Here is a 57,671-nt window from a genome sequence, read left to right as displayed (position 1 = left end):
CTGCCCAACGGGTGAGTATTCCGTTCACGGCAATCGCCGATCGACCGCCGGCACGGTGGGCAACGGTCAGGCTCGGCTGAAGCGCGCCTCGAGGCCCGCGCTGACGTGTAGCAGAACGTCGGTGACACGCTTCTCCGACTCCGAGACTCGTCCACGCTCCGCAGGCATATCCCGGAGCCAGGCGCTCACGGCGACCGCCACCGACTGTGACCGGCGGGAGACGGCGGTCGCGAAACCGACGACGCCGGGTTCCGATTCCTCGATGTTGCGCGCGTACCCGGTTCGAGCGACCAGTTGAAGCTCCTCGAACAGCCTGAGACGGTCTCCGATGGCGGCGGGTGTGGGCCGGTCCAACGACGATTGCGGGAAGATGTTCACTACCTTCTCGCGAGGCGACGCGGCGAGGAGAGCCTTGCCCGCGGAGGTGACGTGCGCCTGCATTCGGGCGCCCACCCGGCTACCCAGCGCGCGCTTGGTCTGCGGGACCCAGTGGTGGAGATATCGCACGTCCCGGCCGTCGAGGATGCCGAGATGAACCGTCATCCCGGTTGATCTCCCGAGCCACTCGACAAGACCTCGCGACTGAGCGATGAGATCGATTTCGTCGGACATTCCGGACATCCGCGGCCCTGGCATGTAGCGTTTGGAGTCGGCGTCCTGCACGACGAACCGCCGATGCTCGAGGGTTTCGAGAATGCGATGCACGGTCGAGGGCGCCACGCAGAGAACGGTGGCGAGTTCCGATACACCCACGTCGCCGCGATCGGTCAAGATCTCGAGGACCTCCAGAGTGCGGTCTACGGACAACAGCGTCATGTCGACTCCTCACAGACAGAGCTTTCGTCGAAGGCAGGAGGGTCCCGCCCGCTCCCAGCGCTCGAGCCCCCTTCCCATCGCACTGTGACGCAAAGTTAGCCCACTGGTCCGCATATCGGAATGCATTTTTCTCAAATCCCTATATGTGGAACAGTGCTGGTGTGAGTGAATTGAAGACCCTGAAGAACGCTCTGGCCATCCTGCGTCTACTCGAAACCCGTCAGGTCGTCGGCATCAGGGACATGGCCCAGGAGTTGGAGGTCAGCACCTCCGCCGTGCACAGAATCTGCAGCACGCTCCTCGCCGAGGGCATTATCGTGCAGGAGCCCGGCACGCGGAAGTACTCGCTCAGCGAGGGCGTAGTCCTGTGGCAAGCAGGTTCAACTTTGGAACGCCTCCTTGCCGTCGCGCCACGCTATTTGCGGACGCTTCGTGACTCCACGCACGAGACGGTCCACCTGGCGGTGCGGACCGGACTGAAGGTCACGTTCCCACTCGCGCTCGAGTCCGCTCGCGAGTTGAGAGTCTCCAGCAGGGTAGGGAAAACCGCACTCATGCATACTTCCGCGACCGGCAAAATACTCCTCAGCGACATGAACGACGCCGAAATCCGACAGCTCATCGGCGAGCATCAGCTCGAAGCGCCGACGGAATACAGCACGTCGTCACTCGATTCCCTTATCGAAGAGATGCGTGATGTCCGCGGCAAGGGGTACGCGACCAACGTCTCCGAGACCGAAACAGGAATCTACACGATTGCCGTGGCGGTGCGAGATGCCGAAAAGCACGTAATGTGCGCACTCTCGGTGTCGGCGCCGCTCTCACGAGTTCGGCGCACCCCGGAGCAACACCATGGAGCGCCCGAAGGCCACTTCCTCGGCGCACTCAGACTCTGCGCCCACCAACTGTCAGAAGAAGTGTCGCAATGAGGTGTTCGCCGGACCGCGACGAGAACCCCCGAGCACCGAAGTCAGGTCCCACAGCTCCTTTTCCCCTCATAACCACGACGCCATCCGATTGCGGAAATAGGGCATCCCCAAATTACTGGGCAGGATCAACCCCGCACGCCGCTGCCGCGCCAACCCCCGCATCGTCAAACGCAGAGTCCTCGAATGGGCGCCAAACGCACACCATCCACAACCACCCAACCACCGATATGCACTCTCGCCGGCCTCCAACTGAACAGCATTGGGCTTTTAAGCGCCATGGCTACCCTCCCGCCAAACCGTCCAACTACAAAGGACTTTCAGAAACTCACCCAAAAATTGATTCATGTCCCATACATAATTGGTCGCGCATACGTACCTAGATTGTCATAATGAAGCAATGGACTTACACCACGTGGAAGCGTTCCTTGCCGTCGCCGAAGAGCTGCATTTCGGACACGCGGCACGCCGGTTGCGAATGGCTCAGCCTCCACTCAGCAGAACGATCAAGCTGCTCGAAGCCGAACTCGGATGCCGATTGTTCGAGCGCAGCACTCGTGCGGTACGCCTAACTCAGGAGGGCCAGGCACTGTTGCAGCCGGCCTACGACATCATCGACGCATTTGCCGCGGCAAAGATGTCAGTCACGTCAGCTGGGAAGGGCGTGATCGGGCGCGTACGCATCGGGTTTGCCGGCGCGTCGTCTTACACCATGGTCGGGCAGCTCGCCCGCGTCGTGAAGCAGGCACACCCAGGCATCGCGCTCACTCTCAACAGTGCCGCCTATGCGACCCGAGCCCTCGAACAGGTCATCAACCACGAACTGGACCTGGCGATTGTGCGTTGGCGGGTCGCTCCAGCCGGGATTGCTTCACGAATCGTCGCAGTCGAAGAGCTGTTGATGGCACTTCCTCAGGACCATCCCCGCGCGGCGCTCGCACGCGTGGACCTGCGCGACTTCAAGGACGAACCCTTCATCGCCCTCCCCGAGGAGTCAGGGTCCAGTGTCCGTCAGGCCCTTCTCGATGCTTGCACAGATTCCGGATTCGTACCGAGAATTGTTCAGAACGCGCCGGATTCGTGGTCCATACTCGCGCTGGTCGCCGCAGACGTCGGCTGCAATCTCACGGTGTCAAGCATTCCCGACAACGTCGTCAATCCTGGCGTGGTATACCGCCCCCTCGTGCAACAGCTCGAACCGTTGACAGTGCGCCTTGCCTGGAGACAGGCAAACCCGAGCCCGGCATTGGGGGAGGTCCTGCGACTTTCCGAGACCGCGCTGCCCAGCCCCGGTTAGGGATCAGGATGGGGACCGGCATGGGGTCGCCGCATCATGTCAATGAGACAGCGGCTGCCGGGCGATGCCGAGCCCCTGCACCTCGCTCGCGCCCTCGTAAATCCGAGACAATCGGGCGGCTCGGTAGAAGTGTTCAACCGCAACGGATCTCATATAGCCAGTGCCGCCATGGACCTGCACTCCTCGATCGGCCACTCGCCCCAGTAACTCCGAGCAATACAGTTTCGCCGATGAGGGACCGATTTTTGCAATCAGCCCCACTGCCGAAAAGCCGGGCCACGCCCGACACCATCTCACGACCGGCGAGCAACTCCGTGTAAGAATCGGGCAGCATGGCCTGTACGAACCGGAATGAACCGATCCGGTAACTGCCCTGCATCGCGTCAGCGACCTAGGCGACACACTCGTCGAGGATCCGCTGCGCTTAGCCGACACAGATCGCGGCGGTATGAACACGGCCCTGTGCGAGCGAGGCCATTGCCGCGTGGGAAGCCGACCTCCTCTTCGCCGCCGACACGAGCGGCCGGCCCGAATGGGTTCATCGCCGCTGGTAACGCGCCTATTCACAGCGCAGATCCCCAAACCTTTACACGGAGCAGGACTCTGCCCTACTTGCAGCCGTGGATTGACGAGAGGCTCCGGAGTGTTGACAGTCCCGTGCTACATTCCTACACTTCAACTGTTCAACAGTTACGATATAGGAGACAATTGTGGTAGCGCGACCGGGCAACGACTCTCAGGCTGAGATCCTCCGCCGCCTCACCGATCTCGAAGCCAAAGCCGAGCTTGCGACGCTGATGAATCTGTACTGTCGCACGGCGGACACGAAGGATTGGGACGGCTGGGGACGTTGCTTCAGCGAGGACGCCATCTACGCCGGCCCATTCGGGGAGATCGAAGGCCGTGCGGAAATTCAGCAAGTCGGTAGATCCCGACATGAGAACAACCTGTTGCTGCAGCACTCCATTACGAACATGGAGTTCGACGTTCACGGAGATGACGCGACCGGGACTGCCTCCCTCCTCTTCTTCGGCACCAGGTCTTCAGACGACCTCGCGCAGCACGCCGACCGGGGAGGCCATTACACGTTGAAGTTCAGACGTGCTGAAGGACGGTGGCGGATCGTCCGCAACGAACTCGTAATCGTCTGGGAGAATGGAGAACAAGGATGACAAAGCCGATACGGCAGTCAATCGATGGACGTGACGCGAGCAATACCCTCCGCACTGTCTCTGCCGTGGATGCTCTGTATGCCGAGTTGAGGCACCAGCTGCTGCATGAGGACGGGTTCCCGGCAGGCAAGCCGGTCAAGGAGTCAGTCGTCGCCAACCAGTACGCGATCTCACGCAATACGGTACGTGCTGCCTTGCTACGACTCAGCACCGATGGCCTCCTCGTCCACCGAACCAACTTTGGTTGGGCGGTTCCCGAGTTCAGTCAAAGCAACTGGTTGACTGTGAGTGACTTTCGAACAGCGATCGAGTCGGAGGCTGCGCGTATCGCAGTCGAACGCAAGTACGGTCCCGCTCCGACCGTCTCCTTGTGCCTCGATGCATTGACCAGTGCAGGTGACGATTTGACCTGGGAACAGCGATTGACGCTCGACTTGGACTTCCATTCCGCCCTTGTCGAATCGTCCCACAGCCCGTATCTGATCGAGAACTATCGAAAGGTACGCGACCTCAATCAGCTGTTGCTTCGACAACAGCGGACGTGGGGGATGCAGTACGACCGCGACGTCTGGCTGATGTCCCACGTTGTACTCAAAGATGCACTTCAGCAGACCGATCCCGATGCCGCAGCCCGAGCAGTGCGCGACCACATCCACGGCGCCTTTCACTTGAGAGCGCGAACGCATTCGAGCGGCGCTGCCCCAACAACGACAGAGCAGGTATGACGCAATGACAAGTCGACACGAGCAACTCCGAACATTGTTCGCCAACGGGTTTACCACTGTGGGTGCGTACGATCCGTTCACAGCCAAGATCGCAGAGAATCACGGCTACCCGGCCACATATATCGGCAGTTTCTCCTTCGAACTCGCAGGGATCGCAGCTCCAGACATGGGCCTGATGACGCTCACAGAGTTGGCGACACTGGTCTCTCGAGTGTCCGCGGTCACGACAACGCCCATTCTTTGTGATGTAGATACGGGCTTCGGTGGCCTCAACAACATCTGGCGCACCGTTCAGGTTCTCGAGGCTGCCGGCGCGTCCGCGCTCCAGATCGAGGACCAAGCTTTCCCCAAGGTCTGTCCGATCCTTCCCGGCAAGTCACTCGTCTCCATCGAAGAGGCAGCGGAACGAATCAGTGTCGCGAGCAATGCGCGACGAGATCCGAATTTCATGGTGATCGCGCGGTCCGACGCCGACGTCGTTTCTGTCGACGAGCTCATTCGACGGTCCAATCGATACCTCGAGTCCGGAGCGGATGCCGTCCTGCCGATGATGCTTTCCTACGAGGGTCGGCCTCACACGGAAGCGGACCCCGCCGCACTTCGATCCGCTTACATCCGCCTCGTAAAGGAAATCGATGGGCCTGTTGTAGCCCTGGACACCGTGCCAGGGATGACCTCCGACGAGATGCTCGAATTGGGAATCTCTTTCGTGCTCTTTCCGACAGCCGCAATCGAGGCTGCTTTCACGGCGGTCGAGCAGCTCTTCGCATCGACCCAACAGACGGGTCGACAGGAAACCTACTTCGAACAGCTTGGGATCATCCAAGACAGGATGGCACTCATGGACGCAGTCGGTGTCAATGACTTCCTCTCACGAGCAGCCGGAAAATAGGTTCCGCCCTGCCCGCCCTACTTCTCTGTCAGGAACTCTCCATGTCGACCCACAACGGGCGTCAGCATCGCTCCGGGGTTCCTCTTGGCCGGCGCCGCGGTTCTTTCCATTCTGACCGCACTTTCGGTGAAGGAAACCGCCCCGACACCGCTCGAACGTCGTTCCAGTCGAATCCGGGTCGCGAGTCGGCAACCCGAACTTGATCCTCTAGCAAACACGTGAGGACATGAGCGGAAATCATTGGGAGAACTTCGATCAGAGGAATGCGACTCGAAAATGCGAATCTCTTGACGATAAGCGAAGAAATTCCGAATAAAACAAGGGAGTTATCACGGATGTTGGATCTTCAGGGACGAGTCGCCGTAGTCACCGGAGCCGGAGCCGGCATGGGACGCTCACACGCGCTCACCCTCGCCGCCCGAGGCGCCNGAGTCGTCGTCAACGACGTCTCCCGAGACCACGCCGAACACACCGTCACCGACATCACCGACGCCGGAGGCACCGCTGTCGCCGACCTCCACGACGTCGCCACAANCGCCCCCGCCGTCGCACAAACCGCACTCGACACCTACGGCCAACTCGACATCGTGGTCTGCAACGCCGGAATCATCCGAGTCGGACTCTTCGANGAACAACCCTCCGACGAATTCTGGAAAGTCTTCGACGTCTCCTTCCGCGGAACCGCCGAACTCGCCCGCGCCNCCTGGCCNCACCTGGTCAAGTCCGGCACCGGCCGCCTCGTCCTGGTCTCCTCCAGCGGAATCCTCGCAAACCCCGGCGCATCCGCNTACGGCGCAGCCAAGGGCGCGATCTGGGCACTCGGCAACACCCTCGCCATGGAAGGCGACCGCGTCGGCGTCCAGGTCACCACGATCATGCCGACAGCATGGACCCCCATGACCGAAGGCGCATACTCCGACCCCACGATCCTCTCCACCCTCCGCGACGGCATGGGCCCCGAACACGTCGCCGCATTCATCACCTACCTCGCACACCAAGANACCGACGTCCACGGCGACTTCTTCCAGGTCAGCGGCGGACGCGCAGGCCGACTCGTCCTCGCCGGACTCCCCCGGGTCGAAGCAGCGGAGAGCACCCCCGAAGGATGGGCCGCCCGCGCCGACCAACTCCGAGCCGACTCCGACACACTGACGCAGTACCGAGTCACCGGCGAACAATTCGCAGACGCGATGTCCGCGGCGAATCCTGCTGTGGCCGAGTATTTTCAGAAGGTCAACCCATCCGATCTTGGAGCATGAGTAGGCCGGTACTCGCCGAGGGACCAGATGTGGCACGCCCCCGAACCGAACGCGAAGACTATGCGCCGAAATAGGAAACTACTGCCTCGAAACAGACGCGCAGGCACACGCATACGACGGAATCACCTTGGTCGGCAGGACCAGACCCACTCCGATCTCGGTACTGAAGCCAGGGAAATCCTCATCTTCGCGGCAACCTGGGCTCCGTACGGAGGGCCGTCGTCCGACGAACTATTCGTCCAATTTGGGATGCCGACGTCGCGTTTTGTACAGTACCTTTGGTCTGTTCTCGACTTCAACAACATCGATCCGGAACTCACCCAGATCCTCGAGCGTGCGTATCCGCGCCCGAATCTGGCGGAGTCGACGAACCCCGGTTGGGACAGCCGGCAACGGGATCACCAAACACTCCGCCCCTGCCGATTCGGCCGAGAGTGGCCTGGCTGACAGTCGCCTGGTCACCCGACTCGGGACCGCCGCGCCGTCAGCTTGTTGCTTCCGTACGGGAAGAAGACTTCACATATCTCCCCGGACACAGCCGCTCGACCGTAAGACGTCCAGCGCTTTGCGTCCTCGTCGATCAGGCTGCCTCTGGACCCGCGTATTTGGCAGCAGGTCTTGGACGCCGGCGGCGCGAACCTGACCGGCGTGTCGTAGCCCAAGAAAGCGGCCATCGCGTGACTCTTCGAGGGACCGACGAAAGTCACTCGGGTGTTGGACCACGCGATGACCACTGCCCACGATATCGATCTGCACCAGTTCCGGACCGACCTGCTCTCCGACGCCGGCCTCGATCTGCTGCGTTGACGGGTGCCGAGGCCGACAACAGCCTGTGTGGTGCCGGTGTGGGCGAACGCTCGGATGCTCGCATCAACTCCCGAAACGGCTGCCGGCACCGCGACTTCGCTCCCCCAAGCGCTTCGGGCTGGGCGGTGCCCCACCCGCGCCGGCACTCTCGATGTCGCGCAGTGCTTAGGGGAGCGATATCACAGGTCAGCGTCATGGCGAAGGACCTCGACACCCAAGTTGAGGCGTTCCGCAGCCGCCCCTTGGGCGGTGGTCAACGCCGAGGGCAACCGCGAAATCTTGGGAATCGACGTGACCTCCGACGCCCACGCCGGGCTGGTCGCGGCGATCGGGGCGACGGTGCCCGGCTGCCTGGCAACGCTGCCGGACGCACTACTCGACCAACCTGGGGTGTACCACCCGCTCGCGGGGAGGATGAAGACGCTGCTGCACTCCGTCTACGACCCACCGGACTCCGGTTCCGGTCACGCCCAATATGATCGGGTGATCGACGCTCTGTCTGAGAAGCGACCGAAGGTCGCCGACCACCTCGACGCCGCACGGTCGGACCTGTTGGCGTTCACCGCGTTCCCGAAGCAGATCTGGAGCAACAATCCGCGGGAGCGCCTCGAGAGAGAAATCCGCAGGAGAACCGATGTGGTCGGGAGTTTCCCCGATCGCACCGCCGTGATCCGTCTAGTCGGTGCGGTCCTCGCCGAGCTACACGACGACTTCCTACACCACGCCCCAGGGCTTGACCTCGCACCAGCCCCACTTCTGCTTCGCCACTGACAATCAGGAACTCAGCAAACTCGTGCGGTAGCGCGGGGTTGGCGACTGCACACGGCGAGTACGCCACCACAGTGACGTACTCGCCGTTTTGCACTCTCGACCTTCTCGTCGACATGGTCGACGAAGCAGGGGTGTCAGCCCGTCCAAGTCAAAAGCATGCCTAGAAGGACGAGTCTGCCGACACCCACAGCCGCTGTCCGACGAACGGCGACCCCCAAGGATAGATTGCGGATGCAGCTATCTGTCCGGTCCATGTCTCCCCCATCGTCGTCTGGCTCTCGTTACGCTCCTCGTGTTGAGTCAGCCGCGTCTCCAACGAATCGAATTCGTAGAGCACCGCATGCCTGGGCCAGCCCGTGGCGCCGACGAGCTTCCGGGTGCGGAGCGATCCGGCGGTCTCCTCCATTACTCTCAAGCGCTGTTGGACGTACCAGTGATAGAGCTCGACATCTGCCTCCAGCGTCTGCATCGTATAGGCTCCGAATTGGATAGCCTCGCCGGGAATCTCGTCGGGCACTGGTCCGCTCGGGCCGTCGACTCGAAAGTCTTCGACGTAGATCTCGTGGCGGGCATCGGAGCCCGGCGCCGAAAAGGCAGCAGACTGCACGCTCTTCCATTCGAGAAAAGATGGCTGGAATAGCTTCTCACTGGACGAAAACCCGGTGAGCACCAAATAGTCCGACCCTCGGGGCAAGTCGGTCTCGGGGCGTGCCGCCGCCAAGCCCAACGCTCGCATCGCCGGCCCATCTCCAGCGCGCTGATACAGCGCACTCCATTCCGCCTCGTGGTCGTTGACCATCCGGTCGAGGTAATCAGGTCCCAAAGACTCGGGGCCAGCTTCCAGATTGAACCACGTCGCTAAGATCGATGACATAAGGAAATGCTCCTACTTAGAATTTCTATTTCTTTCCTGAGTATCGCGAGAAGGATTCTGGGTAGCGTTCCCCGAAAGCACCTTGCGAGATGCCGGAGTCCATGCTCTCGATTTCAGCTTCTGATAGATCGAGGTCCAATGCGCCGAGATTTTCCTCGAGGAAACTGACCTTTTCCATGCCTGGAATCGGCACGAGACTCGGTCCGCGGGCCAGCAGCCATGCGAGGGCGAGTTGTGCCGGGGTCGCACCACGAGCCTGGGCGGCGGCCCTGATTCTGTCGACAAGCTCGAGGTTTCGGTAGAAGTTCTCACCCTGAAAGCGTGGCAGTGAGCTGCGGAAGTCACCCTCGGCAAAATCTTCCGGTGACGTGATCGCGCCAGTCAGGAATCCGCGGCCGATGGGTGCGTAACACATCATTCCGATGCCCAACTCCTCGAGGGCTGGGAGAATGAATCCCTCGGGGGTTCGGGTAAACAGTGAATACTCGTTCTCTACTACCGTTACGGGGTGGATTGCGTGCGCTTTGCGCAACGAATCCAGATCGGGCTCGGACAATCCCAGGTGCCGCACCTTGCCTTCCTGCACGAGGTCTGCAAGCACCGCCCACACCTCTTCCACCGGCACATTCGGATCGAGCCGGTGTTGGAAGTAGATGTCGATGTACTCGGTTTCCAGGCGTCTGAGCGAGCCTTCCAGTGCCTTGCGGATCCCCTTCGGGTTCCCGTCGACAACCAACGATGTGTCACTCGGGTCAAATTTCAGACCAAATTTTGTCGCGATCACCGCCTGCTCGCGACGGCCCTTCAGGCCCCTTCCGAGTAGGCGCTCATTGGCATGATCCTGACCGTACGTTTCCGCTGTGTCGAGCAGCGTGATGCCTCGATCGAGAGCCGAGTGCAGCGTACGGATCGACTCAGCCTCGTCGACCGAACCATAGTTCTGCGTCGTCAGAGCCATGCAGCCGAGGCCGATCGCCGACACTTCCAGGCCCTGTCCGAGAGTACGAATCTTCACGGTTAGCTTTCCTTTCCCGTTAATGCGTTTTTCAGTCGTTCTTGTCGTAATCGTGAGGCAGCACGGTGCGACCCTCCCCAGTCGTCTCGACGCTCCAGATCGGCACCGACCAACAGGCCTAGATCTGTTGCGGATGACAACTACCGCCGTACCCGCTAGATCCTCATCGAGAACCGGTGGTGCCGGCGGGCTGATCACCTTGACCGGCGGAAACTGCAACAGCCGTCGGTAGCTGCTGTTCCCGGGAGATGAATACCGGGGCGGTCTCCGGCAGTTTGAAGACCGTTACGAGCGACAACCCTGCCGCGACAACGAGGACGAAAGCCGGCGCCGTCCCGGTATCGAGAGCCTCGATCAGATAGGTCGAGAGGAAGGGGGCGGTACCAGCGAACAACGCGATACTGATGTTGTATCCGATGTTGAAACCACTGAGTCGCCGTGACGTAGAGAAGAGTTCCGTCATTGCGGTCAGGGAAGTTGCCTGGTACGTGACGAATATCAGGCTGAGAACGACAGCGACTGCGAGAGTCGCAGCGGTTCCGACATCGGACGATTGGAGAACGACAAATGCCGGGATCGCGCCCACGAAGAGTGCGATCGCACTTACGAGCATCACGCGCCGTCGCCCGAAGCGATCGGACAGGCGGCCGAGATACGGCTGGCCGACAAACGCCGCCAAAAGTACACCACTTGTGATCCACTGTGCCTCTATCTGGGTATATCCACTCGTCGCGACGAGGTACACCGATAAATAGGTCATTATCGTGTACGTTCCGAAACCCATCAAAACCATGAGCCCGACGGTACGAAAGATTGCACTGCGGTCGTGCACGACAGATTCGCGAAGCGGCCTCTTCGACACTTGGCCACTGTCCTGCAACTCGGTGAACGCCGAGGTCTCGTCGAGGTTCCTCCGCATCACGAGACCCAGCACACCGGCTGGAAGACTCAACAGGAACAGAATTCGCCAACCCCAGTTGTCGAACGCGTCCGCCCCCAATCCGGATCGAAATCCGATAACAAGCAACGAGGCAATCAGGAGACCAATATACGACGAAGCCGGCACGTAACTGACATACCGCCCACGGCGGCGCGGATCCGTTGATTCACTGACATACGTTGTTGCCCCGCCCATTTCCCCGCCAGCAGATAGTCCTTGGAAGATCCGCAACAGCATTAACAGGATCGGCGCGACAACGCCTACCGACGCATGCGACGGCAATACGCCGATCGCAGCGCTGGACAAGCACATCAGCAGTATGACTGTGATCAACACCCTTTTTCGCCCAATTCGGTCACCCAACGAACCAAATAAAAGACCTCCGACTGGACGGAAGAAGAATGCAACCGCGAAGACCGCAAACGTTGCAAGCAGGGAGTTCGTTGCGTTACCCGAGGGAAAGAAGACAGCCGAGATCTGCGGTGCAACATAGGCATAGACCGCCCAGTCGTACCATTCAGTGGCGTTCCCGATGAGGATCGCGGCGAGCGATTTCCTCGACAGCCTCTTGGAATGTGGTATTTCCATCTCATGTATCCTTCAACTTGGTAATGGCCTCGGATCATGCGTTCAGTCCAGCGGAGGTTCTGATCGTCGGGAGATACGCCTAGATCCCAACTGCATGTACTTTCTCGAGGTGGCATCGACTGACGAGAAACTCCTCGAATGCGACGTACCACGCCATCCTCGCGATCGCGATCGAGATAGGTCGGCCCCACCGCCGGGCGTCGCCTCTGGACCCAGCAGAAAAGACCGCGAATGCACCGGCAGGTTCGAGCACGCCGTCAGCTGCCGACGTCCTGACAGATCCGAGCGGGTCGGATATCGAATCTGCGCTGCAGGTGATGCCTTTCATGTGTGGACGCTTGGGGTGCGATCTGTCGGACGGCCAAAAGCAACTCCGCGAGACTTGACTCACACTGCCAAACCGATTGACATAAATCCAATACAAAATCAGTACTGGATTCATACCCTGGAGATAACGAAAGTCTGGGCTACCCCCACGGCGGTCCACCGGCACCGCCATATGAAGTGGCGCTTCCTCCAGACGACGCTGTCGAGTACGCGCACACCCGAACTCCCCGGCCTGGTCACCGAACAATCGACCTGCCGCGACACAGCACCGTGTGTCGCCGGGGTTTCCAACGCAGTCCGTTTCGTCGCGGTCGGCGGTCCTGCCCGAGGTACAGCAATGCCGCCGAACACTGTTCGGCGGCATCGTTCTGCTCGTGTTGCGCACGTCCGTTCAATGACGTCGTTGCGCCGCTACTGGTCGACGATCTCCATCATGTGTGCGTGGAACGCGATTTCCCGGGTATGCGCATGAATTTGCGCGGCTCTGGTCAAGCCGGCCTGCACCTGACCGTCTGGCAAGTGGAAGGACTGCAGCAGAAGCTGGGTGCACGCGGTGACGGCGTGCAGGAATAGCGTGACCATGTTCCCTCGTCTCGGGGTTATGTACTTTTCGCAGCACCTCCGCGATCGGTGCTCAGGAGAGTCGCTCCACCACCATTGCCATCCCTTGTCCTCCCCCGACGCACATGGTCTCGAGGCCGAAAGTCTTGTCGCGGGCGGTCAGGTTGTTCAGCAGTGTCGCAGTGATCCGCACGCCGGTCATTCCGAACGGATGACCCAACGCGATGGCACCGCCCGCCACATTGAGCCTGTCCTCGTCGATCTTCAGGTCGCGTGCCGATGCGATCACCTGGACGGCGAATGCCTCGTTGATCTCGACGAGGTCGATGTCGTCGATGGTCAGGCCGGCTGTTGCCAGGGCGCGCCGCGAGGCTTCGACCGGTCCGAGGCCCATGATCTCCGGGGACAGGCCGGACACACCGGTGGAAACGATCCGGGCCAACGGCGTCAGTCCGAGTTCCCTGGCTTTCGTGTCGGACATGATGACAGCCGCGGCCGCACCGTCGTTCAATGGGCACGCGTTGCCGGCGGTGACGGTTCCATCGGGCCGGAAGACCGGCTTCAGCCCGCTGATCTTGTCGTAGGTCGTCCCGGGCCGAGGGCTGTCGTCGGCGTCGACGGTCGTCCCGTCAGGCAACGTCACCGGGGTGATCTCGCGCGCGAAATGACCTGTGGCGATGTGCTGCTCGGCGAGGTTCTGGCTCCGGACCGCCCAGCGGTCCTGTTCCTCGCGCGAGATTCCCGCGAGCTGGGCGACGTTCTCTGCAGTCTGCCCCATCGACATGTAGACGTCGGGCTGCAGGCCTTGGGCTCGCGGATCACTCCACGTTCGTCCACCTGCTGCGGGTTCGGTGGTGCGGCGTTCGGCATCCGCAAAGAAGGGGTTGTGCGTGTCCGGGAACGTATCCGGGCTCCCCTGCGCTGTGCGAGTTACCTGTTCGACTCCGGCAGAAATGAATACGTCGCCCTCGCCCGCTTTGATCGCGTGCAGGGCCATGCGGGTCGACTGTACCGACGAGGCGCAGTAACGGTTGACCGTCGTTCCGGGGATGCTGTCGTATCCCAACTGGACGGCAACGCTGCGAGCAATGTTGAAGCCCTGCTCACCGCCGGGCAGTCCACACCCCAGCACGAGGTCGTCGACATCGCGCGGGTCGAGTTCGGGGATCTGCGCCAACGCCGCGCCCACCATTTGAGCGGCGAGGTCGTCGCCGCGGATGCCGACGAGTGACCCCTTTCCGGCGCGTCCGATCGGCGAGCGGGCGATGGCGACGATGACTGCCTCGGGCACTACTTCTTCACCATTTCCGTCGTATCGAAGGCGGCGTTGAAGTCGGCGTTGAATCGCTTGATCGCGCCCTTCAGGCCGTCTTCCTTGATCCAGGACTGGAACTCGTGCACTTCGGGAGTCACGTGCAGCAGGGCGTCGGTCTCGGCTCCCATCCGCATGTAACTGAGCAGACCGGACGTCTCGGCGGCACGGTTCACCGCTTCCTTCTTGAGCTTGAGGAGTTCGAGCGGCGTGCGTGCAATGGAATGCGCTGTGCGACGCACGTGCTCGTCGAAATCCTCGGCCGGAACGGACTCCGCGGCCCATCCCCACTCGGCGGCTGTCTTGCCGCTGATGATGTGGCCGGCGTCGAAGCTCATCAGCTTGGCGCGCTTGGGTCCGACCAGATGCTCCCAAAGCGGCGAGATGTAGCCGCCGCCGAGCGGCAGGGCGGGCGACGCCATGATCTTCGTGTCGTCGGCGACGATCGTGATGTCGCAGAGGGACGCAAGCTGGGTTCCCCCCGCCGCGCAGACGCCGTGGACGGCCGCGATGACGGGCTGGGGCTGGCGCCAGATCTGGGTGAATCGTTCGACGTTCGACAGGAGACGGTCGCGGTCCTGGATGGCGGTGCGCTCGGCGGCGTAGCCGACCTCGGAGGAATCGGGCGCGATGTCGTAGCCCGAGCAGAAGGCGCGTCCGGCGCCGCGAAGCACGATTACCCGGGCATCGCTCTGCGCGAGTTCCTTCAACGTGGATTCGAGCATCTCGAGCAGCAGGTCGTCCATGGCGTTGAGGCGCTTGGGACGGTTGAGCGTCAGCCAGACGACGTGGCCGTCGTGTTCGACGAGAAGAGGAGCGTCGTTCATGTGAGTGATCCTTCGGAAGACGACTAAGCGACGAAAGCGAGTGGACGTATGGGCGAACCCGTGCCGCCCTTGATGCGGAGCGCCGACGCGACGAAGAAGAAATCGTCGATGCGGTCGGCGGCCAGCGCCTCGAGCGACAGGGACTCCATGATCGGAATGCCGGAATCGACGAGCATGTGCACGTGGACGTCCAGCGCGGGGGTGGTGAAGCTCGGCTTGTGCTCGAAGTTGACGGTGTCGCTGCCCACGGCCCGCACTCCGCGCTCGGACAGCCAACGTGCGCCCGAGATCGAGACGCCCGGCAGCCCGGTGCCGATCCCCAGGTACTTGTCGCTGTCCGCCCAGTACTTCATCCATCCGGTGCGGAAGACGACGATCGAACCCTGTTCCGGCTGTCGGCGGTCGGCGAACCAGGCATCGAGTTCTTCTGCGCCGAATCCGTCCGCCGGTGTCAGCTCGCGGCCGAAGAGACGTTCCCCGTCCACCAGGTGGCCCTGGCCGATCAATGGCGGAAGCTCTTCGACCGATCCGATGGAAACACCGTCATAGGATCGCTGTTCGCCGTCGACTTCCCGGCCGCCGAAGATGCATCCGTCCAACGAGATATGGCCGGGCGCGTCGACATGGGTGCCGACGTGCGCACCCATCGTGAGCATCTCCATCGCGGACGAGATGCCACCCGGGTAGGGATGCTCGCCGTGCTTCTTCACCAGCGCGTACGAAAACGGCGGATGCGCGGCGTGGTGGGTCATGCCGGTCTCGAGCAGAACGGCGAGGTCGTACGCACGGGTGCTGCCCTGGGGCCAATCGACCGTACCGTCCCACGTGCTGCCTCCCCAGTTCTGGGTGAGGGGTGTCGCCAGTGCGACATTGTCCTTCTGCGTCATCGGACGGCCTCCAGGATTTTCTCGATTGCTTCAGGTATTTCGCCGGCGGTTGCCGACTCGGCGATTGCGAACGACACCGGGCAGGAGCGGTACACCGATTCCAGGGCGGAAACCACCTCGGCCCGGTCTCTTTGTGCAAGAGCACGTATCGGTCCGCCGAGCCTGGCGGGGAAGGCAAAGCCTTCGGTGAGCGCCACGTCGATGTCGGAGGCGCGCTCGGCGATACCGGTCCCGACGAGGCCGGCTGCCGCGCACACCATCGACGCCAACACGCGGTCGCGGATCTCGTCGCCGGAAATGGTGCGCGTGGTGACACCCGCCTCGGCGCGCGCCTTCGCGATGATCGTGTCCACCCGGGGATCGACGACACCGCGCTTGGCGCCGTCGGGGTAGTCGTACCAACCGGCCCCGGTCTTCTTGCCCAACCTGCCTGCTTCGCAGAGTCGGTCTGCGATGTCGACGTATCGCTGTCGCGGGTCGCGAGTGCCGGCCAGGCGTTTGCGTCGCGCCCACGCGATATCGAGGCCCGACATGTCGGCCACCGCGAAGGGACCGATCGCGAAGCCCAATTCGACCAGTGCGGCGTCCACCTCGGCGGGTGATGCGCCGTCCTCGACGAGGAATTCGGCCTGCGTGCGATAGTCGGCATACACGCGATTGGCGACGAAGCCGTCGCCGATTCCAGCGGGTATCGGGGTCTTACCCAACCGCGTGACGAGCGCCGACAACACTGCGAGCGTCCGCTCGTCGGTTGTCGCCGTCCGAATGATTTCTACCAAGGGGTTACGGTCCGGCGGGTTGAAGAAGTGCAGGCCGGCGAAACGCTGCGGCACGGTGAGAACCGATGCCATCTCGTTCAGGTCGAGGTAGGACGTGTTACTGACGATCACAGCGGTGTCAGGCAGGTGTGGTTCGATCTCGCGCAACAGCGACTTCTTGACGTCCATGTCCTCGAACACCGCATCGACCACCACGTCGGCACTGCCGAGGTCCGAGATGGAATCGGTGGCCGAGATCCCGGTGCGATCCGCCACACGATCGAGCGCGGCGCGATTGCTGTCGAATACGATCACCTCGTACCCGCGAGCGGCGAATGCGCCGGCGAGTGCGGCGCCCATGGTTCCGGCACCCGCGACGCCGATCGTCGTGATCTGCGGTGCCGGAGTGCGGGACCGCACCGCTTTGGCGGCCCGGCCCTTCGCGAAGAACAGGTACCGCAGGTTCGCGGCCTCATCCGTGACTCGGAATTCGTCGAACAGTGCACGTTCTCGTCGCAGGGCCTCCCTACCGTCGAGAGACGCTCCGGCGCAGACCATGTCGACGGCGGCGAGCACGTTCGGTCGCGCACGACGGCTCACCGACGCACGCGCGTCCGCCACCGCGGTCTCGCTGGATTCCGGTGCCGGCCGGTCGACGAGGCGGTTCTTCACTCCGAGGGTGGCCGCACGCTCCACAGCCCGCGCGAGCAGTAGGTCGGCAGGAACGACCTCGTCGAGCAGTCCCAATGAGAGGGCCTCCTCGGCTTTGACGCGTCGCGCCGACGCGACCAGGTCGATGGCGGAGGGTACGCCCAGAAGCCGTGCCGTGCGGACCGTGCCACCCGCACCGGGCAGGATGCCGAGCGTGACCTCGGGAAAACCCACGACCGCCGTCGAATCGCCGATCCGGGCGTCGCAGCCCAGCGCGAGTTCCAGACCGCCGCCGAGCGCCAGACCGGTCAGCGCCGCGACCACGGGAATGTCGAGTTTCTCGATCCGGGCGATGACGTCCGGCAGTTGCGGAACCTGCATCGGACGATCGAACTCCGAGATGTCGGAGCCCGCGTAGAAGTGTGTGCCCGCCGAGGCGAGGACGACACCGGTCAGTCCGCGCTGTGTTGCCACGCTGTCGAGCGCATCGGCGAGCGCACTGCGCAACGCGGCGTTACCCATGTTGACGGGCGGGTTGTCGATGGTGAGCACGGCGACGCCGTTGGTCACCTCGGTTTCGACGATCACGATGCGCGCCCGTCGATCAGTTCGAGACCGGTGCGTTCGCGCAGCGACTCGAGGTCGCTTCCGTCGAATATCTCCAGCACACGCGCTCCGTCCGGGCCTGTCTCGAACAGTGCGATATCGGTGTAGACGCGCTCGACGCAGCCCGGCCCCGTGAGGGGGTAGGTGCAGTCACGCACAAGTTTGCACTCACCTGCGCGGGAGAACAGGTCCATGATGACGAACACCCGTCGCGCGCCGGCGGCGAGGTCCATCGCGCCGCCGACCCCGGGGATGACGGACGGATTGTCGGTGCGCCAGTTCGCGAGGTCACCCCGTGTCGACACCTGGTACGCACCCATCACGCAGACATCGAGATGTCCGCCGCGCATCATTCCGAAGGAGTCGGCGTGGTGGAAATACGAGGCACCAGCAGTTTCGGTGACATAGATCTTGCCGGCATTGATGAGATCCTGGTCCTCACTGCCCTCTTCGGCCGCGGGACCCATTCCCAGCATCCCGTTTTCGGTATGCAGGATGACCTCGCGGCCGTCGGGTATGAAGTCGGCTACGAGAGTGGGGATTCCGATGCCGAGGTTGACGTACGAACCGTCGGGGATGTCCTGCGCGACGCGGCACGCGATGTCCTTGCGAGACAGAACCATGTCAGTGTCCCTTCAGGGAGGAGTCGCAGATGATGCGGTCGACGAAAATTCCCGGGGTCACGATCGCTTCCGGGTCGAGGTCACCCACCGGAACCATTTCATCGACCTCGGCGACGGTCAGTGTCGCCGCAGTGGCCATGACCGGGCCGAAGTTGCGGCCCGTCTTGCGGTACACGAGATTGCCGAACCGGTCGGCGGCTCGCGCCTTCACCAGGGCGACGTCGGCGAACAGGGGTGTCTCGAAGACGTAGCCTTTGCCGTCGATTTCGCGAACCTCTTTGCCCTCGGCCAGTTCGGTGCCGTATCCGGTGCGGGTGAAGAATCCGCCGATGCCCGCACCTGCTGCCCGGATACGTTCTGCGATCGTGCCCTGGGGCACGAGTTCGAGCTCGATCTCACCCGCGTTGTACAGCTCGTCGAAAATGGTCGAGCCGATCGCTTTGGGGAACGAACAGACCACCTTGCGCACCCGCTTGGCGGCAAAGAGCTGGCCGATGGCCTCGCCCCCGGCGCCTGCGTTGTTGTTGATCACCGTCAGATCCGTGACGCCGGCGTCGAGTAGCGCCTCGATCAACGTCACCGGCTGCCCGGGCGGCCCGAAGCCGCTGATCATGACCGTGGATCCGTCCTCGATGCCGGCTATCGCCTCTTCGGGAGTTCCGACCTGCTTGTTCATCTCACAACTTTCACTTGGTGGCCGCGAATGCTGCGGCGTCGTCGTTCCTCTGACAGTCGATCCGTTCCCGTCAGGCCGCGTTGACGCCGCCGTCGACGAAGAACGCGGATCCCACACAGAAGGACGCCGCATCGGAGAGCAGCCAGAGAGCCATCTCCGCGATCTCTTCCGGGCGGCCGAGACGGCCGATAGGCTGCGCGGCTTCGGCTTTCGCTTTCACTTCCGGATCGGCGAACGCTGCCTCCGCGAGCGGGGTCAGAGTCGATCCCGGCAGCACCGCGTTGACCCGGATGTTGTCGCCTGCGTAGTCGAGCGCGACCTGGCGGGTGAGACCGAGGACGCCGTGCTTGCTCGCAACGTAAGCGGGAAGATTGGGATACGCGATGGCCGCGGCAGTGGAGGCGGTGTTGACGATAGCGCCTCCGCCGGCCGCGAGCATCGCTGGGATCTCGTACTTCATGCAGTGGAACACGCCGCTCAGGTTGATGTCGACCACTGACGCCCACTTGTCGTAGTCGAAGTCGGCGAGCTTCCCGATCGGACCGATGATCCCTGCGTTGTTGAACGCGCCGTCGAGCTTTCCGTAGGCGTCGACAGCGCTCTGGACCATTGCCTGCACCTCGTTCTCCGAGGTGATGTCGGCTCGCACGAACTGCGCCTGTCCACCAGCGTCGAGGATCGCCGCGACTGTCGCCGCACCCCCGTCGCCATCGATGTCCACCGCCGTGACGGAGGCTCCTCGACCGGCGGCCAGCAACGCGGCCTCACGCCCCATTCCGCTGCCCGCGCCCGTTACGAGCAGGCTCCTGCCCGAGAGGTCCATGCGGGCGTATGCGGGTGGAACAGCGTTCATGGCGATTGCCTTTCATCTGATGTCGGAATTACTTGTGCGGTAGGTCTTCAGACCGATTTGCACTGCAGAAACTCGTGCGGTGTCTCCGGGAGGATGTGACCCATGCGCTCGCGCTTGGTTTGTAGATAGTGAACGTTGTGGGACCCCCAGTGCACTGGTGAGTCGTCCGGGCGCCGGACGGCGATTCCGAAGCGCTCGAGGGCTTCCACTTTCTGCGGGTTGTTGGTGATCAGGTCTGCGGACTCGATGCGGAAGTAGCGCAGGATCCGGGCTGCGAAGTCGTAGTCGCGAGCATCCACCGGAAGCCCGAGTTCGATGTTCGCGTCGACGGTGTCGACGCCTTTCTCCTGCAGCGCGTACGCGGCGAGCTTGTTGGCAATACCTATTCCGCGTCCTTCGTGGCCACGCAGGTACACGAGCACTCCTTCGCCGGACGCCGCGATCGCCCGGAGTCCGTCCTGGAGCTGTGGGCCGCAGTCGCATCGGCGCGAGCCGAACGCGTCGCCCGTGAGACATTCGCTGTGCACGCGAACCGTCACCGCGGCGGTGGGCGGCGTCTCGAGTCCGATGGCGAGCGCGACGTGCTCGACACCCGCCGCGCGATCGCGAAACACGTGCGCCGTGAAGGTGCCGTAATCGGTGTCGATGCGCGCACTGGACACGGGCGCGACCGCCGCTTCGGGCGAGGGCTCGATCGGCGAGTCGCGGCGGCTGCGATATGCGACCAGGTCCGCCACGGTGATGAACGGCAGATTCCATCGTGCCGCGAATTCGGTCAGTGCCGTTCCGGACATCGGGACGCCGTCGTCGCCGACGAGTTCCGTGATCACGGCGGTCGGCTCGGACTCGCCGGCGAGCGTCATGAGGTCGACACTCGCTTCGGTGTGCCCGCCGCGAACCAGAACGCCGCCGTCCTGCGCGATGAGCGGGAACATGTGGCCGGGCCGGGTCAGGCCGGACGGCGCGGTGCCGGGGTCTGCGATCGCGCGGACCGTGGTGGCCCGGTCGGCCGCGGAGATGCCCGTTCCCGCGTCGACGGCGTCGACGGTGACCGTGAAGGCGGTCCCCATCCGGTCCTTGTTCGCCGCGACCATGAGCGGGAGTTCGAGTTGGCGGGCACGGCGTGCGGTCATCGGTGTGCACACGATGCCGCTGCCGTGGCGAAGGAAGAACGCCATCGCGTCGTCGGTCATCGCGGCGGCGCCCATCACCAGATCGCCTTCGTTCTCGCGGTCATGGTCATCCGCGACCACCACCATCCCGCCTCTCGCGAGTGTCGCAACAGCCGATTCGACCGAGTGTTCCGAATCCATGTCCTCCGCCTTTCTGCGAGGGTCGGCAGTCGCGCGTCGAGAACTAAACCACCAACCGGTCGTTTGAATTGTAGCGTGCATCACACCGCGAGACAACAGCTCGATCGGATCAGGCAGGCACTCGTTGCGATCGACGCACGGAAAGCACCGCGAGCGCACCCACGGCGCACACGCCCATGACGAACAGCGCAGGCGAGAGGGCGTTGCCGGTCCGTTCGACCAGCCACACGCACACCACGGGTGCGGTGCCCCCGGCGACCACCACGCCGATGTTCCAGCCCAGCGCGGTGCCCGTGTACCGGACCTCCGGGCCGAACAACTCCGGAATCATCGAATAGCCGGCCACCTGCAGAAACGACGAGTTGACCATGATCGCCATGAATGCGATGCCGGCGACGAGAAGGCTGCCCATGCCCATCAGTGCCATGGCACCGGCGGTGACCGCGAAGAACCCGGCCAGACCGATGAGCGCGAGACCCGACAATCCGATGCGGTCGCCGAGTCGTCCCGTCAGCAACATCAGGAACGCCGAGATCGCCACCACCACCGTGGTGATCCAGTAGACGCCGGTCTTGGGATAACCCAGCTCGGTGATCAGGTGGATGCTCAGGTACGTCAGACCGAAGTAGGCGGAACCGTTCACCGCGAGGCTGACCCCGGAGGATTGCAGCAGCGGCTTCCGCCAGCGCTTCAGCACGGCCGCCACCGGCGACGATGCCGGACGGACGTTCTCGCCTGCGGGCTGATGGACGAGCGATCGGCGCAACGCGAGGCAGATTCCTGCCAGCGGCAGCGCCACGAGGAACGGGATCCGCCAACCGCAGGACGCCATCTGTTCGTCGGTGGTCAGGAACGACACCAGGCCCGCCACCGCGGATGCCAGTGCGAAGCCGAGTGTGGCACCGAACGGGTTCATGGCGCCGTAGCGGCCGCGACGACCTTCGGGTGCGGCTTCGGACACCAGCGTTGCGGCGCCGGCGACTTCGCCCCCTACCGAGAAGCCTTGCAGCAGGCGCAGACACACGAGGGCTACCGATGCGGCGGGTCCGATGGCGAGTGCCGTCGGCAGCGTTCCGATCGCCGCGCTGGAGAGGCCCATGCAGAGCAGTGTCGTCATCAGGGCGGCACGTCTGCTGACGCGATCACCCACGTACCCGAACACGATTCCGCCCAGTGGGCGCGCGGCATATGCCGCCGCGAACACCGACAGTGTCAACAGAAGCGAGCTGACCTCGTTGTCTGACGGGAAGAACAATGGGGCGACGATGACGGCCATGTAGCCGTACATGCTGAAGTCGTACCCTTCGATCATCGTGCCGACGCCACCCGCGAAGGCGGCGCGCCGGCCGTTCACGACGCCGTCGAGTGCGGACGTCGCCGAAACTGTCTGATCCATGTCGGAGTCCTCGCGTGAAGGGAGCGTCCAGTGCCGGACGTCAGGAACGGTGGGATTCGGCGAGCCCGGCAACGAGGTCACGGAGTGTGAGCAGATGGCGCAGATAGAAGTGCAGCCCCATTTCCCAGGTGAACCCCATGCCGCCGTGTACCTGGATGGCACGCTCGGCCACGTCGACGGCCTGTTCGATCGCGTGCGCCGAGACCTCGAACGCTCGCGCCTGATCGGCAGCCGCCCACAGCGCAGAGGTGTCGGATTGTTCGGCGGCAATGTGTGCGTCGGCGAGAATGTGTTTGACCGCCTGGAACGACCCGATGGGCTTGCCGAACTGCTGGCGATCGCGGGTGTACTCGACGCTGATGGTGACGAGGGTGCGCGCGATGCCGGCGGCCTCCGCCGCCCAGAGCACAGCCAGCTCCCGTGCGGGAGCGTCGGTCGTCGTCGTGGTCCACGGGATCTCGGCGGCCCCGAGCGTCGGCGCGAAATTCACCACGGAAGACTCAGGGACCGGCACTACGGTTCCACCGTCGAACGAATCGAGAACACCGATGTCGGTACGCTGCCCGAACGGCACCGCACCCCAGCCGGCGGTCGTCTGCGGTGTCGGCACCGACAGCGTGACGGGTCCGTCGAACTCCCGAGCAGCGGCGCTGTGCCTGCGCGTCACGAGCGTAGGTACCAGCGGCAACGGCACACAGAATGCACCCCAGACCCGCACGACCTCGACGAGGTCGCGGAGCGAGAGTCCGTCCTCACCCGAGTCGTCGGCGATCTCCACCCAGCCGGCTCGGACCAGTGCGTCCCACGAGACAGGCGATTCCGTTTCGGCGAACGTGGCGATGTTGCGGCTTCCGACGTTCTTCTCCAGGATCTCGCGAAGCCCCTCGGCGGCAGCGGTTCCCATGTCGGTCGCTTCGGTCATGGATACGGTGGTCATCGCGGCAGCCCCAGAACTCGTTCACTGATGATGTTTCGTTGGATCTCGGACGTGCCCGAGAAGATCGATGCCGACCGGCTCTCGAGATACTGGTATCGCCAGTGCTCTCGGTGGGCAGCTGTGGCGTACCGCAGGCCGACGGCCGTGATCTCCTGCCACAGTTCGCTCCACAGGACCTTCAGAATCGACGTGGCACGCACGAACTCGGCCTCGTTGTCCTCGAGGTGCACGGCCTTGGAGATCTGCCAGCGCACCAGTTCGGTGCGCCGGTCGAGGTCGGCGAGAACGTCGGCACGACGCGGATCGTCGCCGCACATCGTGAGGAGCAGGTCCATGTCGGCCCGCATCTCCACGTAGCGACTGGCCGCCTCGACGCCGCCGCGCTCGTTCATCAAGGTCGTCATCGCGACCCGCCATCCGGAGCCTTCCTCGGCAATCAGCTCGTCGTCGGAGACGAAGACACGGTCGAAGTGCACCTCCGCGAAGTGCGTGCCGCCGGAGATCTGCTTGATGACGCCGATGTCGACACCGGGCTGATTCATGTCGAGCAGGAACATCGACAGGTTCTTGTGCCGGGGTGCGTCCGGGCTCGTCCGGGCGAGCATCAGGCACCGATCGGAGTAGGCGGCGAAACTGGTCCAGATCTTGCGGCCCGTGATCTCGTAGCCACCGTCGACCTTGTCCGCGCGGCAGCTGACGCCGGCGAGATCGGATCCGGCACCGGGTTCGGAGAACCCCTGGCACCACGTCTCCAGTCCCTGCAGGATCGGCGGCAGGAATCGTTCCCGCTGCTGTTCGGTGCCGTGGGCGATCAATGTGGGGGCGGTGAGGATCCTGCCGATGCGAGCGAGACCGTCAGGGGCCTGGGCCTGCGCGGCGAGCTCGCTGAACGCCACCTCCTCGGCGAGGCCGAGTCCTTGACCGCCGAACTCCTTGGGCAGCGACAGGCCCGAGTACCCCGCTTCGTACAGCTGGCGATCCCACTGGCGTCGGATATCGATCGCTTCGTGCTCGTCCAGCGTCCCGCGGTGCTCGCGCCATCTGCGTGGCACGTTCTCCTGCAGCCAGGTCCCTGCCTCCTGCGCGAATGCGGAGCCAGAAGTGGTTGAAACCTTGTGCGTCACGTGTTGACACTCCGTTCGTAGTCGGGGACTTAATCTCCCAAACGATTGTTAGATAAGCTAGAATCGATTCGACACTGTGTCAAGAGCCACATAAGATATCCACCAAACGTACGGTTGCATCAGCGCAGCTGAGGGGATTCCAGTGCCAAGAAGTTCGAGTTCGACAACCACGCCTCGCCCAGCAAAGGGCGAGCGCCGAAATCGCGATGCCGAAGTGATGGAGGCCGCGGTCCGCATCTTCTACGAGAAGGGTTACTCAGGCGCATCCCTTCAGGATGTGGCGAACGAGGTGGGTGTCCTCAAGGGCAGCCTGTATTACTACTTCGACTCCAAGGAAGATCTGCTTCTCCGCATCATGAAGGAGTCGCACATCCAGTCCGAGTTGATTTTCGACAGGGTGTCGGCCAAGGGCCTCGATCCGCTCGACGAACTGGACGAACTCCTCCAAGAGCTCATGCAGTGGTACTTGGACAATGTCGAGCGCGTCGCGATCTACTTCAACGAAGGACGGCGCCTGACAGGTGAGCGTCTGGAAGAGGTCGAGGCCGCCGGACGTCGATTCGAGCAGCATTTGTACAACCTGCTCAAGCGTGCCCAGAAGAGCGGTGCAATCGAAGATGTCGATCTCCGCTTGTCCATCCGTTTCATCCTGGGCTCCCTGAACAGTGTGCCGACCTGGCACAAGCCGAGCTCGCAACGGCGGCTCTCCGACAAGGCCATCACCCGGCAGTTCGCCCAGATGACCATCAAATCCATGAGCCCCTGACCGGGGCTCTCTCCCCCGAGAGACTCCCATGACCTGTATCACCATCGCCGAGTGCGTCGACGAACACGCCTCCCACCAGCCTGATCACGTCGCCCTCGTGGCACCGGACGGGCGCACTCGGAGCTATGCCGACCTGTCACAGACCGTACGCGCGCTCGCCCGATCGCTGTCGCGCCTCGGCGCCACCCACGGTGACCGGATCGCCGCGATCGTCGACGACGGTATCGAGTACGTCGAGCTGTACCTCGCGGCTGCGCGGCTCGGTGCCATCATGGTCCCGATCAACACGCGTCTCACGGTGGCCGAGGCGTCCGTCCTCGTCGACGACTGCACTCCGCGCATCGTGGTGTGGAGCGCAGATCACGCGCACATCGCCGGCTCACTGTCCGTCCAGAACGCGGCGTCGGTGGCGATCGGCCCGATTCCGGACGATGCTCCCACCGGCACCGTCGCATTCGATTCCCTCGTCCGCGACGGAAGCGCGCTGCCCGAGGTCACGACACCGGTCGACGGCGACGATCCGTTCATCATCGGATACACCAGTGGCACCACCGGCAGACCGAAGGGTGCTGTCATGACGCACCGCAGTGTCGCCGCCATCGCCGAATCCAACAACCGCGCGTACCGGCTGCCCGAACGGAGCGTCTGCGCGCTCACCGGGTCGATGTCGTTCGTCGCGACGGTGCCTGCCCACGTTCTCACCCACCTCCGCTTCGGTGGAACCGTCGTCATTCTCGGGAAGTGGTCGGTCGCTCAACTGATCGACACCATCGAGCGCCACGGGGTCACGTTCACCTACATACCGTCGCCCCTGATCGAGGAGTTCGCCCGGGCCGCGGGGGCGTCGCGCCCCCGCATCGCCGGCCTCCGCTGCGTGCTGCACTCGGCGTCGAAAGCAGGCCCGGACAAGTTGCGCCTGCTGTACGACGTTCTGGGCGACACCTTGATCGAAGGCTTGGGCATGACCGAGAACTCCGGGGGCTTGATCACCGCCACGCGACCCGGGGACTTCGAACCCGTCGGCCCTGCGGCAGATCCGTTCGCATCCGTCGGCCGGGCCGTGGAGGGAACCGACGTGAAGGTCGTCGACAAGGCGGGCAGCGAACTACCCCGCGACGGTTCGTCCGTCGGCGAGATCGTCGTCCGGTCACCGTCACTGATGCGCGGCTACTGGAACATGCCCGATGCGTCCGCCGCTGCCCTCGTCGACGGCTGGTATCACACCGGCGATCTCGGAAGCATGGACGCGGCTGGATTCGTGTACGTCAGCGACAGGCGCACCGATCTGATCGTGAGCGGCGGAATGAATGTCTACCCGTCGGAAGTGGAGACCGCCATTTCCGGCCACCCGGCGGTGGCCGAGTGCGCCGTCGTCGGCGCGCCACATCCGCGCTGGGGACAATCGGTAGTTGCCGTCGTCGCCCTCCGTGAGGGTGCAGCACTCACCCTCGAAGAACTGCAGGATTACTCGCGGCGCACCCTCGCGTCGTACAAGAAGCCCACCAGGCTCGTGATCGTCGACGCCCTTCCCCGGACGACGAGTCTGAAGATCCGACGGAACGTGGTCCGCGATCTGGTGCTGTCCGCGTAGTCCCACCACGGCCGCGCACTGGCTGACGACGAAGCCCCCGAGCGATTGCTCGGGGGCTTCGTCGTCGGTCCGATGTGTTGCTTCTCAGTGATTCTTGCAGGCGTCGACCGACCAACCGGGCTGAGCGATCGACAACGACGTGACATCGCTTGCACCGCGGGCGATGTCCTGGATGGTGCGGACGATCTCGTTCTCGCTCCGCCGCGGGTCGGTCCGGATCGGACCGGCGGCGAGCATCGCGTCGACTTCCTCGTCGGACGTCATGAATCGCATCAGCAACTCTTCGTCGCTGATACCCGGCGTGAACTTCGACCGGATCTCGCCGAGGCTGGGCTGCGGACGGACCCAGCCCTGGAACTCTTTGGCTCTCGACGAGTCGAGAATCTTGTCCATCACTGCCGGATCGACGTTGCGAATCAGTGGTCCGTAGTGACCCATCGCGTATCGGATGACCTCGTCCGGGATCAGCTTGTAGCGTTCCCCCGTCACGACGTTCAGGACTGCTTGGATGCCGACGAACTGGCTGAACGGGGTCGCCATGATCGGAGATGCCAGTTCCTGACGCACCCGGGGAATCTCCTCGAGCACTGCGGGGAACCTGTCGGCCATACCGTGCTGTTGCAGCTGACTGATCAGCGTTCCGGTCATACCACCAGGCAATTGGTGGTCGTAGATCCTCGGGTCGTATTCGGCAGGCACCGACGGTTCGAAGCCGGCATCACGCGCGGCCCACTCGAAGTTGGTCGCCACGGGTCCGAACGTCGACTTGTCGAGTCCGTGTGTGTGTCCCATCGACTCGACGATGGTGGTCATCGCCTCCGTCGATGGCAGCGACGGTCCGTTGGCCATCGGCCGGGATGCCGTGTGGAGGATCGTGAACCCTGCCTTGATGCCCTCGATGTAGTTCAGCGGTGCGAGACCGGTGGTGTTGTGGCAGTGCAACTCCAGGGGAATCGTGCCGGTGGCGGCGCGGATCGCAGGCAGCAGCGTCGCAGCCCGTTCGGGCTTGAGCACGCCGGCGGCGTCCTCGATGTAGATGCTCTGCACGCCTTCCCACGACGCCATTTCCTTGGCTCGCTGGGCGAAGAACTCGTCGTCGTGCGCGCCGGTCAGTCCGTACATGACGGCCGGAACGGCGACACCTCCGTTGTCGTGGATCACCTTCGCGAGCCGATACATGGTCGGCATGTCGTAGAGGCAGTCGTAGATCCAGAAGCTCGTCACTCCGTGCTTGATCAGCGTCTGGATCCACAGATCGATGATCGAATCGGGCGTGTGGTTGAACCCGATGACGCTGATGGTGCGCATGCCGCAGCGGACCACATTGTTCTTCAGTCCCTGGGTGAGAAAATCCGTTGCAGCCCAGGGGTCGTCCTTGAACGTGCGCAGCAGCACCGTGAACATGCCGGGTCCGGTCAGATCCACCACGCGGTAGCCTGCGCGGTCGAGGTGTTCCAGGGCGTCCGCTGCGTGATGCGGGCGCATCTTCAAGCCCCACAGGCTCTGCTGCCCGTCTCGCAGTGTCTGGTCGACGAACTCGATCGTTGTCATGAGATCTGCTCCTCCCAGGTCGGCAGGAACTCGTTCTCCAGCCATTTGGTGGTGACGGGACTGTGTTGGAATGCCTTGTCCGCCATGAGGGCGGAGTGCAGCGCCACGGTGGTAGGCACTCCCTCGACGCGGAGCTTCCCGAGGGCGCGCCCCATCAAGTCGATCGCGTCCTCTCGGCTGTCCGCGTGGACGATCAGCTTTGCGATCATGGAGTCGTAGAACGGTGGAATCGTGGCACCGGAGAATGCATAGGTGTCGACGCGGATACCCTTGCCCTGTGGCGCGACCCAATGGTCGATACGCCCGGGACAGGGCAGGAAGTTGTTCCGTGCGTCCTCGGCGTTGATCCGGCACTCGATGGCGTGTCCGACGAGTGTCACATCGTCCTGACCGAAGGACAGCGGAAGGCCTCGAGCGACGCGGAGCTGCTCGCGAACGATGTCGACGCCGGTCACCATCTCGGTGACCGGGTGCTCGACCTGCACACGCGCGTTGACCTCGAGGAACACGAAGTCGTTGCGTTCGGTGTCGACGAGGAACTCCACGGTCCCTGCCCCGACGTATCCGAGGCCTTTTGCGAGATCCACGGCGGCATTGCGTACGCGCTCGAGCAGGTCCTGCGGAAGCCCGACGGCGGGGGCCTCCTCGACGAGCTTCTGGTAGCGACGCTGCGTGGAACAGTCTCGTTCGCCGAGGTGACAGACGTTGCCGTGAGTGTCGGCCATGATCTGCACCTCGACGTGGCGGGCGAACTCCACGTACCGTTCCAGATAGATGGTGCCGTCGCCGAAAGCGCGCTCGGCCTCGTTGCTCGACCGCGAGAAGTGCTTTTGCACGTCGTCCCGGCTCCGGATCACCGTCATGCCGCGGCCACCGCCGCCGGCGGACGCCTTGAGCAGAAGTGGATAGTCGTTCAGTTCGTCGGCTGCAGCGAGGGCATCCTCGACGGTCAGCAGACCGGCGGTTCCCGATCCGGTGGGAATACCCAGTTCGTTCGCGGTATGGCGCGCGGTGAGCTTGTCACCCGATCTGCGCATGACCTCGGCCGGCGGGCCGATGAACGTCACGCCGCTCTCGGCGCACGCCTCGACGAGATCGGTTCGCTCCGAGAGGAAGCCGTAGCCGGGGTGGATGGCATCGCAGTCCGCGGCGAGTGCCGCCGCGACGATGCGATCGACGGAAAGGTAGCTGTCGGACGCCGAACTCGGGCCGATGACCACGATCCGGTCGGCGAGCTGTGCGGCCAGAGAGTCCCGGTCGCAATCGGAGACCGCGAGAACGCTCTCGATCCCCTCGTCGAAGCATGCACGGACAATGCGTACCGCGATTTCGCCGCGGTTGGCGATCAGTACTCTGCGCACGACTCATGCACCCCGGGGAGCGATAGTGAACAGCGGGGTTCCGAACTCGACCTGAGTGGCGTTGTCCTGGTGAATCGCGACGATGGTGCCGGCAACCTCGGCGGTGACGTTGTTCATCAGTTTCATGACCTCGACGATGCACAGGGTATCGCCGGCGTTCACCTCGGAACCGATCTCGACGAACGGCGGCTGTCCTGGTTGCGGGGCCTTCCAGAAGACGCCGACGCTCGGGGCCGTCACCACGTGGCCGTCGACGTCCGGCGCGTTCGGCGTCGGTGCGGCCGCGGGTTGAGCAGGCACCGCGACCGGTGCGGGTGCCGGTTCGGGCGCAGGAGCAGAAGCCGGTACGGCGACCGGCACCGATACGGGTGCGGCTGCCCTGGCACCGTTGGCCGGTGCCGCTGCCGTTGCCGGCAACAGATCGGTGCCGTTGCGTCCGAGGGCGATGCGAACGTCCCCGACCGTCACCACTGCCTGATCCCACTCGGATCCTTGCAGTGCGAGGACGATCTCTCTGATCTCCTGATGAGTCAGGCTCATGTGTTTCTCCTGGTAACTATCCCGACCGACGGGAATGGGTGTTCGAAGTCGTGTACTTGTTTCGGCGATCGCGTCAGTTGAGGGCTGTCGCAAAGGCCCCGTAGGCGCCCTTGCAGAACACCAGGGGCGACACGTCCGGCGCAGCCTCGATGGCCTCGACCTTGCCGAGCACGATCATGTGATCGCCCGCCTCGTACTCGCGCCACAAGGTGCAGTCGATCCAGGCGACAGCCCCTCCGAGCCCTGGACCGCTCGCGCGCATCTCCCAATCGATTCCCTCGAAACGGTCGATCCCCTTGCGCGAGAAGTTGCGCGTGAGGTCTGCGTGATCCTCTGCAAGAACGTTGATGCAGAACTTGCCTACCGTCCGGATCGGCGGCCACGTGCTCGACGTGTGCGCGACGCTGAAGCCGACGAGTGCGGGGTCGAGCGAGATCGAAGTGAAGGAGTTGCAGGCCATACCGACGGGCGCTCCGTCAACGGTCGACGTCACGACCACGACACCGGTCGGAAGGTGACCGAGCACGCGCCGGAACTCGGCTGCGTCGATGATCGGCTGGTTCATGTATTGGCCCCTTCGTGACGTGCAGTAGAGCTGCTATTCAAACGATTGGTTGGTAGATTCACTGTATGTGATTCCGACCTCACCCGTCAATGGGGGTCACGCGATCGCGACCGCGTTCGCCGGAGAGCTCACCGCTCCCTCCAAAGGCAGAGGTGCCGCGGTGAACAAGAAGTCCCAGCGTCCGCGTTCTGCGCAGTGGGATGCCAGGTCGTCGAAGTCCAGCAGTTCGGCCAGGACGAAACCGAGCGCCGGGATCAGTCGGCGATGCAGAGACCCGTCCTCACGATTGCCGGGCGCGCTTTCCACCGCCGGATTGTCGGTGCACACCGCCGCGAATCCGGAATCCCACAAGAATCGCGCCATCGGTTCGGCTGCGGACAGCCCGGAGAATCGGTCACCGGCGGTCGACATGTCTCGCCCCGCCGCCTTGCGTGCGCGGTACTCCGCAGCCCAGCCGGTGCGCACACACAAGATGTCGCCCGCCTCGAACGTCACTCCCTGCGCCTGCGCAACCGCTTCGAGATCCGTCACCTGCAGGGTCGAGCCGGCGAACGAATCCCACTCGGTACCGGTCCGCTCGAAATGACCGGCAACGTCGAGCAGAACACCCCGGCCCACGATCCCGCGGCGCGACCAATGGTGCACGCTGAGCGCGCTCCATGCCTCACCGTCGTCGGTGATCCCGCTGAAGTATCCGTGCTCACGGGCACGGACATGCCCCAGGCCGTCCCACTGCGACGCCGACTGCGGATTGAACGAATCGATATTGTCCTCGAAGGTGTTCCGCCCGGCCTCGAAGACCTGGTGCTTCACGCTCGGGCGGTCGAACAATGGCGGCTCGAACGTCGACAACGGGAGGGACAGGCCGAACGTCCGCCCTGTCGACACCGACCGCGCACCGCGGGTCACGGACTCCTCGTCGAGCCGGTCGAGCGTTCCGAACTCCGCAGGCAACACCCCCCAGCTGTGCCGGACGCCGAGCGTTCCCAGTTCGGGAAGTTCGTCATAACGTGGTTCTTGCCGATCAGTCATTTCTGCGTTCATTTCTCTCGTGTCGAACCGTGACCGCGGAAACCAGAATCGGCCCGCCCGGACCGCAGAGCGGGCAGGACGGGCCGACGTGGGTGCAGTCGAGGATTTTCAGTGAACCTGTGCTGCGAACAGGGGTGGGATGACCGCCAGTTCGTCGCCGGTCGACTTCGGGTCGATGTAGTCGCCGAGCTCGCGGATCGTGTCGACGTTGTCGCGAAGATCTTCGGGCGTGTGGTTCGGATCGAACCAGCCCTCCCCCACGACGAACGCAACCCGCGCGACCTTTCCCGACGAGGTACTGAAGATCTCACCGTTCACCGTCGTCGACTCGTGTGCGAGCCACAGCACGGTGGGCGAGACCACCTCGGACGGCCCCATCGGGATCTTTCCGCTGCGGAGTTCTTCCTGCCAGTCCGCGGACTCCTGCTCGGCACCACTGAAGAACGCATCCCGGTTCATCCGCGTGATGGCCATCGGTGCAATGGCATTGACGCGGATTCCGAGCTCTTCACCCTCGAGCGCGAGGCTCTTGGTCAGGCCTGCGACCGCCAGCTTCGCGGTACCGTAGTGGCTCAGCTGCGGACACCCCGCGAATCCTGCATTCGACGTGGTGTTGACGATGACGCCCTTGCCCTGAGCACGGAACACGGGCCATGCGGCTCGGGACATGAAGTAGGCGCCGTCGACCGTGACCGACTGCATCCGATGCCACTGGTCGTCGGTGAGATCTCCGAACAATCCGTAGGAGATGATGCCGGCGTTGTTGACCAGGATGTCTACCCGTCCGAACGCTTCGGTCGCCGTGGCGATTACGGCGGCGGCACCTTCTGCGTCCGCGACACTGTGTGTGTCGGCGACCGCCGTTCCTCCGGCAGCGACGATCTCGTCGACGACCGTCTGTGCAACGCTGACATCGGTGCCGTCTCCGCCCGATTCGACACCGAGGTCGTTGATCACGACGCTAGCTCCGCGAGCAGCGAATTGCAGCGCGTGGTCGCGACCGAGGCCGCGACCGGCCCCGGTGACGACGACGACCTGACCGTCGAAGCGCATCTCCGTACGGCTGTCAGCCATAGTCGTGGTACTCCGTGATGACTCCGTTGTCGACCGTGAACCGGGTGCACAGATCGAGGCGCACCGTTTCACCGGTCTGGGCCCAGCCCGGCACGTCCGCGATCGCGGTTGCCACCCACGACTGCTCGACGAGGACGGTGTTGTCGTCCACGACATGCAGTGCGCGACGGTTCTCGAAGTGCTTGTTCGGGAACGCTCCGGCGAAGGATGCGAGTAGATCGGCGAACGCCTGGGCGCTGTCGAGCTTGACGCCGCGGTTGTGGTGCTCGACCTCGAGGTCAGGGGCGCTGACTTCGAGGATGGCGGCGACGTCGCCGCTGTTGTAGGCCTCGATGAACTTCTCGACGACGGCAACCGCCGGCGACGTCCGGGCACTCGATGTCTGTGTGGTCATCGTGGACCTCCTCTCGTTTCGGATCTTCGATGTGGTCGTGCCGTCAGCCCAGCTTGGGAGCGACTTCTTCGGTGAGCAGCTGGAGCGAGTAGTTCCACGGCTTGACGTCGTCGAGGTAGTCGTGGCCGTAGACGAGCGTGGTGCCCCAGCCGCCGGTCGCCTCGCAGACGGAGTTGAGCTTCTCGGCGACCGTGTCGGGCGAACCGACGATCCAGACCTTTTCGACGATGTCGTCGATGGTGACGTCGGCCATGTCCATGTCGGGGAGCATCGCCTGGAGCAGGCCGAACTGCTTGTACACGGGGACGAGGTATTCCATCCACGCCTTGCCGATGCCACCTTCGACGGCCAGCTTGCGGGCCTCGGCGTCGGTGTCGGCGACGATGATGTCACGCACGACGCGGAAGTTGTCGCGGTCGACCGTGATACCGGCCTCGTTGGCCGCCTTCTCGTAGGTGTTCCAGTGATTGGCGATGGCTGCTTCGCCGGCGTACACCGAGAGCGCGTTGTACCCGTTGCGGCCCGCGAACGACAGGGACGGCGAATTGGGGGACAATCCGGCGAGTCCGATCTCGACCTTGCCACCGTAGGGAGCGGTGCTCCGGTACTCGTGGTGCTCGTCGTTCTCCGGGTAGCCGGCGCTGTAGAACTCGCCGTCGAACTGGAACGGCTTGCTCTCCCAGACCTTGTTCATGATCTCGAGCGCCTCGGTGGTGCGCTTGTGGTTGGTCGACATGTCCTTGAAGCCGCGCAGCTTCGCGTCACTGGGGTAACCGCCCGAACCGATGCCGAGGATGTAGCGCCCCTCGGTCACGTGCGTCATCCAGGCGACCTGAGCAGCCAGGGTGGCCGGATTGTGGTACGGCAGCAGGTGGGCCCCGGGACACAGCTTGATGTTCTGCGTGTCGCGGGCCGACGCCGCGATGACGAGTTCGGGGCTGACGATCGACTCCCACGACATGGTGGCGTGCTCGCCGATCCAGTACTCGGTGAATCCGAGGCGGTCGCACTCGATGGCCTGGTCGACCGCAAAGTCGAAGACCTGTCGAGGGGTGCGCTCCGGGCGCATGAACGGGGTCTGGAACATCGCAAACTTCACGGGGTTTACCTTTCAGCGAATGGTCACGCTCTGTGTGTGATGGCCACCATACCACCAACCGGTCGTTAGACAAGGGGTCGGCGAAAATTTCTCGAATCGGTTGGTCGTCGGCAGCCGCGGTGTGAAAACGATTGGAGAGCAACGCGATAGAGGTCCACCGCGCAATGAAGCCACGACCCCGCATGGGAGCCGCAAAAATCCCCGGGCAGGAGTCAGTCGGTCTCTGTGTACTCCGAGACCACTCCCGGGAGTTCGTGCCGACCGTGAATGCCCAGCTTCACGTAGACGCCCTGGAGCCGGTTCTCGACGGTGCGGACCGATATGGACAGCTGGGTGGCGATGGCCTTGTTGGATCGACCGGACGCCGCGAGTAGTGCGGTTTCCTTCTCCGCCACAGTGAGTTTCGAGCTCCAGTCGGCACTGCTCAGCGACAGCGTGACCGGATTCTCACACTTTCCGGCCAGGACGTTGGCGCGCAGACGGCACGCAGTGGCGCGTCGTCGGTCGCCGCGATTCTGCCAGATGGGCGCAGCATCCGCCGCCGCTTCCGCGGCGAGCAGTGTTGCACCCATCCGTTCGAAGCGCTCGCTCACCTCGCCCAGTTCCTCCGGGTCGACGGCGTCGAGAGCGTGGATGTGTGCCACCCGCGCCGACACGAGGTCGCCCTCGATAGCCCGTGACAGCGACGTGCACAACTCCCGGGCACGACGCGGTGCGCCGGTGCGAGCGAGGCTGTGAGCCGCCGCGATCGCGCCGACCAGATCACCGATCCTGCACCCCTCGGCGACCGCCCGCTCGAAGTCGGCGTGCGCTCGACGAAGGTCACCGGACAAGGCGTTCACCCAGCCGGACGAGTGAATGGGATCGACCCCCATGAACCAGGTCGAGGGCAGACCGGAACTGTCCAGATCCGTCAGGTATTTCCTTCCCTCCTCCGGGGCCCCCGCCATGGCCTGCGCCATGGCCAGGTAGTAATCGCAGAACTGGGCGAACTGGGGACGTCCCAGTTGCCGGTAGATCGAGATCGCGGTCAACAGCAACCGGATTGCACGATGCGGGTTACCGCAGTCGGCCACCGTTTTTGCGCGTTGCCAGCAGAACAGCGCCTGCGCTTCGATGGCCTGTTGGTCCACCGCCGCCCGGTATTCGATTCGCCCGATCTCCTCGGCTCTGTCGAACCGCCCGGCGTGGGCATGTGCCTCCGCCTCGTAGAAGCGATGCATGCACGGGTACCAGTCCATCGGCTCGTCCAGCTCGAGCTGAACACGATGGCCGAGCGCAGCGGCGTCGAGTGCGTCGGCGATGCGTCCGGTGCGGGCGAGGCTGTATGCCCCGGGCATACATGCCCACACCAGGGCAGACCCGGTCGCCTCCTGCAACAGGCTCTCGGTGAGAGCAACTGCGCCGGCGGGGCCTTCCTTGCCGAGGATCAGCGCCGCACGGCGTGCGGCGATGTCGTTGACGTACGGGGTACCGGCCAAAGCGCGCTCGGCCTCGTACGCAACGTCGAGCCCCTCCTCTACTGTGCCTGCGTAGATCGCACGGTGGTCCAGCCTGGCGACCGCGACGCGGAACACCTCGTCCACACTGCCCGCGGCGTCGGCGAGAGCCGACAGCAGGCGCGCCGATTCCCGCGTGTTGCCGCGGAGTCCTGCGAGTTGGGCACGGAGTATGCGAGCGTCGAAGTTCGCTTCCACGCTCAACACCGCCGACACCATGCGTTCGGCGAGGCCGAAGTCGTAGTGCCACCGCGCGATCTGCGCCGCCGCCAGCATCGTCCGCGGGTCCCCGCCACCACCGAGCAGACGCCATTCCGCGATTCGCATGAGTCGCTGGTCGGTCTGCGGGCCGCCGTGCTCGAGGGTGTCCGCCAGCCGGCGCACCAGCTCCCGCGACCGCAGTAGCGGCAGGCTGCCGCGGAGCACCTCGCTGTAGAGCGGGTGCGCCGTGCGCAGCTGGAGGTCGGTGCCGCCTACCTCGGTGACCACCAGACCCTTCTGCTCGAGCTGGTGTGCGCACTCCATGGTGCTCAGCCGTTCGATCTCGGGCAGGGCGAGCGGTTCCCCGAACGCCAGATATGCCAGCAAAGTGTGCTCGTCCGGGGTGAGGACGCCGATGCGGCTGGTCACCAACTCCACCAGCCGATCCGTTGCCTCGAACTCCCCCTGCAACCGCCAGATGCCGTTGTCTTCGCGCAAGGTGCCGCGTTCGTACAGGCTGATCACCAGCTCGCGCAAGAACAACATGTTGCCCTGCACCTTGCCCGCGAGGTACGCCATGGTGGCGTCGTCCACCGGGCCGCCGAGTGCGCGTCTGATCATCTCCTGGATGTGGCCGGTTTCCAGCCCTTCGACGTCGAGGCGGTCCACGAGTTCGTTCTTCCAGAGGCCCACCACGTGTTCGGGGGAGGTTTCCTTGGTGCGGTAGGTGGCCAGGATGGTCACCCGGTCGGTATCTGCCAGCTGGTAGAGCAACGTCGCGGACATGTCGTCCACCAAGTGGATGTCGTCGACGAGCAACACGAGCCGCGCCGGCAGGTACTGCTCGACCAGCGTGTTGGCACACCGGCTGAGCAGGTCGGCCCGGTCGTTGACCGCGCCACTCTTTCCCGCCCACGCCGAGGTGGGCAGGATCGGGGCGAACACCCCCAAGGGGATGCCCGAACTCGCAGTGGTGGCGCTGATGCGCACCGTCTGCACACCCTCCCGGACCAGCACGTCGAGTACCTCACCGGCAAGACGGCTCTTGCCCACGCCGGCCGGACCCGCGAGCAGCACACTGCGCTTCGCTCGAATACGAGCGCACACGTCCTCGACCTCCGCCGTCCGACCGATCAACGGCCACGGGTCGGTGATGGAACGGGGTGCACTCTTCGACGTCGTTGTCATTAAACCCACCCTTCGGGTGGACACAGCCTACTGTCGGTTCCGGTTACGACGCCACGGGTGCCGGCAACGCCGCGAGGACCTCTCGTACCCACTCCTCCGCAATCTCCTCCGGGTCGTCACCACTGGACGCATCGTGCCGGGCGGTCTCACCGACCTGCTCCGCACCCAGCGTGGTCAGGAGCGTGGCTGCGGTTTCACCCGCCTGGTTGAAGGTGGTGTAGTAACTGTCGCCGAGACCGAATACGGCGAAGCGAACACCGGTAAGGTCCGGCTTCGATTCGGTCAGCGCCTCGAAGAAGTCCGCCCCGCCGCCGGCGAAGTCACCTTCACCGTGGGTCGCGGTCACGAGGACGACGAGGTCCGCTCCTCCAGTCAGTGCATCCGGCGTCGTGTCCGCGAGGTCGTGAACCTCGGAGTCGACGATTCCCTCGAGTACCTGGGAGATCGCCGTCGCGCATGCCTCGGCGTTTCCCGTCTCGGTCCCGTACAGGATCAGTGCGTTCATTTCTCCTCCTTGTGTCCGACGGCGTCGGCTGTCGGGTTTTCAGCGTGTGTCGGCGTCATACGTTCGTCCGCGAAAGTTCTGGCGAGGTCGAGCATCGTGACGAAGTCGGACACTTTCGTGCGGCATCGGCCGTGTGCTGTGCGCGACGCTTCGACCGCGTCGATCCGCCGCCACCCGTCGAAATCGACGGTATCGGGGTGCAGGTCGGCCCCGAGCGCAGAAAGACCTGCCTTGGCCGGGATGATCGTGCCCCTCTCCACGTCCTCGACGATCCGAGCACACACCATCTTCGCGTCCAGGCGATTGGCCGGGATACCGCCGGTCGGTCCGCGGCGGAACCATCCGGAGCAGTACAAGCCGGAGTCCAGCAGGCCGCTGTCGAGGTCGGACACATCGGACTCGAGACGAGTTCTGTCGACCTCGTGGCGCAGTCCGTGCCCGAACCCGACGGCGGTCACGATGCTGTCGGTCTCGATTACTCTTTCCGTCTGCTGCGACTCGGTGTCCACGAGCCGCAGCAGGCGGCCGGCCGGGGTGGACTCGATGGATTCCGGCGTCCACCCGAAGTGGAAGCTCACGTGGACTCGTGGCGACGGTGGCGCAGTCCGCCCGGTCAAATCGAGTAGTGCCTCGATCTTTGCCCGAACCTTCTTGTCTTCGTGCCCGAACTCGTCGACCGCGTCGACATCGAAGACGGCGTCGTCGATGTCCGCGAGCTCACGGATCATCACGCTGTCGAACTTGGCGGCGGACGCCGCCGACCGTCCGACCACGTGGATGCGGGAGGGCTGTTTCTCGACCCGCCGCGGATCCAGATCGCTGCCGGCGAACGAATCACGGTGTTTGGCCAGGAGCCGGAGAACATCCACCGCCACGTTGCCGTTGCCGACGATCGTCGTCGTCTCTCCGAAATGTGGTGCGAAGAAGAGCTCGTCCGGGTGCGAGTTGAACCATCTCATGATCTGCCCGGCCCCGTAGACGCCGTCGCCGTCGACGCCGGGAAGGGGACGATCCGCACCGAGCCCCGCCGCGACGACCACGACGTCGAACGCATCCTGGAGCTGCTCGATCGAAAGATGCTTCCCCACTTCGACGTTGCCGACGAAGTGCACGCCGCCGTCGGTGAACAGTCGGTCGAATTGCCGAGCGACCGCCTTGGTTCCCTGGTGGTCCGGAGAGACGCCGTACCGCAACAGTCCGTAGGGAACCGGGAGTCGTTCGAAGACGACGATCTGCGCCGCCGCCCATCGCTTGCGCAGCATCTGCGCGGTGTAACAGCCGGCCGGGCCGCTGCCCACAATGGCGATGGACGGTTCGAGCTCGCCGATCGCCCGGGATCGGAGTTCACTCATGCCAGTCGCTTACCTTCGGGAAAGACGATCGGCACGTGCAGCATGCCGGCGACCTGGCCCATCAGCCACTCGCATTCCTTGTTCGGGTCGAGCGAGAACTCCGGGATACGCTTCAGGAATTCTCCGATCGCCACCCGCGCCTCGACGCGGATCAGATGTGCGCCCAGGCAACGGTGGATTCCATGCCCCAGCGACAGGTGCCGATTCGGCTCGCGCTCGATCACGATGTTGTCGGGGGAGTCGAACATCGAACGATCTCGGTTGGCGACGGCGAACCACAGCATGGCCGTCTGGCCCGGCTTCATCGTGACGTCACCGACGGTGACCTCTTCGGTGACGAGGCGGCCGACCATCGCGGGAGCGTAGAAGCGCAGAAGCTCGTCGACTGCGCCCGGGATCTGTTCGGGATGGGCAATGAGACGGCGACGCAGCTCGATGTCCCACGCCAGGCGCCAGAAGACCGAGCTCAGGAAGCGTGCGGTGTTGTCGATGCCGCCGAGAAGCAGGATTGTGAAGAAGCCGATCAGGTCGTCTTCGGAGAGGCTTTCACCGTCGACCTTGGACATGATGACACGCGACATGATGTCGTTGCCCGGGTTCTCGCGGCGCTCGGCGATCAGATCGCGGGCGTGCTGCACCAGCTCGCCGAAGATCGCGGCGCCTTCCTCCGGGTTTTCCACATGCGTGATGGCCCAGACCCACCGGCGGTAGGTGTCGCCGTCCTCGGGCGGAAGGCCGAGGAGAATGGCCGTCAACCGCGCGGGGATCTCGTCGGCAAGCCAGGTGGCCGCGTCGCCTTCACCGCTTTCGATGCGCTCATCGATCAGGTCGTTGGTGGTCTGACGCAACTGCTCGGTGAAGAGGTCGGTCGCCTCCGGGGAGAACGGCTTCGCCACGAGCTTGCGGTACTTCTTGTGGACGGGGTCGTCCTGTCCCGCCAGCATCAGCTCGAATTCACCGGTTTCGTAGCGCGGAAACGTGACGCCCTTGTTGGAGAAGGCCTTGGTGTTCTGAATGACGGCCTGGGCTTCCTTGTATCCGGCAACCACCCAGTGCCCGCCGTAGGCCTCGCTCCAGGCGATGGGGGTGCTCTCGGCTTCATCGCGCAACGCCTCGAAGAAGGCGTGCGGTGTGCCGTCCGGACCCAACGGCGTGTGGTAGTGGTCGGCGTTCGTGAACAGACTCGTCGAAGCGACTGTCGCAGTCATCGGTGCAATGTCTCCTGCCTATTGGACGGGTCACGATGTCGCCGAGCCGGCGGACGTCGCGGCGCTGTTGTCAGCAGGCGTGGCGGGTGTCCCCCACCGCTGCCTTCACTCCACTGTGATGGGCATCACCGCACAAATGCAGAGTAGTGACTACCCGACTTTCCCCACCGGCTCTACCCTTGCGGTCTTTGCCGTAGTGACCGAAGTTGTGTGGTGCATGCCACACGTCTCCCGGAAGGCCGGGCGTGGCAGCCGTCATCGCATTTCCTCGAACCAAGGAGCAAGATTTCTATGACCGGCAGACTCGAAGGCAAAGTCGCTCTTGTCAGCGGCGCAGCTCAGGGCATGGGAGCCGCCCACGCTCGTGCAGTGGTCCGCGAAGGCGGACAGGTCGTCATCGGCGACATCCTGGACGACCTCGGCAAGCTGCTCGCGGACGAACTCGGCGAGAACGCAGCCTTCGTCCACCTCGACGTCACCAGCGAGGACGACTGGGCGAATGCCGTCGCGACCGCGGTCAGCACGTTCGGGAAACTCAATGTGCTGGTCAACAACGCCGGCATCGTCAACTTCGGGTTCCTCGAGAACTACTCGGTGGAACAGTGGAACACCATCCTCAACGTCAACCTCACCGGGTCGTTCATCGGTATCAAGGCGGCCCGCGACGAACTCGTCCGGTCGGCCCCGGCCTCGATCATCAACATCTCGTCCACAGCAGGTCTCACCGGTAGCGCGGGCCAGCACGGTTACGCGGCGTCCAAGTTCGCGTTGCGTGGTCTGACCAAGTCTGTTGCCGCCGAACTCGGTGGAAAGAACGTGCGTGCCAACTCGGTGCACCCGGGCACGGTCAAGACGCCCTTGACCGAGGGAATGGATCTGTCCTCGCTCGCCGCCCCGATCCGGCGGATCGGTGAGGCCGACGAGGTCGCGAACCTGATCGTCTACTTGGCCTCGGACGAGTCGTCGTACTCGACCGGCGCGGAGTTCGTCGTCGACGGCGGACTCGTGAACTGCGCGGGCGCAGTCGTCGACGAGTAGGCGGGGCAGCACACGGCACAGCCACACAGCACGACGTCCGGACGGTCGACCGTCCGGACGTCGTGCTGTCCGTCGTTGCCGGACTGCGTGCATGCCGAAGTCGCCGCCGGGCAATTCCCGGCGGCGACGCGTGGTGCAGTCTCAGGAGTGGTTGCGCTCCAGACGGTCGATGATCCGGCGGACACTGAGCATCTTGCGGAGCGGAAAGTGCAGTCCGACTTCCCATGTGAATCCGAGACCGCCGTGGACGTGTACCGCGATCTCCGCCGCATCGATGCACCGGTCTACCGCGAAGAGCGCCCCACGGAACGCGTTGGCCTCCTGCTGCGATCCCCAGATCAGCGCGGTGTCGGCAGCTTCCACGTCGACAGTCGCGGTGGCCAGGTTGTGCTTGACCGCCTGGAAGGACCCCACAGGTCGGCCGAACTGCTCGCGTTCGTTCACGAACGAGAGTGAGTCGGCGAGCAGGCGTTCCGCTCCCCCGAGCACTTCGGCCGCGAGAACGAGGGCCACCTCACGGGCCGCCTCCGCGGTGAACCTCGTGGCGGTGGGTGCGTGAATACCGCGCCCGACCAGGTCCAGGCCGTCGACCTCACCGGCGGGTGCCCCGGTCACTTCACCCTCGATGTCACCGAGTGCCGTGGCCACGACGATGCCGTCGACTGCGCCGAACGGGACGAGCGCCCCGTCCCCCAGCGGCAGCGCGAAGGTGACCGGCCCATCGACCTCCCGCGCGGCGGCGGCCAATCGCTTGGCCAGCAGGCTGGGCAGCAGGGGCTGCGGGATGCTTCCATACCCCCAGGCCTTCGCGATGGCGACCAGATCCCGTGTGCTCGCACAGGTGTCGTCCTCGACAATTCCCGCAAGGTCCCATCCCGCATCGGCGATCGCCGACCACGAGATGGGCGGCTCGGGTTCCTCCACATACGTGGCGATGGGGGCGTGAGAGGTGGCTCGTTTGACGAGGTCTCCGATTCCCTCGGCACCCATCAGTCCGTACTCGTTCGGAAGGGTCGTCATCGCGTACCCGGACGAGGGGTTCTTCTGTTCGACGGTGGTCACTTCGGAAGTCCTAACACTCGTTCCGCGAGGATGTTTCGTTGGATCTCACTGGATCCGCCGTAGATGGTCACGGCGCGCGATTCCAGGTACTGGTAGGACCAGTGCTTCTGCTGAACGACCGGCGCATGCGCGACACCGAGCCGGGTCACGTCCTGCCACAGCTCGCTCCACATCAGCTTGAGCACGGCGCCCGCCCGTGCCAGAGCACGCTCGTCGCCGGCAGATTCCAGATCGGCGACCTTCATCAACTGCCAGTGGACCAATTCCGTGCGGATGTCCAGATCCCTGAGCCTGGAGGCGTATTCGGGATCGTCGCCCAACACGTCGAGGAGCGCGTCGACGTCGGATCGGATCTCGACGTAGCGCGCGGCGGTCTCGATGCCGCCACGCTCGTCACCGAGCACGCGCATCGCGACCTTCCAGCCCTCCCCGTCGTCGCCGACCCGGTCGGAATCGGGAACGAAGACGTTCTCGAACCGGGTCTCGGCGAAGTGCACCGCCCCGGAAATCTGCCTGATGTCGCTGATCGAGACGCCGGGCTGTTCCATGTCGACGAGGAACATGGACAGGTTGCGGTAGCGACCGGCGTCAGGCTGCGTCTGAGCGAGAACGAAGCAGCGGCGCGCATGCTGGGCGAACGAGGTCCACGTCTTGCTGCCGTTGAGGAGGTAACCGCCGTCGACCCGACGGGCCCTGGCCTGGATGTTCGCGAGATCCGAACCGGCCTGCGGCTCGGAGAAGCCCTGGCACCACACCTCCTGCCCGTTCATGATCGACGGTATGTACCGAGCCCGCTGCTGTTCGGTGCCGAGCGCAATGAGCATCGGCGTGACCAGGGACTTTCCGACACGTGCGAGCCCGTCCGGCGCCTGCGCCTTGCCCGCGAGAACGTGGAAGACGATCTCCTCGGCCAGCCCGAGGCCCCGGCCGCCGTACTCCGACGGGATGGACAGTCCGGAGTAGCCGCCCTCCCACAGGGTGAAGTCCCACTGCCGGCGGAATTCGTCCATCTCGTGACTCGTCAGCGTGCCCCGGCTCTCCTTCCACCGGGCGGGCACCGCGGTACTCAGAAATTCCTCGGCCGCCGACGCGAACCGGTCGATGTCACGGACGGGGTCGAGTGTACTTGTCGTCATGTTTCCAACCATCTGATCTGCACGTTCGGACGTGGGTGTCGTGTGAATCGAATCCCTTGCAGCCGAGGTCATGTCGTCTTCCCGGCGGCACGCACGCTGAAATTCGGAGTCGAGACGGCGAACGAAGTGCTCGCAGCCGGAGTCTCGATGAGATCGACCAGGGACTCGACGATGTTGTTGCTGCTACGCCGACGATCGACCCGCAGCGGGCCCTTCGCGAGCATGGCGTCCACTTCTTCGTCGGACATCATGAATCGGATCAGCAGTTCCTCATCGGAGATGTCCGGCGCGAAACGGGCGCGGATCTCCTTCAACGACGGGTCGGGGCGCTCCCACGACTGCAACTGCTTGGTCCGCGGGTTGGACATGATCTTGTCCAGCACCTCGGGATCGATCGGGGAGGGCACCGGACCGTAGTGCCCCAGGACGTAATGAATGACCTCGTCGGACACCATGGAATAGGGCTTGCCGGTGACGATGTTGAGCACCGCCTGGACACCGACGAACTGGGAGAAGGGCGTGGCCATGATGGGGGAACCCAGTTGGACCCGCACTTGGGGAATCGCCTCCAGAACCTCCGGGAAGCGGTGGCCCATGCCGTGTCGCTCGAGCTGGTTGATCAGCGTGCCGGTCATGCCCCCGGGCAGTTGGTGCTCGTACATCCTGGGGTCGTACTCGGCGGGCACACCGGTGGCGCGGCCGGCCTCTCGTGCGACCTGCTCGAAGTGCTCGGCGACGGGCCCGAATGTCGAGGTGTCGAGGGAGTGCTTGCGGCCGAGATGCTCGACGATCGTGGCCATCGCTTCGGTGGACGGCAGCGACGGCCCGTTGGCCATCGGGCGCGAAGCAGTGTGCATCCGCGTGAAACCGCTCTCGATGCCGACGATGTAGTTGTGCTGGGCCATGTTCGTGGTGTTGTGGCAGTGCAACTCGAGGGGCATGTCACCGGTCGCCTGCCGAATTGCCGGGAGGAGCGTACGCGCACGTTCGGGCTTCAGGATTCCGGCGGCGTCCTCGACGTAGATGGACTCGACACCCTCCCACGACGCCATCTGGCGCGCGCGCTCGGCGAAGTAGGCGTCGTCGTGTACGTCGGTCAGCCCGTACATGATCGCCGGGACGGGTTGCCCGCCGGCGTCACGCACAACGTCGACCATGTGCTTCATCAGGTCCATGTCGTACAGGCAGTCGTAGAGCCAGAAGCTGGTGGATCCGTGCTTGATCAGCGTCTGGATCCACAGGTCCATGATTGCCTGCGGCGTCGGCGCGAAGCCGACGCAGCTCAGGGTACGGAGTCCCGAGCGGATTTCGTTGCCTTTCAGCCCTGCCACAAGGAAGTCCAGGGTCGCCCAGGGGTCGTCGCCGTATTCACGGAGCAGGACGGTGAACATGCCCGCGCCCGTGAGGTCGATGGTGCGGTAGCCGGCATCCTTCAGGTACGGCAGTGCGCCGGCGGCCTCGTAGGCACGCAACCGCATCCCCCAGAGGCTCTGCTGCCCATCTCGAAGGCTCTGCTCGACGAATTCGATGTTCACGTGGTTTCCTTGCCCTTCTTCGTTGGCGGTGGTGCGCTGCCTGCTACGACGCGATCGTGATCAGCGGGGTTCCGTACTCGACCGTGTCGCCGTCATCGGCGACAGCGGCCACCACGCCGTCGGCCTGCGCTTCGACGGGCATCGTCAGCGTCAGCACCTCGACGCTGCCGAGCACGTCGCCGGCCACCACCCTCCGGCCGACCTCGATCGAAGGGGAATCCGACTGGGACGCGTGCCGGAACACTCCGACGCTCGGGGAGGTGACGACATGTTCCGAACCGTCCACCGGGGGGACCACACCGGTAGGCGCAGCATCGGGAACCGGCACCGGGCGCTGCGGCGCGACTGCCACGGGCACGGCGGGTGCCGGCTCGGCGTCCGATACGGACGCTGCGGTCGGCGCCGCGAGTGCAGCACCACGTCGTGCCACAGCGATGTGGACATCGCCCACCACGACCTCCGCCTGATCGAACCCGGCATTCTGCAGGGCCGTCAAGATCAGCTTGATATCGGCCGAAGAGATATCCACAACACTCCCTCGTTTCTAACAACCGGTTGGTAAAAACAGATTAAGCGTGTTCCGCATCACGTGCAAGTGCCAACTTGACACGGAGACGTCACAGACCCCGGTCTCGAGCGCCCGGACCGTCTCGCACAGAGCCGAATTGCTTCGGCGGGTGTGCCGACTCACCGCAGCTCGAGAACGGCGTCAACACGTACGATGATCGAATCCTGAGGCGGGATGAACACGGTGAGCTACGCTGGGTGAGATCGAAGAAGAAGGCCCACCCACGCGGCCGATGTCTGCAAGGACCCATGACTGAGAATGACCCGCTCCAGACACAGCGTGATGTACCTGGCGGCGCGGATCTCGACCTCATCACAGAATTGCGCACGGCCGGATTCGACGACGCCACCGAGATCGGTCGCGGTGGCTTCGGCGTGGTCTATCGCTGCAGGGAAGCTGCCCTCGACCGTACGGTGGCGGTGAAGGTCCTCACCGCCGATCTGGACGAGGAGAACAAGGAACGTTTCTTCCGGGAACAACAGGCTATGGGACGCCTGACCGGTCACCCCAACATCGTCAACGTGCTGCAAGTCGGAGCTACCACGACTGGGCGTCCCTACCTTGTGATGCAGTATCACCCACGGGATTCTCTCGATGCGTGGATTCGACTGCACGGACCCCTCTCGACCGAGCAGGTACTCCGTCTCGGGGTGAGGCTGGCCGGCGCCATCGAGAGTGCATATCGTTTCGGCATCATTCACCGTGACGTCAAGCCCGCGAATATCTTGCTCAGCGACTACGGCGAACCGGCCCTCACCGATTTCGGCATCGCGCACGTCGCCGGAGGTTTCGAGACCGCAACCGGCACGGTAACCGGCTCCCCCGCTTTCACCGCGCCCGAGGTCCTCGGCGGAGACCCTCCTGGGCCCGCGTCGGACGTCTATGGGCTCGGCGCCACCCTGTTCTGCGCATTGACCGGTCACGCGGCGTTCGAAAGGCGCAAAGGCGAACAGGTGGTCGCCCAGTTTCTGCGGATCACCACACAACCCGTGCCGGATCTGCGTGAAACCGGCATCGACGAGGATGTGTGCGCGCTCATCGAAATGGCGATGTCACGCAGTCCCGATGACCGCCCGACGGCTGCCGCACTCGGGGAGAAGATTCGGGGGCTGCAGCTCGACCACGGCTTCGGAGTCGACGAGATGGCACTGCACGCCGGCACGGAGGACGACCACCTCCAGGGACGATTCTCCGTGCCTCTCGGTTTGCCTTCGACAGAGCCTCCTGCCGGAGATCACCGCACACCCCGGCATGGGTCGTCCGTCGTCCCGGTCGGAAACCTCGCGCTCGAACTCACCAGTTTCGTCGGCCGCCGCGCGGAGCTGACGGAGACGCAGCATTTGCTGGAACTCTCCCGGCTGGTTACGTTGACAGGGATGGGGGGCGTCGGGAAGACGCGACTCGCGCTGAGGGTCGCTGCCGATCTACGAGACAAGTTTCAGGACGGCGTGTGGCTCGTCGAGCTGGATGAGATCAACGATGACTCCTTGCTCGTACAGCTGGTGTCCAGCACGCTGGGCGTGCGCGAGCAGCCGGCTCGGCCCCTGCGCGAGGTCCTCACGGACTTCGTCGCCTCCCGGAGCCTACTGTTGGTATTGGACAACTGCGAGCACCTGGTATCCGCGGTGGCAGAGTTGGCAGAGTCGCTGCTCCGCAGAAGCCCGAGGTTGCGGATTCTCACGACAAGCCGCGAGGCCCTGTCCATCGGCGGGGAGGCGACCTTGCGAGTGGCACCGCTGGCCGTACCTGTCCCAGGTCGACAGGTCGCCGGGCCGGGCGGCAACGATGCTGTTGCATTGTTCGCCGAACGCGCAGGCTCTGCCCAGCCAGGCTTCCAGCTCACCGCGCAGAACGAGTCTGCGGTCGCACAGATCTGCTCTCGCTTGGACGGGCTGCCTCTGGCCATCGAACTCGCGGCTGCCCGAATTCGCGTGATGTCACCTGAACAAATCCTCGAGCGACTGACCAACCGCTTCACACTGCTGACCCGCGGCAGCCGGGCTGCGCCGAGCCGTCAGCAGACGCTTCGATGGAGTATCGACTGGAGTTACGAACTGTGCAGCGCGGTCGAACAGCGCCTCTGGGAAAGATTGTCGGTGTTCGCCGGCGGGTTCGAACTCGACGCGGTCGAAGGAATCTGCGACGGAGATCTGCAACCAGATGAATTACTCGACTCGTTGTCCTCCCTTGTGGACAAGTCGATTCTTCTTCGGGAAGAGACCGACACCGTCGTCCGCTTCCGGCTGCTCGAGACCGTCCGCGAGTACGGGCGGCAAAAGTTGGACCAGTCCGAAAGCTACACAGAGCTACGCCGCAAGCACCGAGACTGGTATCAGCAGTTGGCGCTCGCTGCGGAGGCAGGTTGGATCAGCGACCGTCAACTGGACTGGATCAGCCGCCTCGAACGTGAACAACCCAACCTTCGTGAGGCTCTGAGCTCCACCGAGAACGAATCGGCGCTGGAACCCCCGGACGATGCCGCGCTGCGTGCCACCACCGCACTGTTCCCGTTCTGGCTCTCCCGAGGTCTACTGAGTGAGGGCCGGTACTGGCTCGACCGCATGCTCGCACGAGATTCGAGGCAGGAAACCATCGCGCGAATCACAGCGCTCTGCGCTGACAGCGTGCTCGCCGAACTGCAGGGCGACCTCGCCACCGGTCGATCACTGATCGAGCAGGCGCGGGTGACTGCCGGACCGAGGCCAGATCCTGCGATCCACGCCGAGATCGCTCACGCCGAGGGTATCTCGGCACTCTTCGGTGGCGACTTCGATACCGCACGTTCGCGCCTGGAAGTCGCGCTCGAACTCTTCGAATCGATCGGTGCACTCCGCCCGAAAGTCGAAGGACTGCTCCAGCTCGGCTGGGCGCATGCTTTTCGTGGAGATACCGAGCAGGCACTCATATCCCACGAAAAGGCTCTCGCGATTACCGAATCACGGGGGGAATCCGTGTATCGGTCCTACGCACTCTGGGGCACGGGGGTTGCCCACTGGCAGCAGGGCAATGAAGAAACCGCAGTCCGGAATCTCCGGCAATGTCTTCGGCTGGCGCGGCTACGCGACGACCCCCTGATGGCTGCGCCCAGCATGGAGGCACTCGCCTGGATCGTATGCGAGAGCGACAGTTCACGGGCGTCCGTGATGATGGGCGCCGCGGAGGCACTGGGACGAACTGTAGGCAGCTCCACCGTCCTCTTCCCCAATCTGCTCGTCCACCACGAAGCGTGCGAGCGACACACACGCGCCGCGCTCGGCCGTCACGCATTCGAGACCGCCCGCGACAAGGGCGCCAAGCTCGGGTTCCATGCGTCGATCGCTTACGCACTCGGCGAAACCGACGTCGACCCCACGACCACGATGACCAGGCGCGAGCGTCAAGTCGCGGAACTGGTCGCCACCGGTCGGACCGACAAAGAGATCGGCGAGCTGCTGACGATCAGTCCTCACACCGTTCACGGACACGTCAAACACATCATCGCCAAGCTCGGGCTCACCTCGCGAACACAGATCGCATCGGCGATGTCCCCTGTGAACGAAATGCGCACATCAGCCCGTCCGCTGTCCCACGACGCCTGATCGACCAAACGCGTTGCCGATCGGTTCTTGCCGCCGGAATGGTGGTTGCTTCGGGCGAAAGACAGTAGTGACTACTCCTGCTCGACCAATGGTGTCCGTGGTCACATTGTGCCGCGCAAATCCAGCGCTCTGCGGTCGTCAGCCTTCGAGGCGCGGAAGCACCGGCCAGTTGAAAACGAAGCTGTCGCACAGTGATTCTCTCTCCGGCCGGCAACCGGAGCTGGGACACGACAGCGACTCGAATTTCGTTTTCCACTAGACGGTTTCAGGATCACACCTGACCACGAGCTCGACTGCTGTCACGCAAATCTTTTCAAGATCCTCAGTTCAATCTCTACACCACGTGCCGACGAGGCTCAGGTCCGTTCCGGCGCGCTTAGAAGTCGACACAAACGTGTCGCGAAGGAGAGAGATGTTGAAGCAAGAGAAACTCCGTGCTGCCGCAGTAGCAGTCGTTGCACTGTCACTGTTGGCTGCCGGATGTTCGTCGGAGAGCGAGAACGCCAACGCCGCAGCAGCGGTCGAGGGAAACGCGGCGGGTTCCGGCTACTCCGCTGAAGCCTCCAAGGCTGTTCAGCAAGCGTACGAGGGGCTGTACACCGAGCCCACAGCCGACGGCCCGGCCGCGCAAAAGGGCAAGAACATCTGGGTGGTGTCCTGTTCACAGGCATTACCCGGCTGCTCCGAACCGGCCGCGGGGATCGAGGAGGCCGCGAAGGCGTTGGATTGGAACGTCACGGTCGTCGACGGGCAGGCCACCCCGGCCGGCTACAACTCCGCGATTCGTCAGGCCGTCGCAGCCAAGGCCGACGGGGTCATCGGAGTCGCCATCGACTGCGCGTACGCTACCGCCGCGCTCCAAGACGCCAAGAACGCGAAGATTCCCACCGTCGGCGTCTATGCCTACGACTGCGACGATCCCAAGGTCAATGGCGGCGAGGCGCTGTACAGTGCCCTGATCAACAACAATGGGACTCCGGGCGAGTTCGGTGCGCTGTGGGGCAAATTGAAGGCTCAATACGCTGCCGCCGCCACGAGCGGCGAGGCGAAGATCATTCAGCTGACGCATCCCGAATTCCTGGTCACGCAGTACGAAGTCGAGGGTTACAACGCCGAGATCGCGAAGTGCAGCACGTGTGAGGTCGTCGCCACGGTCGAAATCACCGCGCAAGATCTCGGTAGCCCTGCGACCACCGCGCAGAAGGTCGCTACCGTCCTGCAGCAGCATCCCGAAGCGAATGTCCTCGAGGTACCGGACGACACCACACTCGCACTTTCAGCGCAGGCCATCACCGCCGCCAACCGTTCCAACCTGACCGTGGTGGGGGGCGAGGGCTACCCGTCGACGTTCGACCTGATTCGCGAAGGCGTCGTCACGTCCGCAGTCGCCATCCCGGCGAACTGGCTCGGATGGAGCGGAGCGGATGCCATGAACCGTGTGCTCGCCGGACAGCCCGAGATTCCGAATCAAGGAGTGAGTTTCCAGATCATCGACGCCGAGCACGGCCTTCCCCCCGCCGGCAAGGGCTGGACTCCATCGGTGGACTACAAGGCGAGCTTCACTCGGTCCTGGAACGGCTGAACGCACGTGGGTGGACTTCCGTTGGGGGAAGTCCACCCACTGCGACGGACATTTGACTTTGCGGAAGGTACGAAATGGCACAGCACGGCAGTCTGCATCCGCAGCCAGGCGAAGAGCCCGGTCCGGTCGCACCTGAAGTGGGGATTCGGGTACGTTCTCTGACCAAGACATTCGGCGGTACCCATGCACTGAGAGACGTCAGCTTCGACATTACGCGCGGGTCCATACATGCATTGTGCGGAGGCAATGGTTCCGGAAAATCCACGCTGATCAAGATTCTGGCCGGCGTCCATCACGCCGACTCGGGCATGATCGAGATCGACGGACGCTCGCACGATGCGGCCAAAACGTCGCCGTCCTGGGCAAATCGACACGGTCTGCATTTCGTTCACCAGGCCTCGGCCACGTTCGCCGATTTGACCGTCGCTGAAAACTTCGCGATCGGTTCCTCGTTCGGAGGTCGGGCCCTGAGTCCGATTCGGTGGCGCGCGTTGCGCCAACACGTTCAGCGCGTGCTGGATCGGTTCGAACTGAACGTCGCCGCAACGACACGGATGGGGGATCTCTCCCCGGCCACACAGACGATGGTTTCAGTTGCTCGGGCACTGCAGGACGAGGCAGAAACGGATCGCGGTGCGTTGATCCTCGACGAACCGACCGCATCGCTGCCCGCGCACGAAGCAACAGCCGTGCTCGATGCCATGCGGCGGTATACCGAACGTGGCCACACGGTGGTCTTCGTGTCACACCGACTGGGAGAACTTCTCGACGTCGCCGACGAGATGACGTTCCTCCGCGATGGGCGACACCTCGAGACGAGGCCTGCCCGGGGTTTGAACACACGATCGTTGATCGAGAAGATCAGCGGTCACGCGCCTTCTGCGACGCCTGCACGACGAGTCGAGTCCGTGCGGGGTCAGGAGAGACTCAGGCTCGAGAACTACGCCGTCGGTCCTCTCCGAGACGTGTCGATGTCGGTGCGTGCGGGAGAGATCGTCGGTATCTCCGGCCTACTCGGATCTGGTAGGTCGACGCTTCTCAAGAGCCTCTTCGGCGTCCACGCCGCGACCGGCGGGACCGCGTCTCTCGACGGCAAACCGCTCACCGCCGACCACCCCGGGCAGGCAATTCGGCGGGGAGTGGCGTACCTGCCGGAAGACCGTGCGGGCCAAGCAGGTTTCAACGATCTGACCGTCCGGGAAAACTTGAGCGCTCCGGCTGTCGAGAACTATTGGCGCGGTCTGCGGATTCGACGTTCCGCTGAACGGGACGATGCGCAGATGGCCATCGAACTGTATGACGTCGTGACGTCGTCGGCCGAGGCCGTCTTTTCCAGCATGTCGGGAGGCAACCAGCAGAAAGTGGTTCTCGCGCGCTGGCTCGCGCTTCACCCCTTGCTGTTGCTCCTGGACGAACCGACACAGGGAGTGGACATCGGTGCGCGCAACGCCATCCACGACCGAATTCGAGAGGCCGCCCGCAATGGCACTTCGGTGTTGGTGGTGAGTTCGGATCCGCAAGAGTTGTCGGAGTTGTGCGATCGGGTGATCGGTCTCTGGCACGGAACCGTGCAAGGCGAGGCACGGGCCGAGGAGTTGTCGACACAGAGATGCACCGAACTCGCATACGGGCTGTCCACCGACACTTCACTCACGCACGGCACAGATAAGGAACGAGCTTGATGAGTACATCGACATCATCACCTGAGCAGGAAACAACTCCCGCGGGCATCGATCGGCCTGCTTCTCCGAAACCTCGATCGCCGAACAGCTCACGTCTGCTCGATCTGGGTGAGCGCTTCGGTTTGATCGCGCTACTTGTCGCGATCGTCATCGGATTCTCCCTCGCTCAGCCGGAAACGTTTGCCACCGCGGCGAACTGGCGCACGATCATATCGTCGCAGTCGGTCATCATCGTACTGGCTCTCGCGTTGATGGTGCCGCTTCTGTCCGGGAACTTCGATCTGTCCGTCGGATCCGTAGCGGGTTTGGCATCGATGGTGGCCGCAGGCCTGATGGCACGGGACGGCGTGCCCCTGGCAGTGGCGTGCGCGTTCGTCTTCGGGCTCGGTATCGTCATCGGTCTCGCCAACGGTCTGCTGGTCACCAAGTTCGGGCTCAATGGCCTCATCGCCACCTTGGGCTCGGCAACGATCATCGATGGTCTGGTCAGCTGGTACAGCGACAACACGAGTATCTCGTCCGGCATTTCGCGCGGCCTCGTCCGTTTCGGCACCGGTACCGTGCTCGGGGTGCCGTCGCTCGCCGTTGTCGCAGCGCTGATCGCGGTCGTCGTCGGTTATGTCGTGACCCAGACGCCTTTCGGACGCAGGCTCGTCTCGATTGGATCCTCGGGACCCGCGGCGGAGTTGGTCGGCATCCGAGTCGATCGGATGGTGGTCACCAGTTATGTCGTATCGGGGGGTATGTCAGGTCTCGCCGGCGTCCTGCTGCTGGCGCAGCAGGGCAGTGCGAGTCCGGGCTCGAACGGCATCGCTATTCTGCTGCCGGCCTTGGCGGCGGTGTACCTGGGCGCTTCGACGTGGACGCCGGGTCAGTTCAATGTCGTGGGCACAGTGCTCGGATTGGTCCTGGTCGCTGTCACCGTCAGCGGGTTGACGCTGACCGGTGCAGCATCCTGGGTGAATTCGGTGTGCTACGGATGCGCCCTCATTCTGGCGGTGGGTGCGTCCGCGTGGTTCCGAAAGAAGCGTAGCGGCGCGTGAGTTGAGTGGTCGGCGACGACGACAGGGTCCGCCGACCCGGTGACGGGCAGACGAGTTCGGCTTCTTCTGGATGGTCAGAAGGAGCCGAATTCGTCTGTCGACAACGACTATCAGCCGGCTACGGGCGCCCGTCTCAGGCACTCGACCTAGATTTCCGTCAGCGCTCCAGCCAGTTCGTGACGGCGGTAGATCCCGAGCTTGCCATAGACGTGTTGCAGCCGACTCTCGACAGTTCTGACCGAGATCACCAACTCTTCGGCGATTTCCCTGTTCGTTCGCCCGGCCGCCGCCAGATGGGCGGCCTGGCGTTCGGAGGCAGTGAGCGAGGCGCGCCCTTTGCTGCTCGCCAGAGCAGGCGTTCGGGGATTACCACAGGACACCGCCAATAGCACGGAGCGCCGCTCTGCTGCTGCGGCCGAGCGACTTTCGTTGGCGCGCGTCCATGCCGCCGCCGCATCGGCTGCAGCTTCCGCGGCCAACAGACCAGCTCCTATCTGCTCGAAGTCAACACTGATCGCATCCAGTCCTGTGGCATCTGCTCGGACCAAGGCTTCGACGTGCCTCAAACGGGCGGGGGCGAGGTGACCTTCCACGTGGGGTGCAATGTGCCGCATGGACGCCACCGCGCTGGACGGGTCCCCGGTTCGGGCCAAACTGTGCAGGGCAGCGAGGGCGCCGACGTGGTCACCGATCTCGACGCCCTTCCTCGCCGCCTGTTCGAAGGTCCGATGGGCGAGGTCGACACGAGTTTCTGCGACCTCGGTCCATCCCCGAGCCAGGTCCGGGTCGACACCCATGAAGTAACTCGCCGGGACATCGAGTGATTCGAGGTCGGACAGGGTCGCCCGCGCTTCGGATGCACGACCACTGACGGCCAGTGCGAGGGCGAGGTAACCCAGACAGAACTGAACGAACTGCGGCCTGCCGAGCTGCCGATACAGTGATGTCGCCGTCTGAGCTCGGCGGACAGCGAGGTCGACATGCCCCCGGTCGGCGACCGACTTCGACAGCTGCCACGCAAACAACGCTTGCGCTTCGAGGACTCGGGACGCGACCGCCTCGTTGTATTGAGTCGTCGAAATGCCCTCCGCGTCATCAAATCTGCCCCCGTACGACAGTGCCTCCACCTCGTAGAAGAAATGCATCCACGGGTACCAGTTCATCGGCTGAGTCAGTTTCAGCTGCGCCTCGCGACCGCGGCGCGCGACATCGACTGCCTCATCGATTCGGCCGGTGCGGGCCAGACTGTAGGAACCAGGCATGCACGCCCACACGAACGCGGTACCCTGCCCTTCGGCGATGATGTCGGCGGTTGCTTCGACGGCGTTCCGGAATCCTTCCTTGGCGACGATCAGCGCCGCCATACGTGCGGCGACGTCGTCGCGAGCAGTCCCGCCGAGGCTGGACCGGGCGCGTCGGGCGATGTCGAGTCCTTCCTCCAGGGCGCCGACGTAGATGACCCGATGATCGAGTCGAGAAAGGGTCACCTGCAGCATTTCTTCGGAGGTGGATGCTTTCTCCGCCAGTTGGGTGAAGGCGTCTTCGGATTCTGCGGGACGGCCCTGCAATCCGACCAGTTCCGCGAGCAGGATTTCGGACTCGAAGCCGGCTCCGGCCTCGATCGCGGCTCGAGCAAGTTGTTCGGCGAGGGGGAAGTCGTAGCGCCACCGTGCAAGCATCGCTGCTTCGTGCATCAGCCGGCTATCGCCTCCGCCGGCGAGCATGCGCCAGGTGGCTGTCCTCAGGATCTGTTGCCCGGAGTCCACCTCTGCTGTTCCCACGGCGTCTGCGAGGGACTGAACGATCGACCGCGCCCGCAGCTTGGGCACGCGGGCTCTGAGCACGTCGCCGTAAAGCGGGTGGCTGACCGTAACGACGATCCGATCGCCTTCGACGCAGGTGGCGATCAGTGCTTTTCGCTCGAGGGATTCTGCTACGTCCAAGCGGCCGAAAGCAGCCAATTCCGCTGCGCCGAGCGGTTCACCGAAGGCAATGACCTCGAGGAGAGCACGTTCGTCGTGACTGAGATCGCCGAGCCGATTGTCCACCAGTTCCGCCAGGCGATCGGTGGGCTCGAGGTCGCCCACGAGACGCCACACCCCGCCGTCGTTGCGGAGAACCTTCTTCTCGAAGGCGCCTCGCATCAGTTCACGGAGAAAGAGGATGTTCCCTCGGGAGCGCTCGGCCAGTTCCGCGACCACGGCGTCGTCGACCGGACCGCCCAACGCATGCGCGATCGCCTCAGCGACGGCGTCGTCGGGCAGCCCAGCCAACTCGATCCGGTCGGCCAGGCCGTTCTTCCACAAGCCGATGGTGGGATCGGGTGCAGGCATCCTCGAGCGCACTGTTCCGAGTATCAGCGCGGCGTTCGACTCGACCAGCTGATAGATCAGCGTGGCCGACATGTTGTCGATGTCGTGCATGTCGTCGACGGACAAGATCAGCGTTCGCCCTCGGGCGGCCGCGACAAGTGTGTCGGCGCACCGGCGCAACAGACTCGCGCGACTGCCCAGTCCGCTGGGTTGAACCTCCCAAATGCCTGCCGGTAGCAGTGGAGCGAAAGCCCCGAGCGGAATTCGAGAGCTTGCCCGCGTGGCGCGTACGCGGACGACGCCGAGACCCTCATCCGCCACGACGTGCAGGATGTCCGTCGCCAACCGGCTCTTTCCCACACCGGCTGCCCCGGCCAGCACCACACCTCGCCCCGCGCTGAGATTGGCGACTACCCGTTGCCACTCCTCGGCCCGTCCTACGAGTGGCCAGTCGTTCGTTACGCGTGCTGCGGTCGCACCGGGATTGTCTGCCGCTGACACGTTCACCTCTGACCGGTTAACCTATCGCTGATGTGATCAGCAGCACACCCTACCAAACGCCTGCGTGAAATTTGCCGCGTAATCGATTACCGCATGGCCGACGAGGAGACGACCTCCACACCTGTCGCCGTTGACAATTGCCGACTCCACAGCACATCCAGGAGGCGACACTCCTGTCGATTTGCACTCCTTCTTTTCAAACAACCGGTTGGCTAAAACAGGGTAGGCCCGTTGGGCATCGCGGGCAAGTACCGACCTCGGCTTCGACACCACCGGGCGCGTTCGTCCAGCATGAAGGACTCGAGACAGCTTCGCGACGAGTGCTTGTCCCACCTGTCAGCCCCGCCACCCTCGGGCGGGTGTACTCTCGGCGCGACCGACCGCGCGTCCCCGCAGCATCGTGCACGTTGCGGAGACGCGGGAAGCTCGTTGGTGTCTCGGAAGTCGCGTCGGCGACGCCCTTCGCTCCGTCAGATCCTCCGCAGACGGCGGGCCGGCCGATCTTCCGATCTCCCAGCCGATTGCGCGAAGGCACCGAGATCGAACCGAGCGTTGAATGCATACCGGGGTCAGGCGCGGACAGTCCTGATCCCATCGAAGAATTCATTGAATGATGAGGAGTTGACCCCAAATGTTGGATCTTCAGGGACGAGTCGCCGTAGTCACCGGAGCCGGAGCCGGCATGGGACGCTCACACGCGCTCACCCTCGCCGCCCGAGGCGCCCGAGTCGTCGTCAACGACGTCTCCCGAGACCACGCCGAACACACCGTCACC

General features: G+C 63.9%; 50 protein-coding genes (1 of these 50 running past the window's edge). 16 read left to right on the top strand and 34 right to left on the bottom strand.

What is annotated here, in order from left to right; translation table 11 throughout:
• Window positions 1–15, top strand: the end of a protein-coding gene (locus CA951_RS33400; protein ID WP_087560962.1) for an alcohol dehydrogenase catalytic domain-containing protein. The gene continues 1,008 nt to the left of window position 1, outside the view; 15 of the gene's 1,023 nt are visible here — the last part of the coding sequence; the start codon falls outside the window, past its left edge; its stop codon occupies window positions 13–15.
• Between the two features lie 51 nt (window positions 16–66).
• Here CA951_RS33400 and CA951_RS33395 read toward each other — a convergent pair whose 3' ends face one another.
• On the bottom strand, window positions 67–816 hold the full coding sequence (locus CA951_RS33395) for an IclR family transcriptional regulator (RefSeq protein WP_087560961.1): 750 nt from the start codon (window positions 814–816) through the stop codon (window positions 67–69).
• Between the two features lie 161 nt (window positions 817–977).
• On the opposite strand from CA951_RS33395, the gene CA951_RS33390 reads away from it, so the two are divergent.
• Together CA951_RS33390 and CA951_RS33385 are read left to right on the top strand one after the other, a co-directional pair.
• On the top strand, window positions 978–1,745 hold the full coding sequence (locus CA951_RS33390) for an IclR family transcriptional regulator (protein ID WP_179220405.1): 768 nt from the start codon (window positions 978–980) through the stop codon (window positions 1,743–1,745).
• A 397-nt stretch (window positions 1,746–2,142) separates the two neighbouring features.
• The gene (locus CA951_RS33385) at window positions 2,143–3,039 is read left to right on the top strand and encodes a LysR substrate-binding domain-containing protein (protein WP_087560959.1); all 897 of its coding nucleotides are present in this window, start codon (window positions 2,143–2,145) and stop codon (window positions 3,037–3,039) included.
• Window positions 3,040–3,078: 39 nt separating this feature from the next.
• Here CA951_RS33385 and CA951_RS44635 read toward each other — a convergent pair whose 3' ends face one another.
• Entirely contained in the window at window positions 3,079–3,219 is a 141-nt protein-coding gene (locus CA951_RS44635) for an acyl-CoA dehydrogenase family protein (RefSeq protein ID WP_256974202.1), read from the bottom strand.
• A gap of 530 nt (window positions 3,220–3,749) precedes the next feature.
• On the opposite strand from CA951_RS44635, the gene CA951_RS33375 reads away from it, so the two are divergent.
• The 5 genes from CA951_RS33375 to CA951_RS33345 all read left to right on the top strand — a co-directional run bounded on the left by CA951_RS33375 (window position 3,750) and on the right by CA951_RS33345 (window position 8,665).
• Window positions 3,750–4,211: a nuclear transport factor 2 family protein gene (locus CA951_RS33375; RefSeq protein WP_087560958.1), complete on the top strand. Its 462-nt coding sequence runs from the start codon at window positions 3,750–3,752 to the stop codon at window positions 4,209–4,211.
• Entirely contained in the window at window positions 4,208–4,936 is a 729-nt protein-coding gene (locus tag CA951_RS33370) for a GntR family transcriptional regulator (RefSeq protein ID WP_087560957.1), read from the top strand. Before CA951_RS33375 ends, CA951_RS33370 begins: the two co-directional genes overlap by 4 nt.
• A 4-nt stretch (window positions 4,937–4,940) precedes the next feature.
• The gene (locus CA951_RS33365) at window positions 4,941–5,828 is read left to right on the top strand and encodes an oxaloacetate decarboxylase (protein ID WP_087560956.1); all 888 of its coding nucleotides are present in this window, start codon (window positions 4,941–4,943) and stop codon (window positions 5,826–5,828) included.
• Window positions 5,829–6,091: 263 nt separating this feature from the next.
• A complete protein-coding gene (locus CA951_RS33360) occupies window positions 6,092–7,087 on the top strand; it encodes an SDR family NAD(P)-dependent oxidoreductase (protein WP_087560955.1) in 996 nt (331 codons plus the stop codon).
• Between the two features lie 1,026 nt (window positions 7,088–8,113).
• On the top strand, window positions 8,114–8,665 hold the full coding sequence (locus CA951_RS33345) for a transposase (RefSeq protein ID WP_179220403.1): 552 nt from the start codon (window positions 8,114–8,116) through the stop codon (window positions 8,663–8,665).
• A gap of 160 nt (window positions 8,666–8,825) precedes the next feature.
• Here the strand turns inward: CA951_RS33345 and CA951_RS33340 are convergent, their stop codons facing one another.
• The 15 genes from CA951_RS33340 to CA951_RS33275 form a co-directional block, all read right to left on the bottom strand.
• Window positions 8,826–9,539 (bottom strand): hypothetical protein, encoded by a 714-nt coding sequence (locus tag CA951_RS33340; protein ID WP_087560952.1) that lies wholly within the window; start codon window positions 9,537–9,539, stop codon window positions 8,826–8,828.
• A 25-nt stretch (window positions 9,540–9,564) separates the two neighbouring features.
• Window positions 9,565–10,554 carry an aldo/keto reductase gene (locus CA951_RS33335; protein ID WP_087560951.1) on the bottom strand — a complete coding sequence of 330 codons (990 nt, stop codon included), beginning with the start codon at window positions 10,552–10,554 and terminating at the stop codon, window positions 9,565–9,567.
• A gap of 163 nt (window positions 10,555–10,717) precedes the next feature.
• Window positions 10,718–12,082 carry an MFS transporter gene (locus CA951_RS33330; protein WP_087560950.1) on the bottom strand — a complete coding sequence of 455 codons (1,365 nt, stop codon included), beginning with the start codon at window positions 12,080–12,082 and terminating at the stop codon, window positions 10,718–10,720.
• A gap of 738 nt (window positions 12,083–12,820) precedes the next feature.
• Window positions 12,821–12,991, bottom strand: coding sequence for a hypothetical protein (locus CA951_RS43610; protein ID WP_179220402.1), 171 nt, complete (start codon window positions 12,989–12,991; stop codon window positions 12,821–12,823).
• 52 nt (window positions 12,992–13,043) lie between these two features.
• Window positions 13,044–14,261: an acetyl-CoA C-acetyltransferase gene (locus CA951_RS33325; RefSeq protein WP_087560949.1), complete on the bottom strand. Its 1,218-nt coding sequence runs from the start codon at window positions 14,259–14,261 to the stop codon at window positions 13,044–13,046.
• Window positions 14,261–15,109, bottom strand: coding sequence for an enoyl-CoA hydratase-related protein (locus CA951_RS33320; RefSeq protein ID WP_087560948.1), 849 nt, complete (start codon window positions 15,107–15,109; stop codon window positions 14,261–14,263). Before CA951_RS33320 ends, CA951_RS33325 begins: the two co-directional genes overlap by 1 nt.
• Before the next feature lie 23 nt (window positions 15,110–15,132).
• The gene (locus CA951_RS33315) at window positions 15,133–15,996 is read right to left on the bottom strand and encodes a cyclase family protein (RefSeq protein ID WP_087560947.1); all 864 of its coding nucleotides are present in this window, start codon (window positions 15,994–15,996) and stop codon (window positions 15,133–15,135) included.
• On the bottom strand, window positions 15,993–17,993 hold the full coding sequence (locus CA951_RS33310; protein ID WP_087560946.1) for a 3-hydroxyacyl-CoA dehydrogenase NAD-binding domain-containing protein: 2,001 nt from the start codon (window positions 17,991–17,993) through the stop codon (window positions 15,993–15,995). The genes CA951_RS33315 and CA951_RS33310 overlap by 4 nt, the downstream gene beginning before the upstream one ends.
• Window positions 17,990–18,634: a 3-oxoacid CoA-transferase subunit B gene (locus CA951_RS33305; RefSeq protein WP_087560945.1), complete on the bottom strand. Its 645-nt coding sequence runs from the start codon at window positions 18,632–18,634 to the stop codon at window positions 17,990–17,992. The genes CA951_RS33310 and CA951_RS33305 overlap by 4 nt, the downstream gene beginning before the upstream one ends.
• A 1-nt stretch (window position 18,635) precedes the next feature.
• On the bottom strand, window positions 18,636–19,310 hold the full coding sequence (locus CA951_RS33300; protein WP_087560944.1) for a 3-oxoacid CoA-transferase subunit A: 675 nt from the start codon (window positions 19,308–19,310) through the stop codon (window positions 18,636–18,638).
• Between the two features lie 70 nt (window positions 19,311–19,380).
• On the bottom strand, window positions 19,381–20,163 hold the full coding sequence (locus tag CA951_RS33295) for an SDR family oxidoreductase (RefSeq protein ID WP_236581495.1): 783 nt from the start codon (window positions 20,161–20,163) through the stop codon (window positions 19,381–19,383).
• Window positions 20,164–20,210: 47 nt separating this feature from the next.
• The gene (gene ribA / locus CA951_RS33290; RefSeq protein ID WP_087560942.1) at window positions 20,211–21,476 is read right to left on the bottom strand and encodes a GTP cyclohydrolase II; all 1,266 of its coding nucleotides are present in this window, start codon (window positions 21,474–21,476) and stop codon (window positions 20,211–20,213) included.
• A gap of 109 nt (window positions 21,477–21,585) precedes the next feature.
• Window positions 21,586–22,872, bottom strand: a complete 1,287-nt coding sequence (locus CA951_RS33285; protein WP_087560941.1) for an MFS transporter — start codon at window positions 22,870–22,872, stop codon at window positions 21,586–21,588.
• 40 nt (window positions 22,873–22,912) lie between these two features.
• On the bottom strand, window positions 22,913–23,794 hold the full coding sequence (locus tag CA951_RS33280; RefSeq protein WP_179220401.1) for an acyl-CoA dehydrogenase family protein: 882 nt from the start codon (window positions 23,792–23,794) through the stop codon (window positions 22,913–22,915).
• 11 nt (window positions 23,795–23,805) lie between these two features.
• Window positions 23,806–24,933, bottom strand: a complete 1,128-nt coding sequence (locus tag CA951_RS33275) for an acyl-CoA dehydrogenase family protein (protein ID WP_087560939.1) — start codon at window positions 24,931–24,933, stop codon at window positions 23,806–23,808.
• 142 nt (window positions 24,934–25,075) lie between these two features.
• On the opposite strand from CA951_RS33275, the gene CA951_RS33270 reads away from it, so the two are divergent.
• The gene (locus CA951_RS33270; protein WP_143543140.1) at window positions 25,076–25,699 is read left to right on the top strand and encodes a TetR/AcrR family transcriptional regulator; all 624 of its coding nucleotides are present in this window, start codon (window positions 25,076–25,078) and stop codon (window positions 25,697–25,699) included.
• A 28-nt stretch (window positions 25,700–25,727) separates the two neighbouring features.
• Window positions 25,728–27,290: a class I adenylate-forming enzyme family protein gene (locus CA951_RS33265; protein ID WP_087560937.1), complete on the top strand. Its 1,563-nt coding sequence runs from the start codon at window positions 25,728–25,730 to the stop codon at window positions 27,288–27,290.
• 84 nt (window positions 27,291–27,374) lie between these two features.
• On the opposite strand, the gene CA951_RS33260 is transcribed toward CA951_RS33265, so the two are convergent.
• The 12 genes from CA951_RS33260 to CA951_RS33205 all read right to left on the bottom strand — a co-directional run bounded on the left by CA951_RS33260 (window position 27,375) and on the right by CA951_RS33205 (window position 40,859).
• Window positions 27,375–28,841, bottom strand: a complete 1,467-nt coding sequence (locus tag CA951_RS33260) for a carboxyltransferase (RefSeq protein ID WP_087560936.1) — start codon at window positions 28,839–28,841, stop codon at window positions 27,375–27,377.
• Window positions 28,838–30,202 (bottom strand): acetyl/propionyl/methylcrotonyl-CoA carboxylase subunit alpha, encoded by a 1,365-nt coding sequence (locus CA951_RS33255; RefSeq protein WP_087560935.1) that lies wholly within the window; start codon window positions 30,200–30,202, stop codon window positions 28,838–28,840. The genes CA951_RS33260 and CA951_RS33255 overlap by 4 nt, the downstream gene beginning before the upstream one ends.
• 3 nt (window positions 30,203–30,205) lie before the next feature.
• Window positions 30,206–30,742, bottom strand: a complete 537-nt coding sequence (gene accB / locus CA951_RS33250; protein WP_087560934.1) for an acetyl-CoA carboxylase biotin carboxyl carrier protein — start codon at window positions 30,740–30,742, stop codon at window positions 30,206–30,208.
• A gap of 73 nt (window positions 30,743–30,815) precedes the next feature.
• Window positions 30,816–31,307, bottom strand: coding sequence for a flavin reductase family protein (locus tag CA951_RS33245; RefSeq protein ID WP_087560933.1), 492 nt, complete (start codon window positions 31,305–31,307; stop codon window positions 30,816–30,818).
• Window positions 31,308–31,403: 96 nt separating this feature from the next.
• Window positions 31,404–32,339 (bottom strand): cyclase family protein, encoded by a 936-nt coding sequence (locus CA951_RS33240; RefSeq protein WP_087560999.1) that lies wholly within the window; start codon window positions 32,337–32,339, stop codon window positions 31,404–31,406.
• A gap of 108 nt (window positions 32,340–32,447) precedes the next feature.
• A complete protein-coding gene (locus CA951_RS33235) occupies window positions 32,448–33,413 on the bottom strand; it encodes an SDR family NAD(P)-dependent oxidoreductase (protein WP_087560932.1) in 966 nt (321 codons plus the stop codon).
• Window positions 33,406–33,807, bottom strand: a complete 402-nt coding sequence (locus tag CA951_RS33230) for a nuclear transport factor 2 family protein (RefSeq protein WP_087560931.1) — start codon at window positions 33,805–33,807, stop codon at window positions 33,406–33,408. Before CA951_RS33230 ends, CA951_RS33235 begins: the two co-directional genes overlap by 8 nt.
• Before the next feature lie 43 nt (window positions 33,808–33,850).
• Window positions 33,851–34,906 carry an LLM class flavin-dependent oxidoreductase gene (locus CA951_RS33225; protein WP_087560930.1) on the bottom strand — a complete coding sequence of 352 codons (1,056 nt, stop codon included), beginning with the start codon at window positions 34,904–34,906 and terminating at the stop codon, window positions 33,851–33,853.
• 212 nt (window positions 34,907–35,118) lie between these two features.
• A complete protein-coding gene (locus CA951_RS33220; RefSeq protein ID WP_087560929.1) occupies window positions 35,119–37,794 on the bottom strand; it encodes a helix-turn-helix transcriptional regulator in 2,676 nt (891 codons plus the stop codon).
• Window positions 37,795–37,837: 43 nt separating this feature from the next.
• Window positions 37,838–38,299 (bottom strand): flavodoxin domain-containing protein, encoded by a 462-nt coding sequence (locus CA951_RS33215; RefSeq protein ID WP_087560928.1) that lies wholly within the window; start codon window positions 38,297–38,299, stop codon window positions 37,838–37,840.
• Window positions 38,296–39,651: an FAD-dependent oxidoreductase gene (locus CA951_RS33210; RefSeq protein WP_087560927.1), complete on the bottom strand. Its 1,356-nt coding sequence runs from the start codon at window positions 39,649–39,651 to the stop codon at window positions 38,296–38,298. Before CA951_RS33210 ends, CA951_RS33215 begins: the two co-directional genes overlap by 4 nt.
• Window positions 39,648–40,859, bottom strand: coding sequence for a cytochrome P450 (locus CA951_RS33205; protein WP_087560926.1), 1,212 nt, complete (start codon window positions 40,857–40,859; stop codon window positions 39,648–39,650). Before CA951_RS33205 ends, CA951_RS33210 begins: the two co-directional genes overlap by 4 nt.
• Before the next feature lie 291 nt (window positions 40,860–41,150).
• Here CA951_RS33205 and CA951_RS33200 point away from each other — a divergent pair, with 291 nt between their 5' ends.
• Window positions 41,151–41,897, top strand: coding sequence for an SDR family oxidoreductase (locus tag CA951_RS33200; RefSeq protein ID WP_087560925.1), 747 nt, complete (start codon window positions 41,151–41,153; stop codon window positions 41,895–41,897).
• Between the two features lie 141 nt (window positions 41,898–42,038).
• On the opposite strand, the gene CA951_RS33195 is transcribed toward CA951_RS33200, so the two are convergent.
• The 4 genes from CA951_RS33195 to CA951_RS33180 all read right to left on the bottom strand — a co-directional run bounded on the left by CA951_RS33195 (window position 42,039) and on the right by CA951_RS33180 (window position 46,159).
• Window positions 42,039–42,959 carry an acyl-CoA dehydrogenase family protein gene (locus CA951_RS33195; RefSeq protein WP_087560924.1) on the bottom strand — a complete coding sequence of 307 codons (921 nt, stop codon included), beginning with the start codon at window positions 42,957–42,959 and terminating at the stop codon, window positions 42,039–42,041.
• On the bottom strand, window positions 42,956–44,095 hold the full coding sequence (locus tag CA951_RS33190) for an acyl-CoA dehydrogenase family protein (protein WP_087560923.1): 1,140 nt from the start codon (window positions 44,093–44,095) through the stop codon (window positions 42,956–42,958). Before CA951_RS33190 ends, CA951_RS33195 begins: the two co-directional genes overlap by 4 nt.
• Before the next feature lie 68 nt (window positions 44,096–44,163).
• The gene (locus tag CA951_RS33185; RefSeq protein WP_087560922.1) at window positions 44,164–45,630 is read right to left on the bottom strand and encodes a carboxyltransferase; all 1,467 of its coding nucleotides are present in this window, start codon (window positions 45,628–45,630) and stop codon (window positions 44,164–44,166) included.
• A 43-nt stretch (window positions 45,631–45,673) separates the two neighbouring features.
• Window positions 45,674–46,159, bottom strand: coding sequence for a biotin/lipoyl-containing protein (locus CA951_RS33180; protein WP_087560921.1), 486 nt, complete (start codon window positions 46,157–46,159; stop codon window positions 45,674–45,676).
• Window positions 46,160–46,446: 287 nt separating this feature from the next.
• Between CA951_RS33180 and CA951_RS33175 the strand changes: the two genes are divergently transcribed.
• The 4 genes from CA951_RS33175 (at window position 46,447) to CA951_RS33160 (ending at window position 54,083) form a co-directional block, all read left to right on the top strand.
• Window positions 46,447–49,776 carry a protein kinase gene (locus CA951_RS33175; RefSeq protein ID WP_087560920.1) on the top strand — a complete coding sequence of 1,110 codons (3,330 nt, stop codon included), beginning with the start codon at window positions 46,447–46,449 and terminating at the stop codon, window positions 49,774–49,776.
• Between the two features lie 412 nt (window positions 49,777–50,188).
• Window positions 50,189–51,358, top strand: coding sequence for a substrate-binding domain-containing protein (locus CA951_RS33170; protein WP_087560919.1), 1,170 nt, complete (start codon window positions 50,189–50,191; stop codon window positions 51,356–51,358).
• 74 nt (window positions 51,359–51,432) lie between these two features.
• Window positions 51,433–53,040 (top strand): sugar ABC transporter ATP-binding protein, encoded by a 1,608-nt coding sequence (locus CA951_RS33165; RefSeq protein ID WP_087560918.1) that lies wholly within the window; start codon window positions 51,433–51,435, stop codon window positions 53,038–53,040.
• Window positions 53,040–54,083: an ABC transporter permease gene (locus tag CA951_RS33160; RefSeq protein ID WP_087560917.1), complete on the top strand. Its 1,044-nt coding sequence runs from the start codon at window positions 53,040–53,042 to the stop codon at window positions 54,081–54,083. Before CA951_RS33165 ends, CA951_RS33160 begins: the two co-directional genes overlap by 1 nt.
• 146 nt (window positions 54,084–54,229) lie before the next feature.
• Here the strand turns inward: CA951_RS33160 and CA951_RS33155 are convergent, their stop codons facing one another.
• Entirely contained in the window at window positions 54,230–56,896 is a 2,667-nt protein-coding gene (locus CA951_RS33155; protein ID WP_179220400.1) for an AAA family ATPase, read from the bottom strand.
• 631 nt (window positions 56,897–57,527) lie between these two features.
• Between CA951_RS33155 and CA951_RS33150 the strand changes: the two genes are divergently transcribed.
• On the top strand, window positions 57,528–57,671 hold a 144-nt coding region (locus CA951_RS33150; protein ID WP_143543139.1), incomplete at its 3' end, for an SDR family NAD(P)-dependent oxidoreductase.

It is taken from the genome of Rhodococcus sp. NCIMB 12038, assembly GCF_002165735.1.
In the GTDB taxonomy this organism is placed as follows: Bacteria; Actinomycetota; Actinomycetes; order Mycobacteriales; family Mycobacteriaceae; genus Rhodococcus_F.
This window is presented reverse-complemented; position numbering and strand designations above follow the sequence as displayed.

Excerpts from the sequence above, each read along its gene's own strand:
- CA951_RS33395 (WP_087560961.1), bottom strand. The coding sequence starts at position 816 with ATGACGCTGTTGTCCGTAGACCGCACTCTGGAGGTCCTCGAGATCTTG.
- CA951_RS33385 (WP_087560959.1), top strand. The coding sequence starts at position 2,143 with ATGGACTTACACCACGTGGAAGCGTTCCTTGCCGTCGCCGAAGAGCTG.
- CA951_RS33370 (WP_087560957.1), top strand. The coding sequence starts at position 4,208 with ATGACAAAGCCGATACGGCAGTCAATCGATGGACGTGACGCGAGCAAT.
- CA951_RS33365 (WP_087560956.1), top strand. The coding sequence starts at position 4,941 with ATGACAAGTCGACACGAGCAACTCCGAACATTGTTCGCCAACGGGTTT.
- CA951_RS33340 (WP_087560952.1), bottom strand. The coding sequence starts at position 9,539 with ATGTCATCGATCTTAGCGACGTGGTTCAATCTGGAAGCTGGCCCCGAG.
- CA951_RS33330 (WP_087560950.1), bottom strand. The coding sequence starts at position 12,082 with ATGGAAATACCACATTCCAAGAGGCTGTCGAGGAAATCGCTCGCCGCG.
- CA951_RS43610 (WP_179220402.1), bottom strand. The coding sequence starts at position 12,991 with ATGGTCACGCTATTCCTGCACGCCGTCACCGCGTGCACCCAGCTTCTG.
- CA951_RS33320 (WP_087560948.1), bottom strand. The coding sequence starts at position 15,109 with ATGAACGACGCTCCTCTTCTCGTCGAACACGACGGCCACGTCGTCTGG.
- CA951_RS33315 (WP_087560947.1), bottom strand. The coding sequence starts at position 15,996 with ATGACGCAGAAGGACAATGTCGCACTGGCGACACCCCTCACCCAGAAC.
- CA951_RS33305 (WP_087560945.1), bottom strand. The coding sequence starts at position 18,634 with ATGGTTCTGTCTCGCAAGGACATCGCGTGCCGCGTCGCGCAGGACATC.
- CA951_RS33300 (WP_087560944.1), bottom strand. The coding sequence starts at position 19,310 with ATGAACAAGCAGGTCGGAACTCCCGAAGAGGCGATAGCCGGCATCGAG.
- CA951_RS33295 (WP_236581495.1), bottom strand. The coding sequence starts at position 20,163 with ATGAACGCTGTTCCACCCGCATACGCCCGCATGGACCTCTCGGGCAGG.
- ribA (WP_087560942.1), bottom strand. The coding sequence starts at position 21,476 with ATGGATTCGGAACACTCGGTCGAATCGGCTGTTGCGACACTCGCGAGA.
- CA951_RS33285 (WP_087560941.1), bottom strand. The coding sequence starts at position 22,872 with ATGGATCAGACAGTTTCGGCGACGTCCGCACTCGACGGCGTCGTGAAC.
- CA951_RS33280 (WP_179220401.1), bottom strand. The coding sequence starts at position 23,794 with ATGACCGAAGCGACCGACATGGGAACCGCTGCCGCCGAGGGGCTTCGC.
- CA951_RS33265 (WP_087560937.1), top strand. The coding sequence starts at position 25,728 with ATGACCTGTATCACCATCGCCGAGTGCGTCGACGAACACGCCTCCCAC.
- CA951_RS33260 (WP_087560936.1), bottom strand. The coding sequence starts at position 28,841 with ATGACAACGATCGAGTTCGTCGACCAGACACTGCGAGACGGGCAGCAG.
- accB (WP_087560934.1), bottom strand. The coding sequence starts at position 30,742 with ATGAGCCTGACTCATCAGGAGATCAGAGAGATCGTCCTCGCACTGCAA.
- CA951_RS33245 (WP_087560933.1), bottom strand. The coding sequence starts at position 31,307 with ATGAACCAGCCGATCATCGACGCAGCCGAGTTCCGGCGCGTGCTCGGT.
- CA951_RS33240 (WP_087560999.1), bottom strand. The coding sequence starts at position 32,339 with ATGACTGATCGGCAAGAACCACGTTATGACGAACTTCCCGAACTGGGA.
- CA951_RS33235 (WP_087560932.1), bottom strand. The coding sequence starts at position 33,413 with ATGGCTGACAGCCGTACGGAGATGCGCTTCGACGGTCAGGTCGTCGTC.
- CA951_RS33230 (WP_087560931.1), bottom strand. The coding sequence starts at position 33,807 with ATGACCACACAGACATCGAGTGCCCGGACGTCGCCGGCGGTTGCCGTC.
- CA951_RS33220 (WP_087560929.1), bottom strand. The coding sequence starts at position 37,794 with ATGACAACGACGTCGAAGAGTGCACCCCGTTCCATCACCGACCCGTGG.
- CA951_RS33215 (WP_087560928.1), bottom strand. The coding sequence starts at position 38,299 with ATGAACGCACTGATCCTGTACGGGACCGAGACGGGAAACGCCGAGGCA.
- CA951_RS33210 (WP_087560927.1), bottom strand. The coding sequence starts at position 39,651 with ATGAGTGAACTCCGATCCCGGGCGATCGGCGAGCTCGAACCGTCCATC.
- CA951_RS33205 (WP_087560926.1), bottom strand. The coding sequence starts at position 40,859 with ATGACTGCGACAGTCGCTTCGACGAGTCTGTTCACGAACGCCGACCAC.
- CA951_RS33200 (WP_087560925.1), top strand. The coding sequence starts at position 41,151 with ATGACCGGCAGACTCGAAGGCAAAGTCGCTCTTGTCAGCGGCGCAGCT.
- CA951_RS33190 (WP_087560923.1), bottom strand. The coding sequence starts at position 44,095 with ATGACGACAAGTACACTCGACCCCGTCCGTGACATCGACCGGTTCGCG.
- CA951_RS33175 (WP_087560920.1), top strand. The coding sequence starts at position 46,447 with ATGACTGAGAATGACCCGCTCCAGACACAGCGTGATGTACCTGGCGGC.
- CA951_RS33170 (WP_087560919.1), top strand. The coding sequence starts at position 50,189 with ATGTTGAAGCAAGAGAAACTCCGTGCTGCCGCAGTAGCAGTCGTTGCA.
- CA951_RS33165 (WP_087560918.1), top strand. The coding sequence starts at position 51,433 with ATGGCACAGCACGGCAGTCTGCATCCGCAGCCAGGCGAAGAGCCCGGT.
- CA951_RS33160 (WP_087560917.1), top strand. The coding sequence starts at position 53,040 with ATGAGTACATCGACATCATCACCTGAGCAGGAAACAACTCCCGCGGGC.